The following is a 57,671-nucleotide window of genomic DNA, read 5'->3' on the forward strand; positions in this document are numbered from 1 at the left end:
AATCCACTTCGGAGAACGCGCGTACGCAGTCGTACTGCCCTTTCACGCCGCCCTGCATGCCCATCAGCCAGAAGCTGTCGATCAGCCCCGCGTTGCTCTCCACCTCGTCGCACTGGAAGCCATAGAACGGCACCGCCAGCTCTTTGAAGAACTGCGAGCGGTTGCCCGCCACGCCGCTGCGAATGCCGTCGAACGCCGCCATCGGCGTGCCCTCTGGGTTGACCGGCGTCTGCAGCATCAGCGGCGGCACGGCGCCGACCAGCACCACTTTCGCCACCCGATCGCTGCCGTGACGGCCGATGTAGCGCGCCACTTCGCCGCCGCCGGTGGAATGGCCGACCAGGATCAGATCGCGCAGATCCAGCGTTTCGATCAGCAGGGCCAGATCGTCGGCGTATTGGTTGATGTCGTTGCCGTGCCAGGTTTGATCAGAACGGCCGTGGCCGCGGCGATCGTGGGCGATCACGCGGAACCCGCTCTGGCCGAAAAACAGCATCTGGTTGTCCCAGGCATCGGCGGACAGCGGCCAACCGTGCGAGAACAGGATCGGCTGGCCGCGGCCCCAATCCTTATAGAAAATGCGTGCGCCATCGGGCGCGGTAAGAGTGCTCATGACGTGTTCCCCGCTCGGTATCGAATTGGATTTTGGACGGGTTAACAGTACGGCAGGCGCAAAGGCAGTGATAACGGAATAATTTTCGCATGATCGCGAGTTTTTTTGCTGAAGAGGCCGGCGTCGCCGCCGGCGCAAAACGTCAGATGTTTTCCAGATCGATGCCGCGCGTTTTCGGGCCGAACAGCCCGATCACCAGCATCACGATCAGCATGCTGGCGACGATAAACGCGATCACCCCCAGCGAACCGCCGTACTGCAAGATAATGCCGATAATGATGCTGCTGAACACCGTCGACAGCCGGCTGAAGGAGTAGCAGAAACCGACGGCGCGGGCGCGGATGTGGGTCGGGAAGATCTCGGATTGATAGGAGTGGTAGCTGTAGGTCAGCCAGGCGTTGGACCAGGTGATGAAGAAGCCGCACAGGATCAGCCACAGCGGGTTGTTCTGCAGCGCGAACAGCGAGCCGAAGATCACCGTCACCAGGCAAGACAACACGATCTGCCACTTATTCTCCATCTTGTCGGCGTAGAAGCTGCACAGCAGCGAGCCCAGCGGGTAGGCCAGCGTGATGAAGAAAGCGTACAGCAGGCTGTGGGTGACCGAAGCGCCCTTGCCCGACAGCAGCGCTGGCAGCCAGTTGCCGAAGCCGAAGAAGCCGATGGCCTGAAAGAAATTCATCACCACCAGCATCAGCGTGCGATCGCGATACTGCGGCGCCCAGATATCGCGAAAGCGGCCGCGCAGCGGCGCGCCCTCGGCATCGTCAACCGGGCGCGACGGGAAGTCCGTGGCTGCCACGCCGCAGCGCCGCTCCATATCCCGCATCACCTGCCGGGCCTGCGCATAGCGCCGCTGCTGCACCAGCCAGCGCGGCGACTCCGGCAGCCCCTTGCGCACCAGCCAAATCACCAGCGAAGCCAGCGCGCCGGCGATCACCACGTAGCGCCAGCCGCTCAGGCCCCAAATCGTCTGCGGCACCAGCCACCAGGACATCAGCGCCACCGCCGGCACCGACAGGAACTGCACGAAGAACGCGAAGGCGAAAGCCCGGGTGCGCAGATGCGCGGGCACCCACTCCGTCAGGTAGGTATCGATGGTCACCAGCTCAATGCCGAGCCCGACGCCCACCAGAAAGCGCAGAAAGATCACCCACTCCGCCTGCTGTTGAAACGCCAGCAGCAGCGAGAAGGCGCCATACCAGATCAGGGCGAACATGAAGGTGGCGCGCCGGCCGAAGCGATCGGCGTACGGGCTCAGCAGGCTGGCGCCGACGAACAGGCCGAGAAAGGTGGCGGAGGCGAAGGCCGCCTGATCCGACACGCCGAAGACGCCCTGCGCGCCGGTGTGGAAAATGCCGTCGGCGATAAGGCCGGTGCTGATATAGCCGGTCTGGAACAGATCGTAGAGTTCGAAAAAGCCGCCCAGCGACAGCAGAATGATAAAGCGCCACAGGCCGGCCGACGCGGGCAAGGCGTCGATTCTGGCCGCCAAATCCCGCGCATGGATCGGCGACGCCGCTACAGAGTCACTCACCGTTAACCTCGCATTAACATTTTTGATGACTTTCTATGCTAGCGAAGCGGCGTCGGAGTTAAATTTTTAATTAGCAGACTATGAAAAAAAGTTAAGCATAAAACGCTGCAGCAGCCTGTTTTATAGCAGGAAAATGTAGCGCGGGATGCCGCAGCGGCATCCCGAATCGGCAGGTTAACGGCTGTGGTGGTGCTGCAGCCGTTCGCTGCGGTAGGCGCTCAGCAAGCACCAGCCGAGGGCGATCAGCGCCAGCGGCGCGGCGACGAAGCCGATGTTGCCCATGCCCAGATGCAGGCTCACCTGATTGCCCAGCAGCGCGCCGCTGCCGATGCCGAAGTTGTACAGGCCGGAGAAGATCGCCATCGCCACGTCGGTGGCGTCCGGCGCCAGGCTCAAAACCCTGGCCTGCATCGACAGGCCGATCGCCATGATCGCCATGCCCCAAAAGATGCACAGCACCGTCAGATGGCTTTCGCTGCCGGCGGCCGGCAACAGCAGCAGCAGGCTCAAGGCCAGCAGCGTAATGGCGCCGATAAAGAAGCCGGAAGGAAAACGCTCGCTGTAGCGGCTGAACAGCAGGCTGCCGACGATGCCGGCGGCGCCGAACAGCAACAGCATCAGCGTGGTGAAGTTCTCCGACAGCCCGGCCACGGTCTGGATAAACGGCTCGATGTAGCTGTAGGCGGTGAAGTGCGCCGTCACCACAATGATGGTCAGCATGTAAAGCGCCATCAGCGCCGGGCGCTTGAACAGCAGCGGCACGCTGGCCAGCGAACCGGAGTGCTCGCTTTTCAGCACCGGCAACAGGCGCCACAGCAGCACCAGCGCCAGGGTGGCGCACACCGCGATGCCGATAAAGGTCATGCGCCAGCCGAGCAACTGCCCCACCACCCGCCCGAGCGGCAACCCGAGCACCATCGCCAGCGCGGTGCCGCCCGCCAGCAGGCTCAGCGCCTGGGCTTTCTTGCCCGGCGGCGCCACGCGGATCGCCAGCGAGGCGGTGATCGACCAGAACACCGAGTGCGCCAGCGCCACGCCGGCGCGCGAGATAACCAGCGTGGTAAAGTTCCAGGCCACGGCGGTCAGTATGTGGCTGGCGATAAACAGCATGAACACGCCGATCAACAGTTTGCGGCGCTCGATCTTGCTGGTCAGCAGCATGCACGCCAGCGAGGCGGCGGCGACGATCCAGGCGTAAATGGTAATGATCAAGCCGACCTGTTCGGTTTGCATCGAAAAGCTGGCGGCAATATCGCTCAGCAGACCGACCGGAATAAACTCGGTGGTGTTGAATATAAAGGCCGAGACGGCGAGGATGACCACGCGCAACCAGGCGGTTGAGCGGGAAACGGGAGCGTGTTCCATGGTAAAAAAAATCCGGACAGGTGCGGGCAAGTCGCGATATTTTAACCAACCGGCCCGCTAAATGCGATACGCGTCACATTTTAATTGTGTGGTTTTTTTCACCGCCCATCGACACGCTCACCGACGCACGGTTGCCAAAATGCTGTGCTAATCTATTGAAGCGTACCAATTTTTCCTGCCGCTCTTCCCCGGCCGTCCACGCGCCGCGCCGAAGACCCGCGCAGTGTCCCTTTGGCGTTTCCTGAGGCGAGGTCATTATGATGTCCGCGATTTATGATTGGTCCGTACTTGCCCTGCGCAATGTTTACGATCGCCGCATCCAGGGCCAGCCGGTGCTCGACAGCGCGGCCCTCTTCCCCGACGCCGAACGCTTTACCGCCCAATGGCGGCAGATCCGCGAAGAGGCGCTGACGGTCGCCCACGATCTGCACAATATCCCGCGCTTCCACGAGATCATGAGCCAGCAGGCGTCCATCTCCGCCAACGACGCGCGCGACTGGCGCATGTTCATCATGAAGGCCTATGGCCAGCCCATCCCCCGCAACCTGGCACGCTGCCCGACGCTGGCGGCGCTGATCGCCTCCTCGCCGGACGTGCTGTCCGCGTCGCTCTCCTTCCTGGCGCCCGGCAAACAGGTGCCGCCCCATCGCGGCCCGTTCCGCGGCATTCTGCGCGGCTATCTGGTGCTGGACATGCCCAAACGCGCCGACGGCGCGCCGGCGGCGGTGCTGAAGGTGGATGGCCGCGAATACCGGCTGCGCGAAGGGGAGTTCATGCTGTGGGACGATACCTTCGAGCACGAGGTATGGAACGACAGCCCGCAGGTGCGCACCGTGCTGCTGCTGGACATTCGCCGCCGCGACATGCCCGGCGGGCTGCGGCTGCTCTCCAGAGCCATCATCGCGCTGGTGCGGCTGAACGTGCGCTGGATGCAGCGCCAGTTCTGATTGCGGCGCACAGGCGATTAACCACCCTGAGAAGCCAGCCACTGGCCGGCGGTGGTGGCGGCCATGCCCTGGCGCGCATTGAAGGTGTTCGCCTTATCCCAGGCCACGCCGTCGGGTCGGGCGAAAGCCAACCGGTATTTCGCGCCGACGTCATGCGGATGATTCCGCACCTCCGCCTGCAGCCGCTCTTTGTCCAATAGGACTCTGTTGACCTCCACGCCCCAGTGCGCCTGCATAAGATCGGCAAGCTCACGGTAGGTCAGCGTATCCCCGGCGATATAGACCACCTGGTTGCGAAACGCGGGCCGATGGAAAAAAATCGCGGCCGTCAGCCGGCCAATGTCCTCGGGAGTGGTCAGCGTCACCGCATACTGCCAATCGCCCAGCGCGCGCACGGTTTTGCGTTCCGCATCCACCACGCCAAAACCCGAGTCAAACAGGTAGCTGGTGAAAATGCCCGTGGAAACAATCACCCACTCCGTTGCGCTCTGCGCGCGCAGCAGGTGACGCACCTCGAGCTGTTCATCCCACACCGGCTGCCCGCTGCCTTTACCGACGACATCGTAGTCCACGCCGAACTGCCACGGGAAGTAGCGCGCCACGCCGGCCTGCAAAACGGCCTGGGTGATCTTTATCTGCGTGCCCGCCCCGCCGACGAAGCCGCTGCAGTTGATTACCGCATCAAAGCCACGCAGCAGCACGCTCAGCGCCTCCACCCCGCTTTGCTGCAGATCGCCTTCCACCACGGCGATCCCGAGCCGCGCCAGCTCATCCCGCCGCGCCCGGAGCGGGCCGCTCACGGCGCGGGCGGCCTCCGGCCGGAGCAGTACGCTGATTTTTAAAGATGGAGATAACTGAGCCTGCCGGCTCATCGCTCGCAGTACCGGCAGCCCCAGTTCGCCGGCGCCGAGTATGAGCACGGTATTGATGGATGGATTTGTGGATTTCATGCTTGCCTCCTGTCTTGACACTGCGTCATCCTGACAGCTGACAAAAACGGGTTCAATTAGGTACACGCATGATACCGGGGAGGAATATGACGAGCGATCGGGAAGCGCTGCTGCAATTTTCGCAAGCGTTCTGTGAAGCATTGAGCAACGACGATGAAGGGTTGAAGCGCGAGATCCTCGCGCATGCGGGCAACCGTTGGTCGCTGGGCGTATTGCATCTCCTGGGCACCCACGGGCCGCTGCGCCACGGCGAACTAGGCCGCCAATTAGCGGGCGTGACGCAGAGAATGCTGACGCGGACGCTGCGCCATCTCGAGCGGGATGGGTTGATATCGCGCTGCGATTATCAGGAAAAACTGCCCCGCGTGGTTTACACCATCACCGAGGCGGGGGAAGAAATGCTGCTCAACATGCTGCCGCTCTGGTCGTGGATTATCTCCTCCGCCGACGCCTTCAGGGCAGCCCGCTCGCACTACGATGGCCAAGAGCGCGACGCCGAAAAATGAACGCGGGCTTCCCTGCCCGCAGGCGGCTGTCAGCCGCCGCCCAGATACGCCTTTCTCACCTGCGGATCGTTCAACAGTTCTTCCCCGCTGCCGGTGAGGCGGATCTGGCCGTTGACCATCACATAGCCGCGATCGGACAGTTTCAGCGCATGGTTGGCGTTCTGCTCCACCAGAAACAGCGTCATGCCGCTGCGGGTCAGTTCGCGCAGCACCCCGAAGATCTGCCGCACCACGATCGGCGCCAGCCCCAGGCTCGGCTCATCCAGCAGCAACAGCTTCGGCCGGCTCATCAGCGCGCGGGCGATCGCCAGCATCTGCTGTTCGCCGCCGGACATGGTCATCGCCCGCTGGTTGCGCCGCTCTTTCAGGCGCGGAAACAGCTCGAACATGCGCGGTAAATCCTCTTCCAGGTAGCGATTGCCGACGGTGATGGTGCCCATCAGCAGGTTCTCCTCCACGCTCATGTCCGGAAAGATGCGCCGCCCCTCCGGCGCCTGCGCGATGCCGCTGCTGGCAACAAAGTGCGTGGAGCGGCGGCTGATGTCCTCGCCGCGAAACAGGATCTGCCCGCCGGCGATGCGCGGCTGACCGAAGATCGACATCAACAGCGTGGACTTGCCCGCGCCGTTGGCGCCGATCAGCGCCACCGTCTCCCCGGCGTTCACCTGTAGCGACACCTGGCGCAGCGCCTGGATCGGCCCGTAAAACACATCGACCTCGCGAAATTCCAACATCGCTTCGCTCATCCCGCCAGCTCCTCTTCGTCCGCGCCCAGGTAAGCGGCGATCACCGCCTCGTTGTGCTGAATCTCCTGCGGCGTGCCGCGAGCGATCACATCGCCGTGATCGAGCACGATCACCCGATCGGAGATCTCCATTACCATGCCCATGTCATGCTCGATCAGCAGCACCGTGATGCCGTGATCCCGGCGCAGGAAGCGGATGATGCGGCTCAGCGCGGCCGTCTCCACCGGGTTCAGCCCGGCGGCCGGTTCGTCGAGGCAGATCATCTCCGGCGCGGTGCACATGGCGCGCGCGATCTCCAGCCGCCGCTGCTGGCCGTAGGACATCTCCCCCGCCAGCCGGTTGGCGCAGTCCGCCAGATCCACCACCTCCAGCCAGTAGAAGGCGTGATCGAGCGCGGTGCTTTCCGCCCGGCGGTAGCCCGGCGTATTCAGCACCCCGGCGATCAGATTGCGGTTGCTCTGCATGTGCTGCGCCACCAGCAGGTTCTCCACCACCGACATCTCGCGGAACAGGCGGATATTCTGGAAGGTGCGCGCCAGCCCGGCGCGGTTGACCAGGTGAGTGCCGCCGAACATCTTGTAATAGAGGCGCGAACCGAGCCGCTTCGGGCGTATCCAGTCGCCGGCGCGGAACTTCTGCCCCAGCACCTGGATCACATCGGTTGGCCGCTTGTGGGTATTGAGCAGGATCGCGCCGCCGGTGGCGCGATAGAAACCGGTCAGGCAGTTAAACACCGTGGTTTTGCCGGCGCCGTTGGGGCCGATCAGGGCGGTGATGGAACCGCGCTCCACCTCCAGATTGACGTCGTTCAGCGCCTTGATGCCGCCAAAGCGCATCATCAGGTGTTCCACCCGCAAAATGGCGTCGCTCATGGCGCCACCCCCTTGCGTTCCGCAAAGCTGGCGCGGCTGATGCGCACCAGCCCGCGCGGCCGCCAGATCATCATCGCCACCATCAGCACGCCAAACAGCAGCACCCGGTATTCGGCGAAGCTGCGCAGCAGCTCCGGCGCCACCGTCAGCACAAAGGCCGCCAGCACCACGCCGAGGGTGGAGCCCATGCCGCCCAGCACCACGATCGCCAGGATCAGGGCCGACTCGAAGAAGGTGAACGAGGTCGGGTTGACGAACCCCTGGTAAGTGGCGAAAAACACCCCCGCCAGCCCGGCGGTGGAAGCGCCCAGCATAAACGCCGACAGCTTCACCAGCACGTGGTTCAGCCCGAGGGAGCGGCAGGCGATCTCGTCCTCGCGCAGCGCCTCCCAGGCGCGGCCGATCGGCATGCGCGTCAGCCGGTGCTTGATGTACAGCACCAGCAGCACCACCAAAAACAGCATCGCGTAGATGAAGATGAACTTGAGATTAGGATTGTAATCGATGCCGAGAAACTCGTGGATCGGCACCCCGCCGTCTTTAGCGCGCCGGCCGAACTCCAGGCCGAACACTGTCGGCGCCGGCACCGAAATGCCGTTCGGCCCGCCGGTGAGCGACATCCAGTTGTTCAGCACCAGCCGGATGATCTCGCCGAACCCGAGCGTGACGATGGCGAGATAGTCGCCGTGCATGCGCAGCACCGGAAAGCCCAGCAGCGCGCCTGCCAACGCCGCCATCAGCGCCCCGAGCGGCAGCATCGCCCAAAAACCGAGCCCGAGATACTGGTAGCCCAACGCCAGCCCGTAGGCGCCGATGGCGTAAAACGCCACGTACCCCAGATCGAGCAGCCCCGCCAACCCGACCACAATGTTCAGCCCCAGTCCGAGCAGCACGTAGATCAGGCCGAGGATCGCCACCGTCAGCAGGTATTTGGTGGCGACGAACGGGAACAGCAGCGCGATCGCCGCCATCAGCGGCAGGAACCAGCGCAGATTGGATTTATAGCCCAGCGGACGTACGTACACGCCGTCGTTGCCGCCGTCGAAGCGCGCCAACACCTTGCGGCCCGGCGCGGTTTGCAGGAACAGGCTCAGCAGCAGCCGCACGGCCATCACCGCGACGATGATCCACACCAGCCGGTGCGGCTCGAAGTTAAAGCTGTAGCCGTTCAGCACGATGCCGACGATCGGCCCGAACACGATCAGGGCGATCAGCCCGGCCAAAACGGCATCCAGCAGGCTGCGTTTGACGTTCAGCCCGCCGTTGATTACGGATTGCGACATGGCGTTCTCCTTAAACCTTGGCGACCAGCGGCCGGCCGAGCAGGCCCTGCGGGCGGAAGATCAGGATCGCCACCAGCAACCCGAAGGAGAACACGTCCTTGTAATCCGAATTCACCATGCCGGCGAACTGCGCCTCCGCCACGCCGAGCAGCAGCCCGCCCAGCATCGCGCCTGGCAGCGAGCCGATGCCGCCCAGCACCGCGGCGGTGAAGGCCTTGATGCCGATGATAAAGCCGACGTAAAAATCGAAGGTGCCATAGTTCATGGTGATCAGTACCCCGGCCAGCCCGGCCATGGCGGCGCCGATCACGAACACCAGCGAGATCACCCGATCGGTATTGATGCCGAGAATCGAGGCCATTTTGCGATCCTGCTGGGTGGCGCGGCAGATGCGCCCCAGCCGGGTGCGCTGAATGATGTAGGTGAGGATCGCCATGCCGAGCAGCGACGCCACCAGAATGAACACCTTGGTGTAGGTGATCTGCACCACGCCGCCGTCGAATTCCAGGCGGAACACGCCGCTCAGCAGCGTCGGGATGCCCTGCTGGCGCGGCCCCTGGCTTATCTGCGCATAGTTTTGCAGGATTAACGACATGCCGATGGCGGAGATCAGCGGCGCCAGGCGGGTGGAGTTGCGCAGCGGCCTGTAGGCGATACGCTCGATCACCCAGCCGTACACCCCGGTGATGACGATGGTGAATACCAGCGTGCCGAGGATCAGCAGCGGGAACGATTGCAGCCCGAAGAACGACAGCAGCGCCAGACCGATGGCGCACAGGTAGGCGGAGATCATGTACACCTCGCCGTGGGCGAAGTTGATCATGCCGATGATGCCGTAAACCATGGTGTAGCCGATGGCGATCAGGCCATACACCGCGCCGAGGGTCAGGCCGTTGATCAGCTGTTGCAGAAAGAATACATCCATAATGAGCAGTCTCGCCTGGTAAGGCCGCCAACGCAGTCCGACGCGGCCCAAAGGTAGTCGCGGAACGGGCGCGCCAAGGCGGCGGCCCGTCGGTCATAGGGTCACACCCTCAATGTTCGGCCGTTTACAGTTGGTGATATTTGCCCTTGTCATCCCATTGATAGACCACGTAATCCGAGACCTTCAGATCGCCCTTCTGATCCCAGGCTTTTTTACCCATCACGGTGTCAACATCGTGCGACTTCAGCCATTCGGCGGCCTTGGCGCTGTCTTTGCCGCCGGTGGCGTTGAAGGCGGCGGCGATCGCCTGGATCGAAGCGTAGGAGTAAAGGGTGTACCCTTCCGGCTCAAAGCCGCTGGCGCGGAACTTGGCGATCACCGCCTTGCCTTCCGCGATCTGGCGCGGATCGTTGCCGAAGGTCATCAGCACGCCGTTGGTGTACTGCGGCCCGCCGGCGGCGGTCACCAGCTCTTCGGTCACCACGCAGTCGCCGGAGAAGAACTTGGCGGTCACGCCCTGCTCGCGCATCTGGCGCACCAGCGGCCCGGCTTCGGGATGGCAACCGCCGAAGTAGACCACGTCCGGCTTGACCGAAGCGATCTTGGTCACCAGGGCGTTGAAGTCTTTCTCGCCGCGCGACAGCCCCTCATACAGCACCTCTTTAACCCCGCGCTTGTTCATTGCCGCCTTGGCGGCGTCCGCCAGCCCCTGGCCGTAGGTGTCTTTATCGTGGATCACCGCGATGCGTTTGGCCTTCAGGGTATCCAGCATGTAGTTGGTGGCGATGACGCCCTGCTGATCGTCGCGCCCGCACATGCGGAACATGGTCTTCATGCCGCGCTCGGTGATCTGCGGGTTGGTGGAGCCGGGGGTAATGGCGATGATGCCGGCCTCGTCATACACCTCGGAGGCGGGCATGGTGGATGAGGAACAGAAGTGGCCGACCACCGCCGACACCTTGTCCTGATCCACCAGCCGGTTGGCGACCGCGACCGCCTGTTTCGGTTCGCAGGCGTCATCCCCCTGCACCAGTTTGATTTTTTCCCCTTTGATCCCGCCGGCGGCGTTGATGTCCGCCGCCGCCTGCGAAGCCCCGCGCCAATACTGATCGCCATAGGTGGCGTTCGGCCCGGAGAACGGCCCGGCGACGCCGATGACGATATCGGCCTGCGCGGAAAACGCCGTACCTAAACAACCGATGAGCAAAGCAGCGAGCGGACTTTTTATCAATTTCGATGACATTGTTATCTTCCTCAGCACTGTTGTAGCGAAACGCCCTGGGGCGCGGATCAGTCACTTTATGTGTAGACGGGGAAAATAATTTTCTTGAGAGCGCAGTCGCATTCCCCAAAAATGGGTAAGCAAAAATCCAGCCATTGTGACGACGAATACATATTGTTTGCTTATTCATCCTACATATCAGTTGCGGCGCGGCGTGTGGCGCCGTTAACCAGGGTCTGGCCAATACGGTTAGCGCGAGTGGAAGTATGGGTGGGAGAACGGCCCTGCACCATCGCCGTGCAAAGGCGTGTGCAAGCGGCGTCAAAACGATTGGGGATGCAAAAATCAACGCATCGCGATGGAAAATGCCGAAAAACAGCGCAAGGTGCTCATTCCCTCAGCAAACGCGCTTTTTTTGCAGTTTAGCGCTTTGACAAACCCCGGATGCCCCGCTATTATTCGCCCCGTTCACACGATTCCTCTGTAGTTCAGTCGGTAGAACGGCGGACTGTTAATCCGTATGTCACTGGTTCGAGTCCAGTCAGAGGAGCCATATTTAGAGAAGCCCGCTCAGGGAAACCCGAGCGGGCTTTTTGCTTTTTGCTTTTTGCTTTTTGCGTTGCATGGCTGTGCGCAAAAATCGATACAACGCATCCTATCGTTATTTATCTATTAATTTTCGCCCTTATTTTATTTCAGTAGCGAAGCGCTCCTCATCAACACCGCGCCATATTGGACAGAAATCCTTATTCAAGCTAGATGTATATTATACCGTCACGAACTGGTCGGCGACGCTCTGAACACCCAGTGTCTCAGCAAAATATTAAATAAAAAAATCAGTTATCTAAATAACTACGTGCTGAAATACGCTGGGTAGACTCCCGCCTCCCTCTCTCGTTTTGGTCGTCAATGCTGTCGACAACGCTACTGTCGGGGGTACGTTCATGAAAGGCTATGCGGAACTTGAGATCGTGTTTCAGCGGAATTCACTCGATGAATTTCAAGCCAGTTTTCGCCAGCGCTTTGACGAAAGCGAAAATATTACCCCTTTCATCCCGTTGGCATTAAACATCCACGATCCGACATTTTACTCCCGCAACCCGCAAAGAATGGGCCGGTTATTATCGGAATCACTGTTTATGCAGCCCGCACTGCGTGATGCATTCACGTCCGCCCGGGCATTTTCCGGCCATCAGCAAAGCCCGCTAAAAATACGCCTGCTTATCGATTCAAACGCATCTATATTGCACAGCCTCCCTTGGGAAACGCTGGTTGACCCCTCCGATCCAGCCACGCATCTCTTACGCAGCAATCAGTGCGTTTTTTCGCGCTATCTGGCGGCTCGAACTTACCGCCTCCCGACGTTGCGCCCTAAGCAAGGCATTAAGGCACTATTAGCCATCGCCAATCCCCAGGACCTGTCGGAAACCTTCCCGCCCATCAACGTTCCTCATGAGCAGGAGCTCGCTGAAAATGCCCTGCGTCATGTTCCGTTAACCACGCTCACGCGGCGCGGAAGCGCGACGCTCCAGGCGGTTATCGAAGGCATAAAAGAGGGAGCCGACATTCTCTATCTCATGTGTCACGGCATTGTCGGGCAGCAAGGCGCCGTGTTGTGGTTGGAGGATGAGACCGGGAATGCCGCCAGCGTCACCGGCGAAGATTTCGCCGCGCGTTTGGGCGCGCTGGAGAGAATTCCCAGCTTGGTCGTCCTATGCTCCTGCCAAAGCGCCGGTGCCGGCAATCCCGCACGCGACGCGCTGGTCGCTCTGGGCCCCCTGTTAGCCAAAGAGGGCGTGCCGGCGGTATTGGCGATGCAGGGCAAGCTTTCGATGTCTGCGGCAACGCAATTTATCCCGGAGTTTTTCAGACAGCTGGCGGAGCATGGCGAAGTCGATCGCGCTACCGCCAGTGCGCGGGCAAAAATCATGGACTCACCGGACTGGTGGATCCCGGTCGTTTTTACCCGGTTGAATAATGCACGTATTTGGTATCCACCCGGATTCGGTGTTTCCGACGAAAATAAGGATCCCTGGGCTCTGATCGTCGACAATATTACCAGCCAAGACAGCACTCCTATCCTCGGCCCGAGCATGAACGAAGCGCTGTTCGGCTCGCGGCGTGAACTGGCACGTGAATGGGGGGAAATCTACCACTATCCGTTAGGTGGGCACGACGTGGCGGGTCTGCCGCAGATTGCACAATATCTTGCCGTGATGCGGCAAGACAAATACCCCCGTCAGGAATTTTACAAGTACGTCTATGAGCGAATTCTTGAGAAATATCCTGACGATGTGCCGGACCGGCTAAAAGGTTTAGATCAAATGGAGATCTACACATCACTAGGAGAACTGGTTTCAGTGGTGGGGCAAAAAATCCGCGCCCGTACCCCTCTTGATCCGCTGCGGATCTTGGCCGGCTATAAACTCCCGGTTTACATCACCACCGATCCCAGCGATCTACTGGTCGATGCCCTCAAAGAACAGGGCGCGACGCCGACAGTCCGCCTGCTGAGGTGGAATATACACGCTGAAATTTGCGATGCCAATTATGTCAGCCGAGCCCCCGCCAGCCCGGCGGACGAAGGCACTGCGCCCCATCCGATCGTGTTCAAGCTCTTCGGGGATTTATCCACGCCAAAATCGCTGGTGTTAACCGAAGATCATTTTTTTGACTACCTGACCAAAGTCTCTTCCGCCCAAGACGCCATTCCCCTTTACGTCCGTGCCAGGCTGAACAGCAGCGCGCTGCTGTTTGTCGGCCTGCAGGCTGAATCCTGGGAGTTTCGGGTACTGTTTCGCAGCCTTTTACTGTTGGAAGGCCATGACCTGCGCAAAAATATCGAACATTTCTCTGTACAAATTGATCCAAACAGCATTCTTGATCCCGGCAGCGCACGCCGCTATATCGAAAAATACCTGCAGACGAAGGCCCAATGGCGTCTGTACTGGGGAGACGTTACCACCTTTATGGCGGAATTAAATGCCCGTACGCAGGAGGACTCATGAAGGCTCCTTACGTAGGCCCCAGCCCTTTTAGCGCCGAACAAACACTCTTCGGTCGCGACGCGGACATTAAGCAACTGCAATGGCGCTTAATCTCGGATCGGATAATCGTGCTGTACTCCCCTTCCGGAGCGGGTAAAACCTCGCTTTTGATGGCCAAGAACGGCCTTTTATCCACACTGACAACGCTGTTCCATGTTTTACCCGTGCAGCGCATCGCGCAGGCCGATGATACCGATCCGGTCATCTCCCTCTTGCAGCGCCTGGACCAAGATAGTTTTGGCTCGATTCGTCCCAATGATACGCTTCTTACCTACTTCAACCGTATCACTCTGCCTGAATCTGATCCGCCGAAGCGTCTTCTGTTGGTGCTCGATCAATTTGAGGAAGTGTTAACCGGTAATGTCCCCTACGAGCAACAAAAAGTCTTTTTCCAGCAGTTGAAAGAACTGCTGTCAAACGACGAAAAAACTATCTGGCTCCTCATCAGCATGCGAGAAGAATACTTCTCCTGGCTTGATGATTTCCGCGATGATATTCCCACCCGCCTTAACAACACCTACCGTTTAAACCTGTTGTCGGTCGAGCAAGCCGTCGCCGCCATCAAGGGGCCGGCAGAAGCCATGGGCGTCGCTTTTCCAGTGCAAGACGGAACAGATGCGGCGCAGTTGCTGGTCAGCGAATTGATTAAAGCGCCGGAAGGCGCACGCCCGAGTAAGACCGTGGAACCGGTACAGCTGCAGGTTATCTGTACGGATCTGTGGAACACCTTAAGCCAAACCGAGCGGCAGGTCTGTGAGGTTCGCGTCGCCGACGTGGCGGGATATAACCCGGACAATGCCTTACTGGATTACTGCACCAAGACGCTCAATCTGGCGGCGCAAGATCCCCATCGATTCAGAACGTTGGGAGATTGGATAGACCGGTATCTGCTGACGTTAAGTGGGCGCCGCTCAGCCGTGATTTTCAGCCCGCAAAGCACGGACGGGCCATCACTTAAAGAAATTCAAAAGCTCGAGGAGCACCATCTCATCCGTCGTCAAAGCCGTGAAGACGACATGTGGTATGAATTGGCGCACGATCGTTTAGCCGGCCCCGTACGCCGCAGCATAGAAGAGTGGCGTAGCAATAATCTGAAAGAATGGCAAAAACAGGCGCGGATATGGCATATGGACGGCGAAAAACCAGATTACTTTCGCGCCCTGCCATACCGTACCCAACGAAAAATGAGGCCGGCGGAAAGCGATGCTCCCGATTCAAAAGTCGAGGCGCGATTCCTCGCGGCGTATGCGTCGTATCGCCGCAGGAAACAGCAGCTTTTTTGCGCTTCGGGTTTAGTCATCGCCGTTTTGGCGATAATTATTGGTTTCTTTGTTGACAAGAGCGCCGATGAACAACAGAAAACCAAGCTCGCGTTGAATTATCTCGCCATTCAAACCGGTATTCTTTCCATTCTCAACGATCACCCCAACCCAGGTTTGGAAGCCTTAGCCACCGCGGCCGGCGCGCAGTTACGGTTACCAGCCAACTCAAACAATCTGTTGACGTTCAATTTTCAAATGTTGCTCGGCGACTATCTCGGCCGCTATAGACAACTTGAGCGCATTGATACTCTCGGCGATGGCAAAACCACAGTAGTACGAATCCGCGAGAACGAATGCATTAGCGCCAAGATCGGCCGTGACCGTTTCTCGATAAAAACCTGCGGTGCGAACAGCGAATTCATCCCCCCCGAAGAGGTGCAACAGGCGCATCCCTCGGGAATTAACACCTTAACATTCGTCACACCTAAACTATTGGCGACTGGAGATGGCGATGGGACGATCCGCATCTGGGGTCTGGCGACAAGAAAAACCGTGGGAGGCCCGCTACATCTGCCCGATAGTGACAACACTAAGCATGTAAGCAACAAGGTGCGTGCCATCACGGCAGCTGGCGACAGGCTTTATGCCGGATATCAAGACGGTACGCTGGCCGTGTGGAAAATATCCGGAGCCGAATTTGAATTATTGTCACAACAATTCGATAAGAAAACCAACTCCGTGATGGCCACCGCCGTCGCCCCCCAAAATGCTCTGGATAACGTCGCCATCGCCACAAGCAGGGCAGTCAAATGGCAGACGTTTAGCCAAGGTAAACCGCAACAGTCCATCCCATTGGCGGCCATCGCGCCAGAGACCGAGTACAGCAAAACTTTTTACAGTATCGACATCAGCCCCGATGGACGATTTATCGCAGCCGGCAGCAGGGATGGCTACATTTATATCTGGGACACTTCACGCCTTTCTCCGACCAAGAATAACGTCGAAAAGGATGTTTCGCCGCGAGCCGACGCCCCCTTGCCAACATCGTCGTTCTTTTACTGGCCAACGATTATCAACGCTCATCAGCAAACCGTCGCGCAACTCAAGTATCTGCAAAATGGCGACCTCTTGTCATTAAGCTGGGATGGGAGCCTCAAGCTGTGGCTGTTTTCGGCCAATAATGCCGCCGCTCCCACCAACCGCACCCTTTTGCAATTTCCGCGTCAGTTGGTCAGCGTCGCGACCGAGCCTGATGAGCAAACCGCCTATGTCACCAGTGAAGCCGGCGACATACTCAAAGTCAATTTGCGCGTTGACAGACATCCTTTAGGGCAATTTTTGCTTAGTCCTCAAGCTCCTGCGCTGTTTGTCGACAGTAAAGCAAACCGTCAGCTATTCACCGTACAGGCGACAGGGCTGACGCAATATCGGTTGGATACCAATACCGGCCAACCATCGGTCATTCGGCAGTTGCCGGTATCGAACGTCGTCGCTCTCGCGTGGTCCCCCTCAGCCACGACGCTCTTTGCTGCGCAACAGCAAGGCGTTGAGGTGTTTCGCAATGTGCTGATTTCACCTTCCCAAGGCGAGCCGCTGGCGTGCCTGCTGCAACCGCCAGGCCGCCGCATCGCCGCCATTCGCGTCAATGATGCCGGCACCCTGCTGGCGGTTACCCTCGTCGGCAAGAACGGGCGAGAGCTCGCCAATAAACTGTATCGCCTCACCGCGTCAGCCCCCCATGGATTCACCTGCAAAGAAATTAAAACTCAGCGCAACGTCTACTTTCCATTGCCCTGGTTCAAACCCAACAGCGACGAAATCATGACCATAAATGACAAGAATGAAATCGTCTCATGGCGATTCAACGCTCAGTCACGTGAAGAACTTGAGATAGTCAAAACCCGCGTCATTCAGGTTGCGAGCGAACGTTCTGAATCCAGCAATATGCGTGCGCCGATCGAAACACTGGCGTTCGATTCTTCAGGCCAAACGATGCTGCTGGGCGACTTCTCGGGCAAGATATATTCCGCAACGATAAACGGGGAGGACTGGTCGTTCACACAGAAGAAAAATGATTCTTTTTTTATCCCCCATCTATTGGCCGTCGCGGGTGATGGCAACACCGTCGCCATGGGGGACAACAAAGGGCAGTTGTCCGTGTTCGTCGCAGGTTCAGCCATGCACATCGCACAAGACTTCCACACGACGCCAATCACCGCCCTCGCCCTTTCTCAGGATGGAGAATGGCTGGTTTCTTCATCAAGCGCCGGCACAGCCATTTGGGATCTGCGCATGAAAAGCTGGATAAAACAGGCTTGTAAATGGGCGAACCGCCCGACATTCCAGCATGGAGACATCGACAAATACTTCCACTATGCGTCCATTAATGACCCGTGTCCCGACAATCCATCGAAATGACTTTTTAGGAGGTTGTATGCCATACCGCACGATCCCGACAACGGATACAAGCTATTTCATGATTGTCACCGATAAAAACGGCGCGGAACAAGATAACGATCCCGATGCACCTAACGGCAAACTGAGCGAGTTGATGCTGTCATCCCTGGTGGACAATGGCATTACCGACGTGTTCATTCGCTGCCACGGCTGGCATCAGGATAAGGCCAAAGCCTTCGCTCAATTTGACAGTTGGATCGGCGCTTTTGCCTCGCTGGATGAAGATCGTCGGCATATGCTGCAACAAATCCCCTCGTTTCAAGAAATGCACATTGGCTTTCACTGGCCCAGTCTGGCATGGGGGGATGAAACAGAGGCCTCAGACACCAGTTTCTCCCCTGCTAACACTCAGACATTGAGAGAAAGGATCGACTTCCATATCGAGGCGCTCGGCGACACACCGGAAGTTCGGGCGGCGCTGTATAAAATCTTTGATGAAGTACGCACAGACTCCGCGTCAATGACGTTATCCGACACCTTGCGTGCGGCCTATTTAGAGCTCAATGCCGCACTGGATTTGGGTGCCAACGGCGCACCGGGTGAAGGCTCCGCCGATCGTCTGCCTTTCGATCCCGATCAAACCGTGGCTGAAGCCGTCAATAATGTGGCCTTCGGTAATGATGTCGGCGACAACCCGTTACTGGCGCCTCTGCGGCAATTAACTTTTTGGACGATGAAGAAAAGAGCCAAAGACGTCGGCGAAAGAGGGCTGCATCCTCTGCTGCGCGCTATGCAGCAAGCCTCACCCGCCGTACGCATCCATCTGATGGGACACAGTTTCGGTTGCATAGTCGCCAGCGCGGCCATTGCGGGCCCTGCTGGCGCTACGCCGTTGCCATTCCCGATAAACTCTTGCGTATTGGTCCAAGGCGCCATGTCTATCTGGTCCTTTACCTCATCACTCCCTACATCACATGAAACGGCCGGATTCTTCAATAACATCCTGATGGAAAAGAAAATCAGCGGTCCTTTGGTGGCTACGCGCTCGGACAGCGACATGGCCGTCGGCAAACTTTATCCCTGGGCTGCAGGGGTGGCAGGCCAGGTCGCCTATATGTTTCCCCCGCTCTATGCCGCAATTGGCGCGTTGGGCATATGTGGCATACCGACCGTTCACAATATTACCCTGTTGCCACGCGCCGGCGCCTATGCCTTCGTTCCGGCTCACATTTATAACGTGAACAGCAGCAATTTTATTTGCCATGGCGACGGCATCTCCGGCTCGCACAGCGATATTGCCGGCCCCGAAGTGGCTCATCTGCTCTGGCAAGCGGCGCTCAAAACGGCGGACGCATCATGATTGACGAAGAACAGGTGCCGCTACTGGCTTTCGGCATTCACGCCGATACGGGGCTGCCATTGGAAACCGGGAGCATGGGCCGGCACGAGCAGCATCAGTCTGCCGCTGAATCACTGCTCGGACAAACCGTCGGCGCGGCATTTCCCGACAGAGCGCATTTGGGGCTGCAATTCGGGTTCGATGCCGACCAACTGTCCGAAAGTGGCTGGGGGCTCATCTTCGCCGCGAATAGGGACTCTGCACCTCATTTGGCCGCGCTGGCCCCCCTGATTGAATTGCGACGGCGGCAGGCCGGCGGCACACTCCGCATCTTCGCCGGTCCGGACGGTTACCGACAGGGCGAAAGCGCCAGCGGCTGGCTTAATCGTCATGGTTCCTCATTAGACATGATTAACCCCGATCTCGGCATGCCTTATTATCTTGTCCTGATCGGTTCGCCAGAGGCCATTCCGTTTGAATTTCAATATGCGCTGGATCTCGTCGCCGGGGTTGGGCGATTGGATTTCCCCACACTGGAAGAATTTACCGCCTATGCAGACAGCGTCGTGGCCCATGAAACAGATGCCACTCGCAAAACAGCTCGGCGTATTGAACTGTTCGCGACCCGCCATGATTTCGATCGCGCCACCCAGTTGTTCATCAAGCATGTCGCCACTCCCTTTGGCGCTGGCACAGGTTCACTCGGGCCGCTGGGTGACAAGTATCGTTTTGCGTTAAACAGTTCATTAAGTGAGCAAGCGACCAAAGCCTGCCTGAGCCACCTGCTCAGCGCCCCACATAACCCGCCTTCGCTGTTGATCACAGGCACGCACGGCATGGCCTTTCAGGCCGGCGACCCTCGACTGGCGGAACATCAAGGGGCGTTGGTGTGTCAGGATTGGCCCGCTTATGGCGATATTACCCATGAACACTGGTTTGCCGCACAAGATATTCCAGAGCATGCCAACGTTCATGGCATGATCCATTTGTTTTTTGCCTGCTATGGCGCCGGTACGCCGGCGTTCGATAACTTTCACTCTGACGCGGCTGGCGTTCGCATTGCGCCGCATGCGATGACGGCCCGCCTGCCGCAAAAACTCATGACGCTTCCCCAGGGAGGCGTTCTGGCTTCTCTGGGGCATATTGATCGGGTGTGGGCATCCAGCTTCGTTTCTGAAATCGGTATGGCGCAGCCCCAACGATTTCGAGACGTCATCAACCGCTTGCTTGCCGGCCAACGCGTCGGTATGGCCACCGACGCTTTCAACGGACAATGGGGCGTACTGAGCACCAGGCTGCTGGAAAAACTGAATAACAAACTGAATGGACAAACCGTCCCCGCCGCTGAGTTGCTGGCGTTGCAAATCGCGCGCGATGATATTCGTAATTATGTCGTATTGGGCGATCCCGCGGTTAGGTTGAAGCCAGAACAGGATCATGTGTGCGGATGAATATCACCGTTCCCAGCCGGTGGGCCCAGAAACCGTTACTGCCTGGTCACTGCCTTCTTTCCCCGCCGCCCCTTTATGAACCCTGTCACAAAACGCGCATGCCATTTTCGACGCCCGCCGCCGCAGGTGATAACCCTCACACTTGTTAACGCCACGTTACACAGGGTTAGGCAACATTGTTAACACCGATTGATGCGCCACACGCATCGCGCCATGCGTTTATTGCGCTTATTTACTTTATTTTCCTGAGCGAATCTTCAGCAACAGGCGCGGCGTCAGGCGCCAATAGCAAACTGGAGATAAAGATGCATTCCTCTTCCTCACCCATGACCATCCGGGCCAGAGCCGGCGCGATCCTGCGCGTCACCTCCGGCAACTTTCTGGAACAGTTCGACTTCTTTCTGTTCGGCTTTTACGCCACCTATATCGCACACACCTTTTTCCCGGCCAGCAGCGAATTTGCCTCGCTGATGATGACCTTCGCGGTATTCGGCGCCGGTTTTCTGATGCGCCCCATTGGCGCCATCGTGCTGGGCGCTTACATCGATAAAGTCGGCCGCCGCAAAGGGCTGATCGTGACCCTGTCGATTATGGCTACGGGCACCTTCCTGATCGTATTGATCCCCTCTTACCAGAGCATCGGGCTTTGGGCGCCGCTGCTGGTGCTGTGCGGACGCCTGTTGCAAGGCTTCTCGGCGGGCGCGGAGCTGGGCGGCGTGTCCGTCTATCTGGCCGAGATCGCCACGCCGGGCCGTAAGGGCTTCTACACCAGCTGGCAGTCCGGTAGCCAACAGGTGGCTATCATGGTGGCGGCGGCCATGGGCTTCGCGCTCAATGCGGCGCTGGAAGAAAGCGCCATTCGCGAATGGGGCTGGCGCCTGCCTTTCCTGTTCGGCTGCCTGATCGTTCCCTTCATCTTTCTCCTGCGCCGCAAGCTGGAAGAGACGCAGGAATTTACCGCCCGACGTCACCACCTGGCGATGCGCGACGTGTTTAAAACCCTGCTGAAAAACTGGCCGGTGGTCATCGCCGGCATGCTGATGGTCGCCATGACCACCACCGCGTTTTACCTGATCACCGTCTATGCGCCGACCTTCGGCAAAAAGGTGCTGCTGCTCAGCGCTTCCGACAGCTTGCTGGTCACCCTGCTGGTGGCGATCTCCAACTTCATCTGGCTGCCCATCGGCGGCGCGCTGTCGGACCGTTTCGGCCGCAAACCGGTGCTGGTCGCCATGACGTTGCTGACGTTGGCCACCGCCTACCCGGCGCTGAGCCTGCTCGCCGCCGCGCCCAGCTTCAGCATGATGCTGGCCGTGCTGCTGTGGCTGTCCTTCATTTACGGCCTCTACAACGGCGCCATGATCCCGGCCTTGACGGAGATCATGCCAACGGAAGTGCGGGTGGCCGGGTTCTCGCTGGCCTACAGCCTGGCGACGGCGGTGTTCGGCGGCTTTACGCCGGTAGTCTCCACCGCGTTGATCGAATACACCGGCGACAAGGCTTCACCGGGCTACTGGATGAGCTTCGCCGCGCTGTGCGCCCTGCTGGCGACGCTGTATATGTATCGCCGCATCGCCATGCCACTGCAAACCGCGCGCTAAGCCGCCATCTCAAAAGGAATGATGCCATGCAAAAACTCACTCGTTCGATCCTCGCCGCGCTGGTGTGCGCCTCCTGCAGTACGGCGGCGCTGGCCAAAGACGTGACCGTCATGATCTCCGGTGGCTTCAAAGCCGCGCTGGAGAAGCTGGCCCCGGAGTATGAAGCCCAAAGCGGCGACAAAATCATTCTGGTGTCCGGCCCCTCGATGGGCAAAACGCCGCAGGCGATCCCCGCGCGGCTGGCGCGCGGAGAGCAAGCCGATGTGCTGATCATGGTGGGCGACGCGCTCACCCAACTGGAAAAAGAGTGCTGGACCCAGCCGGGTTCGCGCGTGGAGCTGGCCGATTCGCCGATCGGCATGGTGGTCAAACAGGGCGCGCCCAAGCCGGTGATAAAAACGGATGCCGACCTGCGCAATGTCTTGCTGCAGGCGGACTCTTTCGCCTATTCCGACAGCGCCAGCGGCCGCTATGTCAGCGGCCAACTGTTCAAAAAGCTGGGCATCGAGGAACAGGTGAAAGGGAAAGCGCATAAGGTTGAGCGCATTCCGGTGGCCTCTGAAGTGGCGCAGGGGAAATACGCGCTGGGCTTCCAGCAGGTCAGCGAATTGCTGCCCGTGGCGGGCGTGACCTTTATCGGCGAGCTGCCTGAAAACGTGCAGTACATCACCCGCTTCGCGGGCGCGGTAACCGCCAAGGCGGAGCACCGCCGCGAAGGCAAAGCGCTGCTGGACTTCCTCGCCTCCTCTCAGGCGCAGCCGACCATTCGCGCGACCGGCATGCGAACCGTGCCGGCGCCGCAGCCGGTCAGGCAGAGTGATACTGTTCAGTAATCAGCTTTTCCAGCTCGGCGGCGACGAAAGACTGCATGCGGCCGCCGCGTCTGATGAGGCCTACGGTGCGTTTCACCACCGGATCGACCAGCGGCACCGACGTCAACACCGAGTGCTCTGAAGCGGGCATCGACATGGCGGGCACGGCGGCAATGCCGATGCCCGCCTCAACCATGCCCAGCATGGTCGTCACATGGCGAGTTTCACACACGCTGGGGCGTTCCGGCACGAGGTGTTCCAGGCGCTGATCGAGCAGATTGCGATTGCCGGAGGTTTTATCCAGCGACACGTAATCCTGCTGATAAAACTCCCGCCAGCTGAGGCTCTTTTTACCGGCGAGCGGATGGTCGCGCCGGCAGGCGGCCACGTAGACGTCCCCCACCAACGGCACAAACTCAAGATTAGGCTGCAGCCGCCCGGCGAAGCAGATGCCGAAATCGGCCTGGCCGCCAGTGACCGCCTCGATGACATTGCCTGCGCTGCCGTCGATCAGCTTAACGCGCACGCGCGGATAGCGAAGCCGGAAACGGCGTATCACGTCGGGCATGAAATAGTAGGCCGCCGACGGCACCGTGGCGACGGTGACCAGCCCCACCCGCTCCTGGCTGACCTTATCGATATCAGCCATCACCGCTTCGACGTTCATCAGCAGCTGCTCCGAACGTTCGGCGAAGGCCTGCCCGTACAGCGTCAAGGTCACGCGCCGGGTGGTGCGATCGAACAGTTTGATGCCCAGCGCGTTTTCCAGCTTCTCAATCCTGCGGCTCAATGCCGACTGCGACAGGCAGATGGACTCTGCGGCCAGCCGAAAATTGCCGTACTCCACCAGCGCGCGAAACGCATAAAGATCGTTGAGATCAAAATTCACGGGCATAACGGCAACCTATCCTTACCATGGCGCCAAAGGCGTAAAGCAACGATAATAGCCGCTTATTTAGCCGCAGCAACCGGTTTAACGCCGGAGCGCGCCTCGCCGTTATCCTCCCAGCAGCACCGTCCCCCAAATAATGATGGTCATTATCACCGCCACCAGCTGCGCTGCGCCGCCCAGATCTTTGGCGCGTTTGGATAACGGATGCAACGCCAGCGAAATGCGATCGACCACGGTTTCAATCGCCGTATTAAGCAGCTCAACCACCAGCAGCAGGAAACTGCAGGCGATTAATAACAGCCGCTCCATTTTTGTAATATCCAGAGTAAATGTAACAACCAGTAAAATGGCGTTAATAACCAATAATTCACGAAACGCATTTTCGGTCAGCGCGGCGTCAATAAAGCCGGCCCAGGAGTTCCTTATGCTGTAGGTTAATCGGCTTATTCCCTTTTTCTTTTCCACAGGCATGCATTCTGCTCTCTTCAGCATCACGGCGATCGCGGTTCAATAAATCACGCGCCGTGAATTTATCTCGGGTTTATTAATTAACGGCCTTAACCGTTCCACTCTGGGGACAATGCTTTCACTCACGCTCAGTCCCCCAAAACGAACGGCGCCGCACGCAATGCGCTTATTATCCTGATGGCGTTAAAAGGCGATGCGATATCAGTCGATTAAAGCGTCTTTTCGTACAAACGGTAGCGTTTATAAGGCACCGCGCCGATACGTTCTAAAATCGTCCGCATGCCGGTATTGGTTTCCAGGATCCACGACATTTCCAGCGCGTCGATATTGCGCTTGGCGAACGGCTCGCGCAGCGCCTCAATCAACAGCAATGCAATAATCGGCCCGATGCGGCTGAATTGATATTCCTGGCGAACGCCCATCAGCGGCACGCGCGCGGTGCGAACGCCGCTGACTTTCAGCCGCCACAATAACTTCGCCCAACCGAACGGCAATAACCGCCCCTGCAGATCGGCAATCGCCTCATTAATGTTCGGCAACCCGACGATAAAGGCGCAGGGCGCGCCATCCACCTCGGCGATATGGATCATATCGTCGGGCACCAGGAACTTCAGCTGATCCCCCATGGTGGCGAACTCATGCTCGGTGAACGGAACAAACCCCCAGTTATGCTGCCACCCCGAGTTGAACACCTCGCGCAGCACCTGCATCTCTTCGCGAAAGCGCTTGCGGTTGAGGCGGCGAACGGTCACCTTTTTGCGCACCTGATCCATCATCCGGGTCAGCGACGGCGAAAAATGCAGGTCGGTTCTTTTCATCCAATAAGCAAGCAAATCAATCCCTTCGCTATATCCTTGCTGCGCTATCTGGGCCGCGTAGTAAGGTTTGGCATGGGTCATCAGGGCCGACGGCGGCGTGTCGAACCCTTCGACCAGCAGGCCGCTTTCCTGATTGATATTGAGGCTGAACGGCCCGGTGATTTTCCGCGTGCCCTTGGACCGCAACCACTCCTCCGCCGCCGTGAATAACGCGCTGAACACGGCGGGATCGTCAACGGCGTCGATCATGCCGAAGTGACCGGAATCTTCTCCGTGCAGCGCCCGGTGCAGAGAATCGATTTGCGCGGTGATGCGCCCGACGACCTTCCCCTGCTTTTTCGCCACCCACGCCTGCCATTCGATATGATCGGTGCCGGGATTCTTCTTTGACAGGTGCTCTTCGCGCTCTAAATACAGCGGCTCAATCCAGTTCGGGTCATCACGAAACAGTAACGAAGGGAAAGCAATAAATTCTTTAAGTTCGCGTTTATCCAGAACTTTCTCAATACGGATCATAAATAGCCTTACGTTTTAATAAAATAATTAAATATGAGCGCGACAACGCCTTTAGCATTTTTTATGCTGTTCTCTTTTATTGGATTGTGTATCGCCTCCGGTTCAACGATAAGAAAAACCGAATATTTCCCCCTGTGAACCAGCGCATTATTTGCCTATCACGCGCACTGAGGCGGCGTGATTAAACAAAAAAAGGAAAGCCCAAAGCGGCGCTGACATGCTACGCTATGCGTGCTCTTTTATTATTTAGTGCTATTTGGGCGAAAGAAACCCGCCGCTTTAAGTGTACCGACTTTAATCAGGTGGCGCGCCGCCATTTTTACCACTTAATGCTCTTTTTAAGAATCAACTTAAATGAGGCATTCACTTTTTGATTTCTTGCGGCATACTGTTTAGGAAGTGTTTAAGTTCGAAGATAGCCATGCATGAGGTCATAACCTATGAGCAGACAGGTATTTCCTGCCCGACAGATGCAGACTAAAGAACGGCGAACCTCGGGTATTACAATCACCTCTCGTATATCTCCAGGTCGCCGCTCAAGGCTGATAATGCAGGCCGCTCACGCGCTACCGGGTTAATAACCGGCGTGCCGCTCAAGTACGGCAATATACGCAATTCGCGGAATGAAGATGGTTGAATAACAAACTTATTCAAAACCTATTCATAGTAAAACATCAATTACCTCGCCAAGAGTGATTTAACTCTTTTGGTGATTTTTAATCTATGGCTAAGTTTGTCTATGTCTGAAACAAGTTCCGTTCATTCTCTTCCCATGCGCTATGCGGACTTCCCCACTTTAGTGGACGCGTTGGATTACGCGGCGCTCGGTAATACGGGAATGAATTTTTACGATCGGCGCAATCAACTCGTGACCGTTCTCGATTATCGCACGCTGCAGCAAAAAGCGATCTCGGGCGCGCGGCGTTTATTGTCCCTGAAGCTCAAGAAAGGCGATCGCGTGGCGCTTATCGCCGAAACCAGCGCGGGGTTCGTCGAAGCCTTTTTCGCTTGCCAATATGCCGGCCTGGTGGCGGTGCCGTTGGCGATCCCGATGGGCGTGGGCCAGCGCGACTCCTACACCGCCAAACTGAAAGGGCTGATCGCCAGCTGCAACCCGGCGGCTATTATCAGCAGCGAAGAGTGGACGCCGCTCATCGCCTCCGCCACGGAAAACGCGTCAGCGATGCACATCCTCAGCGACGCGGATTTCAACGCATTGCCGGAGCCGGAGATCGCGCTGCCGGCGCCTTCGCCCGACGATATCGCCTATCTCCAATACACTTCGGGCAGCACCCGCTTCCCGCGCGGCGTGATCATCACCCAGCGGGCGGCGATGGCGAACCTGAATGCGATCAGTCGCGACGGGATCAAGCTGCGCGCGGGCGATCGCTGCGTGTCGTGGCTGCCCTTCTATCACGATATGGGCCTGGTCGGTTTCCTGCTGACGCCGGTGGCGACCCAGCTGTCCGTCGATTATCTGCGCACGCAAGATTTCGCCATGCGCCCGATGCAGTGGCTGAAACTGATCGCCAAGAATCGCGGCACGGTGTCCGTCGCCCCGCCGTTCGGCTACGATCTGTGTCTGCGCCGCAGCAACGCCAAAGAGCTGGCCGATCTGGATCTTTCCAGCTGGCGGGTCGCCGGCGTGGGCGCCGAGCCGATCCCGGCCGAGCTGCTCAGCCAGTTTGGCGAACACTTCCGCAGCATCAACTTCGACAGCAAAGCCTTCATGCCGTGCTACGGGCTGGCCGAGAACACCCTGGCGGTGAGCTTTTCCGATCCTTGCTCCGGCCCGCAAACCAACGCGGTCGACCGGGATATTTTGGAGTACGAGGGAAAAGCGGTCGCGCCGGGCAAAAAAACCCGCGCCGTCTCGACCTTCGTCAACTGCGGCCGTGCGCTGCCCGGCCACCGCATCGAGATCCGCAGCGAAACCGGGCAACCACTGCCGGAGCGCCAGGTCGGCCATATCACGATTTCCGGCCCCAGCCTGATGAACGGCTATTTTTGCGATACTGAGTCCCAGCAGCAAATTCAGGTGACCGGCTGGATGGATACCGGCGATCTGGGCTACCTGCTGGACGGCTATCTGTACGTCACCGGCCGCAAGAAGGATTTGATCATCATTCGCGGCCGCAATATCTGGCCGCAGGATATCGAGTACGTCGCGGAGTCCGAACCGGAAATCCGTTCCGGCGATGCGATCGCCTTCGTAACCGAAGAACACGACGAAGCGGCCAGGATCATTTTGCAAATCCAGTGCCGAGTCAGTTCGGAAGAACGCCGGGAACAAATCGTGCACTCGCTGAGCGCGCGCATTCAAAGCGAGTTCGGCATTGCGGTGGACATCGAGCTGCTGCCGCCGCACAGCATTCCCCGCACGTCGTCGGGCAAACCCGCCCGCGCGGAGGCCAAAAAACGCTGGCTGAGCGCTTCGCTCTACCCGCAAATGCCGCAGCTGGCCGGTTTCGCGCAATGAGCGGCACCGTCGCAGTGACGGGCGCGACCGGCTTTATCGGCCGGCATATCGTCCAGGAACTGCTGGCGCAAGGGTTCAACGTGCGCGCCCTGACGCGGCAAGCCGGAAAAGCCGCCATCGACAACCTGCAGTGGATCCCCGGCGCGCTGGAAGATCGGCCTTCGCTCACCGAACTGGTGCGCGGCGCCGAGTGCGTCGTGCACTGTGCGGGCCAGGTGCGCGGGCATGCGGAAGCGGTGTTCACCCGCTGCAACGTGACCGGCAGCCTGAACCTGATGCAGGCGGCCAGGCAAAACGGCCGCTGCAATCGTTTCTTGTTCATGTCATCGCTGGCGGCGCGCCATCCGACGCTGTCCTGGTACGCCCATTCAAAACAGGCCGCCGAGCAGCAATTGATCGCCGCCTCGGGCGAGATCGCGCTGGGGATTTTCCGCCCGACGGCGGTCTACGGGCCGGGCGATAAAGAGCTGAAACCGCTGTTCAACGGCCTGCTGCGCGGCGTGCTGCCCCGGCTGGGCGCGCCTGACGCCAGGCTCTCTTTTCTGCACGTGAGCGATTTGGCGAAGGCGGTCGGCCAATGGTTATTGGCGCAGCCCGCGCAGTCGAATATTTACGAACTGTGCGACGGCGTGGCCGAAGGCTATGACTGGCTGCGCCTGCGGGACATCGGCGCCGCCGTGCGTCACGGGCCGGTGCGGCTGGTGGGCATTCCGCTGCCGCTGCTGAAAGCCCTGGCGGATATCAGCGTGCTGTGGAACCGCCTGATAAAACAGGAGCCGATGCTGACGCGCAGCAAAATACGCGAATTAACCCATCAAGACTGGTCCGCCAACAATCAGGCGCTGTCGCAACAGATTAATTGGTTTCCACAGGTGAGTTTGGAACGCGCGCTGCGTGAAGGGCTGTTTTAATTATTCCAAGTAGAGGTGTGTCAACGTTCTTATGCTAAATCGCGATGCTGTAATGGATTATATCCTGACGTGTTTGCAAGGTATCGTCGAAGGCGGAGTGGAAATAAAACCTGATAGCGATCTCGTCAATGATCTTGGCCTGGAATCCATCAGAGTCTTGGATCTGCTGATGATGCTGGAAGATGAATTAGATATCTCCATTCCTATCAATATATTGCTTGATGTCAGAACGCCTGAGCAACTGCTTGACGCGCTGCGCCCTTATCTGGAGAAAAACCATGGGACTGTATGACAAGTTTGCGCGGCTTGCCAATGACCGTGAACAATTTCAAACGTCCGGTCTGAATCCGTTCGGCACCTGCATCGACGAAGTGTATTCCGCCACCCAGGGGCGCATCGGCGATCAAAAGATTGTCCTCGCCGGCACCAATAATTACCTTGGCCTGACGTTCGATGCGCAGGCGATCGCCGCCGGCCAGGCGGCCCTGGCCGCGCTCGGCACCGGCACCACCGGTTCGCGCATGGCGAACGGCAGTTACGGATCGCACCTGGCGCTCGAACGGGAGCTGGAGGAATTCTTCGATCGCCCGAGCGCCATCGTGTTCTCCACCGGCTATACCGCCAACCTGGGCGTCATCAGCACGCTGGCGGGGCCGGGCTCCGTGGTGTTGATCGACGCAGACAGCCACGCGAGCATTTACGACGCCTGCGCCCTCGGCGGCGCAGAGATTATTCGCTTCCGCCACAATGACGCCGCCGATCTGGAGCGCCGCATGGTGCGCCTGGGCGAGCGCGCCCGCGAGGCGATCATTATCGTGGAAGGCATCTACAGCATGCTGGGCGACGTCGCCCCGCTGGTGGAAATCGTCGACATCAAGCGGCGGCTGGGCGGGTATCTGCTGGTCGACGAAGCGCATTCCTTCGGCGTGATGGGCGAGCACGGCCGCGGCCTGGCCGAAGCGCTCGGCGTCGAGCAAGACGTGGATATTATCCTGGGCACCTTCAGCAAAAGCCTGGCTTCGATCGGCGGTTTCGCCGTCGGCGGCAAGGGGATGGACGTGCTGCGCTACAGCAGCCGGCCGTATATCTTTACCGCTTCGCCGTCGCCGTCCAGCATCGCGTCGGTGCGCACGGCGCTGCAAAAAATCGCGCGCCATCCCGAGCTGCGGGAAAAGCTGTGGAGCAATGCGCACCGTCTGTACCACGGCCTCGCCGAACTGGGGTATACCCTGGGCCCGCGCATCAGCCCGGTGGTGCCGGTGATGATCGGTTCGAAGGAAGAAGGATTGCGTTTCTGGCGAGAGCTGATCGCCCACGGCGTGTATGTGAACCTGGTGCTGCCGCCGGCCGCGCCGGCGGGCGTGACCCTGCTGCGCTGCAGCGTCAATGCCGCGCACAGCGATGAAGAAATCGACACCATCGTGCGCGCCTTTGCGGCGCTGAAAAAATAAAGCCTTTCCTTCTCGGCCGCGGCGGCGGTGCCGAAAATGGCCACGCCGCCCTGCCGAACCGATGCGCACCTCAGTGCGCAGCCGTTGATGCCCCATCAGCCGAATAGCGATACCCCTGCACCACCATAAATTCCGCGATGGCTTTTTCCGCCGCCGCAAGCACCTCCCCGATCGGCCGATCGGCATCGAGATCCACGATGTCGGCGCCTTCGAAGGTCAATAACGGCGTGACGGCGATCTTCTTCTCCAGCGCCGCTTTGCGGTGATCGGGTTTACGGGCGCAGGCCACGTCCAGACTGACATTCAGCTTGAGCACCAGATCCGGTTTTTGCTTCGCCATCCACTGGAACGCCGCCCGTTCCCGCGCCGCCAGCCAACGGACGAAACGGCTGCCTTCAACATCGACGGGAAATACCGTGCCGTCATAAGCGCCGGGGATTTGCGCCTGCGGAAAACGGTCGGTCAGCACGATGAACCCCTGCCGCCGAAACGCCAGCATGCGGCGAAACCGCAGCAGCCGCCGCCCCACGAAGGCGATGATCACCGCCGACGGCAACAGGCCGATGCGGGATTTCTTCGTTTTGACTTTTTTGGTATTGCTTTCGATAGCCTTGCCCACCGAGCGCCCGAGCAGCGGCAGTTTCGCCGCCGCGCGCCCGACGTTGCCCGCCTGTTTGCCCAGATGCACCTGCACCGCCGGGCCATAATGTTTCACATATTCGATCAGATGTTCACAAACGGTGGACTTACCCGATCCGTCGCTGCCGATAACCGCAATCAGCGGCGGAAATTTTGCATTCATAATCAGACTCTCTTTCAATACACCAGAAACGGCATGCCCTATTTGAAACGAAATATCGCTCACGGCCGCGACGGCCGCGCGAAGATAATTGCCATAGCGTCGCGCCAAACCGCACAAAAGATTAAGCGAAAATGGAAAACCTCTGCTCTTTTTTCGCCGTCAGCCAGGCCGAAAGTTAACATAAAAAGCGAAACCGGCTTACGCCCGGCCAATTAGCACAAAATAACAAGAACGAACGCCATAAATATCAATTCAAATAACCAACAGGAATACCGAACCCATTATTTTATCGCGGCAAAGCACAATAAATATCTTGAACCCAAGGCGTATTGGAATACAATAGTTTTTTTCGCATTGGATTAATTATTGTGAGTCAGCAGATAAGACCTTCATCTGATCGCTCGCCCGTGCGCGTAATAGCGATAACCGGCTGTGACGGCTCGGGAAAATCCACCCTGGCCGCCAGTCTGGTCGAGGCCTTATCGGCGCAAGAACCTGCCGAACTGCTTTATCTCGGCCAGTCTTCCGGGCGTATCGGCGAATGGATCAGTTCGCTGCCGATTATTGGCGCGCCCTTCGGGCGTTATTTGCTGAAGAAATCGCAGCGCGTGCACGATCGCCCTGCTACGCCGCCGGATAATGCCACGGCGCTGGTGATCTTTTTACTTTCCTATTGGCGCGTTTTTAAATTCCGCCGCATGCTGAAGAAAAGTCGCCGCGGCGCATTGCTGATTACCGATCGTTATCCGCAGGCCGAAGTGGCGGGATTTCGTTTCGATGGCCCGCAGCTGGCGAAAACCGCCGGCGGCAATCGCTGGATACGCTGGCTGAGAAAACGCGAACAACGTCTGTACCACTGGATGGCGTCTTATCAGCCCTTATTATTAATTCGGTTGGATATTGACGAGCAAACGGCCTATTCACGCAAACCCGATCACTCGTTGGCGGCGTTGCGTGAAAAGATCGCCGTCATCCCGCACCTGACGTTTAACGGCGCTAACATATTGGATTTGGACGGCCGCGAGCCGGCCAAGCATATTTTCGATGCCTCGCTGCGCGCCGTTAAAATATCGCTGAGGGCCGCCAATGCCTAGCCGCCAAATAACCTTTTCGTACCGAAACAGATGAAAAAAAATAAACTCACTGCCGCACAGGATACCTCTCCCGCCTGCATCACCGGGCTGATTGCCGTGGTGGGCAGCGACGGCACGGGCAAGTCCACGCTGACCGCCGATCTGGTGAAAAACCTGCAGCAGCATCGCCCCACGCAGCGCCGCTATTTAGGGCTGATCTCCGGCGAAGACGGCGACAAAATCAAGAAATTGCCGTTCATCGGCGTGTGGCTGGAGCGGCGCCTTGCGGCCAAATCCGATAAAACCCAGCGCATGAGCAACAGGCCGCCGGCACTGTGGGCGGCGCTGATCATGTACGGCTTTTCGCTGTGGCGCGCCGCCAACCTGCGCAAGGTGCGGCGGCTGGCGCAGAGCGGCGTGCTGGTGATCAGCGATCGCTACCCGCAGGCGGAAATTTCCGGTTTTTACTACGATGGGCCCGGCATCGGCGTGGAACGCGCAAAAGGCCGGCTATTGCGCCGCCTGGCGGCGCGCGAACGCCGTTTATATCAACGCATGGCCGTCTATCGGCCGGAGTTGATCATTCGCCTGGATATCGACGTCGATACGGCGTTTTCCCGCAAGCCCGATCACAGCTATGAAGAGCTGAAAGACAAGATTTCCGCCATGGTGCGCCTGCAGTACAACGGCGCGCGCATCATCGAGCTGGACGCCAGAGCCCCTTACGACGAGGTGCTGAGCAACGCGCTCAACGCCATTTCCGCCGTGGTGAACCCCGCGAAGCGCCCGCAGAGCGACATCGGGCAACCCGGCGAAAACGCCGGTAAAGAAACTCAGGTTTATTAAAAAGAGACAGGGCAAGCGCATGAGTGCGGAACACAAGATGCACAAAAATAACGATGATGGCTGGTTTAAGTTATGAAACGATGGTTTTCCGATGGCGCGTTTCGTTCCATTTTACGTAATGCCGCCTATTTAGGCTCCGGCAGCGTCGCCAGCGCACTGCTTGGCCTGCTGGCGCTCTCCTGCGCCGGTAAAGGCATGTCGCCTGAAATGTTCGGCGTGCTGGTGGTGATCCAGGCCTATACCAAAGCGGTCAGCGATTTCATCAAATTCCAAACCTGGCAGTTTGTGGTGCAATTCGGCACCCCGGCGCTGGAGCATCAAAATACCGGGCGCTTCCGCGACGTCGTCGCGTTCTCCTTCGGCCTGGATATCGCCAGCGGCGTCATCGCCGTGCTGGGCGGCATGATCATGCTGCCGTTCTTGTCACACGCCCTGGGGCTGGACAGCGAAAGCTTCTGGCTCGCCATGCTGTACTGCACCCTGATCCCGTCGATGACCTCGTCCACGCCGACCGGCGTGCTGCGCGCTTTCAACCGCTTCGATCTCATCGCCATTCAGCAGGCGATCAAGCCGTTCCTGCAGGCGGTGGGCAGCGTCATCTCCTATTATTTCGATCTGGGGTTCCCCGGCTTTATCGTCACCTGGTACGCCTCTAACCTGATCGGCGGCACGCTGTTTTGGTGGTTCACCGCGCGCGAGCTGCGCCGTCGCGATATCCACGGCGCGCTGAGGCCGCGCCTGTTCAACGTCGCGCGCCGCATCGAGGGCGCCTGGAACTTCGTCTGGACCACCAACATCGCCCACACCATCTGGGCCGCGCGCAACTCCTGCACCACCGTGCTGGTGGGCGTGGTGCTCGGGCCGGCCGCCGCCGGGCTGTTCAAGATCGCCATGACCTTCTTCGATGCGACGGGCACCCCGGCCAAGCTGCTGGAGAAAAGCTTCTATCCCGAGATCATGCGTCTGGATCCGCGCACCAAGACCCCGTGGCTGCTGGGCCTGCGCTCTTCGCTGCTGGCCGGCGGCATCGGTCTGGCCGTCGCGGTGTTGATGTTGCTGGTGGGCAAGCCGCTTATTTCCGCGGTCTTCGGGCAGCAATACCTGGAAGCCTATGACCTGATTCAAATCATGCTGGGCGCGATCATCGTCTCGATGATGGGCTTCCCGCAGGAATCCTTGCTGTTTATGGCGGGCAAGCAGCGTGCCTTCCTGATCGCGCAGGCGACGGCCTCGGCGGCCTACATTGCGCTGCTGGTGTCGATGGCGTATGCCTTCGGCGTGCAGGGCGCCGCCTTCGCTTATTTACTGGGGCAATGTTTAGACGTGCTGTTATCCCTGATACCGACGATCGGCGCCTACCGCAATCGCTTTATGTTGGGGCTGAATGTGCCCAAAGAGAGTAATCAATGACCGCTAACACGAATTGGAAGAAGTTCTCCGCCGAAACCACCCAGGCGCTGTTTGTCGCGGTGGAAGAGGATGACCTGGTCGAGGCGAATATCAGCCTGCCGCAGCAGATCGATCTGGAATGCTCCCCCGAGAGCATCCGGGACAACTACGCGCTGTGCCTGCAGTTTTGGGAAGACGGCTTTTCCCGCCGCGAGCTGCTGCAACTGGTGAACGGTTTCCTGCAAGACCCGCAGTTGGCGGCGGCTACCCGCATGCGCTACAAATATATCCGCGCCCGCTATAAGCACCTGCGCTTCGCCCAGCAGCTGTACGGCGCGCCCCACCGCGCCAACCGCCTGTTCCACACCACCACCGTGGTGCTCGGCCATTTTCAGGACGCGTTTCGCAACGGCAACCAGAAGAACCTGACGCTTTACGGCAACCTGCTGCGGCTGCTGCTCAGCAAGCCGGTATGGTCTTACGTGCGCTATGCGCTACGCCACACCCGCCTGGAAAGCGCGCAGGGCTTTATCGCCTACCGCCAGGAGCAGATGCGCCAGCTGCAGACGCTGATCGCCGGCCCGGCGCTGACCGGGCATCAGTTCCACGACGTGCGCAAAATCGTCAGTCGCCAGGTGTCGTTTTACGACACGCTGAGATCGATCGATCCGGACAACCGCGAGGCCCGGCAGATCTCGCGCTTCCTGGCGGCGATTAACGGCCTGATGGGCGACCGGCACGACGTGATGGTGGCGGACAAGCTGGCCGGCGGCGATATCTATGACCGGCCGGCGACGCTGGACATCGATATCCGCCAGCGCCTGGAGCTGCTGCTGGCGCGTTTTCCGCTGTCGTTTTCCCCGTCGGCCGTCGCGGCCGGCAGATAAGCGCGTTGCCCGTAGCCATGATGACGTTACCTCGCTTGCTGGCCCTTGCGCTGCTGCTGTCGCCGCTGGCGGCGCCGGCACATAACTTCGTGCATGGCCGGCCGGTGGCGCCGATCGCCATCGCCGATCGCGGCGAGCTGCTACTGCGTAACGGCGATTTCAGCTACCGGCCGTGGAACAGCGCAAAACTGGCGGGCAAGGTGCGGGTGATCCAGTACATCGCCGGGCGCACCTCCGCCAAAAAGAAGAACTCGCTGCTGATCAACGCCGTCAAGGACGCGAACCTGCCGGGCGATCGCTTCCAGCCGACCACCATCGTCAACACCGACGATGCGATACCGGGCTCCGGCTTCTTCGTGCGCGGCAAGATCGAGAAAAACAAGCGGCATTACCCCTGGGCGCAGTTCATCGTCGACAGCGACGGGCTGGGGCGCATGGCCTGGCGGCTGCCTGAGGAGAGCTCCACCATCGTGGTGCTGGACAAGGCCGGGCGCGTGCAGTGGGCGAAGGACGGCGCACTCACCCCGCAGGAAGTTGACCAGGTGATCGCCCTGCTGCGCGCCCTGATCGCGCGGGAGGCGCCATGAAGCGCACGCCGCCGGGAGCCGATGACGCATGCCTTTGATTGAACGCTATATCACGGTTGAGATCCGCCGCCTGGTGATGATGATCGCCGGGTTTCTGATCTTCATGTTCGCCAGCTACTCCGCCCAGCGCTACCTGACCGACGCCGCCAACGGCACGCTGGCGCTGCGGGTGGTGGCCGACGTGGTTTTCTATAAGTCGCTGATCGCGCTGGAGATGATATTGCCCGTCGCGCTGTATGTCTCGGTGGCGGTGGCGCTGAGCCAGATGTACAGCGATGCGGAGATCACCGCCATGCTGGCCGCCGGCGCCAGCCCGTTGCGGCTGTACAAGGCGGTGCTGCTGCTCGCGGTGCCGCTGGCGATCGCGGTCACGCTGCTGTCGCTGTATGGCAGGCCCTGGGCGTACGCCAATATTTATCAGCTCCAGCAACAGTCGCAGTCGGTGCTGGACGTGAGCCACCTGCAGGCCGACAAATTCAACGTCAGCGGCAACGGCCGCATGATCCTCGCCAATCACGTCGACAAAACGGCCAACCACCTGACGGACGCCCTGATTTATGTGCGCGGCGGCCATCACACCAACCTGTACCGCGCGCAGTCGGTGGAGGTGCTCGACGCCTCCCCCGCCAGCCCCGCCGTGCGGCTGAAAACCGGCACCGCCTATGTGCTGGATCGTGAGGGCGCCGACGACAACGGGCAGAATTACGACAACTTTGATATCGCGCTCAAACCGTTCGTGCCCAGCGCCGAAATCCGGCACAAGTCGGCCTCGCCGGCGGAGCTGGCGCGCTCCGCCGATCCGGGCGATGCCGCCGAACTGCAATGGCGCGAGAGCCGCGGGCTGACCACCGTGCTGATGGTGCTGCTGGCGATCCCCTTGAGCCGCATCAAGCCGCGACAGGGGCGCTACGCCGCGCTGCTGCCCCTGACGGTGCTGTTTACCGTGATTTTCTATGGCGGCAACATTTGCCGCACGCTGGTGGCCAACGGCTCTCTGCCGACGATCCCCGGCGTTTGGCTGGTGCCGATAGCGATGGCTGTCGGCATCGCCCTGCTGCTGGCGCGCGACTTATCCCTGCTGCGGAAACCCTCCCGATGACTATTTTTAGCCGCTACCTAATGCGCAACGTGTTCATCGGCTTCGCCGCCGCGGCCGGGCTGCTCATCCCGCTGTTCACCACCTTTACACTGATCAACGAGCTGGAGGACGTCACTCCGGGCGGCTACCGCTGGCAGCAGGCGCTGCTGGTGACCGTGATGACCCTGCCGCGCAGCCTGGTCGATCTGGGGCCGTTTATCGCGCTGCTCGGCGGCATCGTCGGGCTGGGGCAGCTGTCGAAAACTCTGGAACTGACGGCGATCCGCTCCGCCGGGATGTCGATATTCCGCATTGCGCTGGTGATGCTCGCCGCTGGGCTGCTGATGAACCTCTCGCTCGGCGCCCTCGATGAATGGGCGGCCTCGCCGCTGCAGCAGCGCGCGCTGCAGATGAAGAACAACGCCCTGGCGCAGTCGAACGATAACGACGTCACCGTAAACCCGCTGTGGGCGCGGCACGGCAACGAGTTTGTGACGGTCAAAACCGTCGATGAGAACGACCAGCCCCACGGCATTGAGATCTTCCGTTATCAGGCCAACCGCGCGCTGGAATCTTACCTTTACGCCGACAGCGCCAGCACCGCCGACGGCAGCTGGCTGCTGCACAACGTGATGCAGAAACGCTGGCAAGGCGGAAAGGAGACGATTGAGCGGCAAAGCAGCCTGCCGTGGCGCTCGCTGTTCGCCGTGCCGAGCCTGAAAGAGCTGACCCTGCCGGCGGGCAGCTTCTCGCTCCAACAGCTGGATCGCTATATCGATTATCTGCAGGGCTCTGGGCAACCCAGCACCGAATACCGCCTGGCGCTGTGGAAAAAACTCGGCCAGCCTCTGCTGGTGCTGGCGATGATTTTGCTGGCCATCCCGTTTACCTTCACCGCCCCACGTGCGCCCGGCATGGGCAGCCGATTAGCGCTCGGCGTCATCATTGGGCTGCTGACCTACATCGCTTATCAGATCGTCCTCAATCTGGGGTTGCTGTTCGCCCTCAACGCGCCCTTCACCGCCCTCGCCCCGCCGCTGCTGATTTTGGCGCTGGCGTTGGCGCTGGTTTATCGGTTTGATCGGCGGGGTTAAGAGTGAGAACAGTGGAATAATGGGAAGGGTTGCAGGTGATTGACTCGTCCGCAGGTTGCACCCTATCCGCTAAGGTTGAGGGAGTGCCTGCGCTGCCACTCATCGACCACATCACCTAACGTCTTTGGCATGTCATTGCGTATCCATGCCATAAATTCACGATCGAAGCGAAAATCCTCTCCGCACGCCTCAACCATGAAACGACGAACGTTTTGCGTATTTTTGTAGCTTTTATCCACGATCGTGGCGCGTGTTAGCAATGCGCTATGCCAATCGATTTTCAATTTAGCCACTCCCCAACCTAGACTGACATGCCGCACTTTTGTCACGCTCGTTGCGGCGCAAAGTGGATGTGGTGAAAAGCATAGCCCAGATCGCCGTTTCCGCGCTGTTATATGCATGGGCGGAATGGCAACCGCCCCTGCTCGTTCTGTGGAATTAACGCAATTCCTTCGCTATCGCGCTAAACATCAGCGATGCCTCCAGCGGTTGCGCGCTGAAAGACGGCTCCGCCTGCGGCCAGGTGGACCACTGGACGATCACCAGATTCTCCGCCTGATTGACCATGATCATCTGGCCGAAGATCCCCAGCGCCCACAGGGAATGCTTGAGGGATGCCTGCGGAGCGGGTTCTACGTTGGCCGCATTCACCGGCACTTCGTTGTTCCACCACTGGTAGCCGTAGATGCCGTCAGGATGCGCCGCCGACACCGAGCCCGCCGCCCGCGTCCAGTTGGACGACTGGGCTACCCAATCTTCCGGCAGGATCTGTTTGCCGTTCGGCAACGTCCCGTTATGCAGAATGAACTCACCGAAGCGCCCCCAGTCTTCCAGCGTGGCGTTAAAGCCGTGCGCGCCCACGTCGTGCTGGCCTTTGGCGTAGGAATGCCACACCCCGTCGCTCGCCATGCCGTACGGCTGCCAGATGCTTTGCTGCAGATAGGCCGCCAGCGGCATGCCGGTGGCGCGCTCCAGCACGTCGCCCAGCAGCCACGCGCCGCCGGAGGAGTAAGACCAGTTCTGCCCGGCCGGATGCGCACGCTGCAAACCGGCTACCAGCTTGCGCACGCAGGCGTAGGTGCCGGGCTTGGCTTCACACTCGGTCAGCTGCGCAAAGTCCGATTTCGGGTTGGTGTAATCCTCATTCCACGCCACGCCGGAGGTATGGGTGATCAGCTGCCTGAGGGTCACGCCGTCCCACGCAGTGCCTTTCAGATCGGGTTCGTATTGCGTGATGAGATCGTCGAGCGAGCGGATCTTGCCCTGTTTAATCGCCACGCCCACCAGCGTGGCGACCACGGATTTGCCCACCGAGCGCGATGTCCACAGGGTAGCGTCGGTATTACCCTGCCCCAGATATTTCCAGGCGATTTTGCCGTCTTTCAATACCAGCATGCCGCTGACGTTCTGGCGCTGCAGGTAATCCTGCAGGTGGTAGGTTTTACCATTCACCCGATAGCTGGCATCGGTTAGCTGTTTAGCGGCAGCCACCAGCGGTGTGGCATTGCCGTGGTGAAACACATCCCCCGCATAGTTGCGGTAGTCGTTACGAAAACCGATCACCCGGTCGCTCTGGCTCCAGGTGAGCATCTTGTGCGTGTCCGGCAATTGCGCATCGAAAGGTGCGGGACAGGCTCTGAGTTCGGTGCCCGCACAGGCGGCCAGCGCGGCGGGCGCCAACAGGCCGCTGCAGAGACTGATGACAACGCCCGCCAGCAGGCTGCGGTTAAACACTTTGCTTTTCATATTTTTTCTCGCTTAGCTCAGGAAGGCGTTCAGCTTAAAAAAACGCGGCCTATAATAAAAAACGCCTGATGGGGGAAAATCCCCCGCAAATTCGACGGGAGAGCCGCGTGCCGAGCCTGATTTATTCCTTTGCCCAACTGGAAGCCTTCACCGCCGTGGCCGAGCACGGCAGCCTGGCGAAAGCCGCGCTCAAGCTGGGCAAAGACCGCACGACGCTGCGCGATTTGATTGATTTTTTCGAGGATAGCTTGGGCTATGCGTTGTTCCTGCGCGAGGGGCGCAGCCTGCACCTGACGCCTGAAGGCGAACAGCTGCAACGCCAGGCGCACCTGCTGATGCGCCAGGTGAAAGCGTTTGAGGCGTTTGCCAAAGACGTGCCCAAGAGCGCGGCGCAGGAAATCTCGCTGGTCTACGATCCCTTCACACCCCGCGCGCTACTGCAGGCGCTGATTGCCGCGATGGCCCAACGCAACACGCGCCTGAGCCTGATTAACGCCTCACGCGACGAAGCGGAAAGCCTGCTGGCAAGCGGCCAGGCCGATCTGGGCATCTGCCAGGCGCGCCATCGCAGCGTGGGCGACGCCATGGAGTGGCGCGCCTTAGGGGCGATAGAGATGGATTTCTACGCCGCCGAAACGCTTTTCCCCGGCGCGGGACAGCCGCTTTCACTGCTGGAGCTCTCGCTCACGCCGCAGGTGATCATGCACCCGGACTCTGACGAACCCGTGGCGCGCCGCCTGCAAATTTCGGGGCACACCATTTTCACCAACGAACTGGAGATGCTGCGCGCCCTGCTCGAACAGGGCTGCGGCTGGGGATTCTTGCCGACGCATATGCATGCGGAACGGTGGAAAAACGTCAACGTACTACGCACCGAAGTGGGCAGCCAGGGGATCAGCCAAACCATGGTGACCATCTGGAAGCCGGGCAATGACCGGCGGGCGCTGATTGATGAGACATTGGGGCTGTTGCCGGGGTTGTGGAGAGGGGGGGTGAAAACTGGGGGTCATTGCTAAAAGAGTTGGCTAGATAAGCGGTGTGTTTGGTTGGGGATAGAAAGTCGCTGGCAGATTAGCGGTGTTGTTACCGGTATTCGAGCGTAGGGTTCATCATCTGCGTTGTCGATCTGATCGCTCTTAAGCGGGGATTTCTGTTTTCCTCAATGAGCCCCTCTCACCACCGTCGCTCCGCCGCTGTTGGCGCTGGTTTATCGGTTTGTTCGACTGGGTTTTAGGGGGTGAGGATATCTCATTAAGTAGTAAGAGATGAGAGGCGGTGGTAATGATAATCTGATTAGGATGATTTAAATAAGGTGACTATGAGCGGGGAGCAGACGTTGACAGTTTGGCAGGTTATTAATACTGTTGTATGAATTCGATAACATAGAGCCAAACAATAAGGGAATTTAGGTAGGAAAAGTGTGAAGATAAATTCAGGAACTCTCATCAATTCCCTTGCAAATTCGAAAAATAACTTACAGGAACATCCTCAGATAATGTATATAGCTCGCCATATGGATAAGATATTCAATGATGAAAAATTTGGAAATTAATTTGATGTGAATTCTATTACCGGTTTACTGACAATGAATTCCTATACAATTTTTCTGAGTGCGATACGATAGGTGCTCTCCGGACACACTTTTTCCCTTCTCCCCATAGTTCACACTTCGCTTGAATCCTCTTGTTATGCTTATCTGATAGCTCACACCGAAGATATGGGTAAAATTTCGTTAAACAGACACGCCTCTGAGATTTTACTTCAGAAATTTCAAAAAATATTTATTGTAAAAACCTTAAAATAAATCAAAACCCACGACTCTTATACGTAATAGCTAACTATGAATCTACGATTAATTTCTGGGTGCAGACAAATAATAAAGCCATGTTTAATTAATTGGCGGATCTAGGTGAGGGCTTCATGGCTTTGAGTTCACTGGAGTCTAGGGTGAAAATAGCTGGCACGTGAATTCCGCACTACTTGTATGCACCGAGGTAGGTCAGGCTATCACATTCCTGCTTGCTGCATCAACCGAGAATCATCCTCTCATCCGTGATCGTTTAATGGTATTCACGAACTGGTTTGATGAAAAGAACCGGATAGCGAATAAACTCAACGGAGAGAGTATAAATCATGATGGGTTGATGTATTGCTCAGCCCCACCAAAATAGAAAATTGGAGGATGGTGATAGCAACCTTCATGTGAGCTCTCTCTATTAATGCAAAATCGTCGATTTGAAAAAACAATCAACTATGAGATAAGAGTTAGTGCCCCAATGGACCGATGAGGATAATTTGTAGGTCATATGAAAACATCCTTAACAACCACTCACGCTAATCAATAGGAAGCGAACTATATGAATTTTGATACTAGCGTTTTCGAAAAAAAAGAATTCAGAGTAGCCTTAAACAAACTCGAGGATTTGCTTTTGCATTCCAAAGCAGTATTGCTTGGGGCAGGAGCTAGTTTTTGCGCTGGCCTACCTTTAACTAATCAATTAACAGATAGGGCACTGAAAAGTGATAAGCTCTCTGAGACTTCAAAAAAAATATTGAATGCTATTCAGGATTCGTTTATTGGTGCAACTCCTGCATCACACATCGAAGATTATTTAAGCGAACTCGTAGATTGGTTAGCAATTACTGACCGTCGCGCCAATCGGAATGTTAACAGTAGTAACATCACTATTAATAACACTGAATATAGTCATATAAATTTAATGGAAGCAATTGACGAAATAAAACTGGCCATTTTTGATGTTATCAATGTTAATGTTGACTCAGAAATACATGAGCGATTTGTGCAAGCTCTTCATAGACCTATGCGCCCAGGGAAGAATTTTCATTCAGGAAGTATTGACTATCTCGTGATGAATTATGACACATTGATTGAGGATTCATTAGCGTTATCAAAGCTACGCTATGCCGATGGCTTAGAAGGAGGGGTGTCGGGTTGGTGGAATCCCTCCACCTTTGAGCAGAATAACCTAGATGCACGCGTATTTAAATTACACGGTTCAATTAATTGGGCTGAACATCCCCCTTCAACAGCTCCACTACGTATCGCACCCCACTTGAAAATAAGTCAAAGAAAATCATCTAAAATTATGATTTGGCCAGCCTCTACAAAATATCGTGAGACTCAACTTGACCCTTATGCTAGCTTAATGCATCAAGCAAGAATCACTTTAAACCCCCAAGGAGGAAATCAGCGTATTTTGTTGATTGTTGGATATAGTTTTGGTGATGCTCATATCAACCTTGAAATTGAACGCGGCCTAAAATCATCAGGTGGGAATTTAACCGTAATTATCTTTATTAGTGATAATGAACCGACTGGTGTGCTGAAGAAATGGCATCAAGACAGTGATATTAATCAGCAAGTACTTATTTTCTCTAACAATGGTTTTTTTCATGCTGAATATAAAGCAACTTCCCAAAAGAGTATTGAATGGTGGAAATTTGAAAACTTAACCCAGATTCTTGAAGGAGGAATTTAATATGAGAAACAGAAATATCAAGCCAATTGACAACTTATCCATTGGAAAAATCATTGAAGTAGATGGCTCACGTATTATTGCAGAGCTTGACACCACTATATCTGATCTTTCCCGAGTATTTGCAGGTGAAAACTATCCTATTGGTCAATTTGGATCTATCATTAAGATTCATTTTGGGCGTCGTTCAATTTATGGTTTAGTCAGCCGGCTAAGGATGAAAGCTGACTATCAGCTTGAAAAAGGAATACCCGTTGTTTCTACTGATGAACGTATTATCGAAGCTGATTTATTTGGTGAAGCTGAATGGCACAGGAAAAATGAGAATGAATTTGTACTTGAATTTGAACGTGGTGTTTCTACTTACCCCCTACCACAGCAGACCATTTACCTTACATCAAAGTCTGAGCTTAGATTCATTTATGGTGACACTAAGGGGGCAGTAATACAGCTAGGGGAGCATGTTGGCTCAGGCGGTTCACCATGTTATGCGGAACTCAATGAGTTGTTAGGGAAGCATACAGCCATTTTAGGCTCTACTGGATCAGGTAAGTCAGGCACCGTTGCAGCAGTAATTCATAGTGTACTTGAACGTGGTCAAATTGCAGAGCATAAGCACTGGCATCCGCAAATCATCATCCTTGATCCACATAATGAGTATGGGAAGGCTTTTCCTAAACATCAACGTTTATCTACAGATGAAGGATCACTTAAACTCCCATATTGGTTGCTCGATCTAGAAGAATCTCTAAGTTTGTTTATAGGTAAAACAGAGTTTGAAGCTACGTCACAGTCTAACATTGTCAAAAACGCTTTAATTTCAGTACGTGAATTGGCAGCAGAAAAACTGAAACTTGATAAAAATAAATTAACTGTTGACTCTCCTATCCCGTATATTTTGGGTAGTGCTGAGGGCTTAGATCATTTTGGTTTTAAAGATGGAGTGAAATATGAAGAAGGGTTAATTGGTGCTATTAATTTACAACGACCTGAAAATAAAGATAAAAAGCATCACGAAGAATTTAGTAAAGTAATTCGAAAGATTGACTCATTACTTAAAGATAGTCGACTTAATTTCATGACTGAAAGTTGGGATGGTGAGCAAGATCCATTGCCAGTAATTTTGAGTCAATTTTTAACACAGAAAACAACGGTTCAGATTGTCGATCTTTCGGGTGTTCCAAACGAAGTGGCTGGAGTTGCCAGTGCTGCAATAGCTAGAATTGTGTTTCAGCTTAAAGTTTGGCAATCAGATGCCGAACGTCAAAATAGCCCTGTACTCCTAGTTTGTGAAGAAGCACACCGTTATGTACCCAATCGGGGAGAGGCACAGTATGAAGCAGCCCAATCCGCTATTCGCCGCATTGCAAAAGAAGGTCGGAAATATGGTGTGGGTTTGTTGCTAGTTTCTCAAAGACCAAGTGAAGTAGAAGCGACTGTTTTATCACAATGTAACTCATGGATTGTTCTGAGAATTACTAATGATACCGATCGGGAACATGTTCGCAGCATTTTACCGGATTCAATGTCAGGTTTAAGCAAAATGCTTTCAGGTTTGCGTCGACAAGAAGCTATCTTTGTTGGGCAAGCAGCCTCTCTACCCACTAGAGTAATGATTCGTAACTTATCAGAAGATCAATTACCTCGTTCTAATGATATTGATTTCGATAAAGGTTGGCAAAAGAATGCTATGGATTTTGAGCAAATTAACACCGTAGTTAAGAGATGGCGTTATCAATCTAAATAATACCCCCCCTTTAATTTTACTTGTAACTATCGACCGGGTAACCAACACTCCCGGTCGTTATATTACTATCTACTCTTCACTACTTCCTCTATCTGAATTCGGTTGAAGCACATATATTTATTAGCACACCAGAACATTAGTAAAACCAGTCATTAATACATTTCTGCCGAAAACAACCCTAATATTTATTCTCGTTAAAAGCTCAACCCCCATTCCCCCCTAGCACCGCCCCCGCCCTTTCCCTACAATAAGGGATCTGTTGAGGCATAACGCAAGGAAAGACGGTGTCGAAAGCCAATCCCAATGCCACTATCGTGGATATCGCCCGCCGCGCCAGGGTGACCAATATCACCGTTTCCCGCGCCTTCAATAAGCCCGAGCTGGTCAAGCCGGAAACCCGCGAGCGCATTCACGCCATCGCCAAAGAGCTGAACTATGTGCCCAACGCCTTTGCGCAGGGGCTGAAAAGCAGCAGCAGCCAGATTATCGGCATCGTCACCAGCAGCATGTACAACCCGTTCTATTCCGGCCTGATCAAGACCGTGTCGCGCATTGCGCGCCAGCAGGGCTACCAGATCATGCTGTTCGACACCGACGGCAGCGAAGAGGCGGAAATGCGCGCCATTCAGGCGCTGTTCGGCTACAAGGCGCGCGGCATCCTGCTGTCGGCGGTGCGCGACGACAAGCGCTACCGCCCCGCCTATCTCGAGCTGGCCGAGGTGTACGGCGTGCCGCTGATCCTGATCGACCGCGATCTCTACGATCAGCAGCTGAGCGGCGTGTTCCTCGATAACCGCGAGATCGGCGTGCTGGCCGGGCGCTATCTGGCGGAGCAGCCGGAGCAGAAGCTTTTGATTATCGGCGGCCCGGCGGATTCGGAGATCACCTTAACTCGCACCGCCGGCATCGTCGCGGCCTTGCAGGGCAGCGGGCGTGAGATTCATATCATCAACGGCGACTACGATTTCACCTCGCAAGAGAGCGAGGTGCGCGCCTATCTGGCGCAGCCGGAGAACCGTCCGGATTACATCATCGGCCTGAACGGCATCATCACGCTGGGCGCCATCGCCATCTGCCACGAGATGGGGCTCTATCAGCAGGTGAAGTTCTTTTCGATAGACGAGCCGCCGCGCGCCGGCGCTTACGGCCTGCACATTCCGGGTGTGTATCACGATACGCAGAAACTGGGGGAGATCGCCGCGGAGCTGCTGTTCAGCGCCATTAACAGCCCGCGCGGCGAGTTGCCGGTGCGCAGAGAGTTCTTCACCGGCTCGCTGTTGAATCGCTGACGGGCGCTATTGCCCGTAGTAGGCGTGTTTGCCGTGCTTGCGCAGGAAATGTTTGTCCAATAGCTCCGGCTGCATCGGGGCGATGGCCGGCGCCAGCTGGCGCGTCGCCATCGCCATGATCGCCACCTCTTCCAGCACCACCGCATTGTGCACCGCATCCGCCGCGTCCTTGCCCCAGGCGAACGGGCCGTGGGAGTAAACCAATACCCCCGGCACCTGCTGCGGATCGCGCCCCGCCTGCTTGAAGGTCTCGATAATCACCTTGCCAGTTTCCCCCTCGTAATCCCCGGCGATCTCCGCCTCGCTCATCGGCCGGGTGCAGGGAATGTCGCCGTAAAAGTAGTCGGCGTGGGTGGTGCCCAGCGCCGGGATCGGCTGCCCGGCCTGCGCCCAGATGGTGGCGTTGCGGCTGTGGGTGTGCACCACGCCGCCGATATCGGCGAAGGCGCGGTACAGCGCCAGGTGGGTGGCGGTGTCGGATGAAGGCTTGCGGTGCCCTTCGCGCACCTTGCCCTCCAGATCCACCACCACCAGATCCGCCAGCGTCATCGCCTCGTAGGCGATGCCCGAAGGCTTGATCACCACCAGCCCGCTCTGGCGGTCGATCGCCGAGACATTCCCCCAGGTAAAGGTCACCAGCCCGTATGCCGGCAGGCTGAGGTTAGCGGCCAGCACCTGCCGCTTGAGTTCGTTCAGCATGCGATGCCTCCATCATTCATCTGTTGTTCGATCCAGGCCTTGGCCTGGGCGATGCGTTGCTTATCCTGCCCGTCTTCGCGCGCCCACATCTCCAGCAGGTAGGGGCCGCGATAGCCGAGCGCGTTGAGCACGGAAAAGGCGTGGGCAAAATCCACGCAGCCCTCGCCGAACGGCACGTCGCGGAATTGCCCGGCGCTGCCCGGCCCCACCGCGACGGTGTCTTTGAGGTGCACAGCGGTGATGCTGCCGATGCCCAGCGCCAGCTCAGCGGCGACGTCGTTGCCCCAGGCGCTGAGGTTGCCGAGATCGGGATACACCGTGAACCACGGGCTGTTGACGTGGCGGGCGATGTCGCGCCATTTGCTGATGCTGTTGATGAACGGCGTGTCCATCACCTCCACCGACAGCATCACCTGCGCCCTGGCGGCCTGCGCCGCCGCCCACTGCATGCCCTCGATAAAGCGTTCGCGGCTGTGGCGATCGGCAGGTTCGTAATAGACGTCGTAACCCGCCAGCTGGATGTTACGGATGCCGAGATCCGTCGCCAGTTCCAGCGCCTTGCTCATCAGCACCCGCGCCCGTTCGCGGATGGCGGCATCATGGCTGCCGAACGGATCGCGCCGGTGCGCCGACAGGCACAGGCTCGGCACCGTCACCCCGCTGTCGAGCCGCGCCTGGATAAACGCCAGCCGCTGGCGGCGATCCCAGTCCAGCCGCTGCTGGCGCGCCGGCTGTTCGTCTATAGACATCTCCACAAATTCAAAACCCAGCTCTGCGGCGGTGGCCAGCCGCTGCGGCCAGCTCAGATCGGCGGGCAGCGCCTTTTCATACAGCCCCAGACAGGCGGCGTTAGTCGTTTGCATCAGTCACCTCACTCAAAGCCTGGGCGACCGCCAGATAGCGCGCCTGCTGGGCGCGCAGGCGCCGATGGGCGGCGGTCGCGGGATAATAACAGCGCAATTTGGGCGGCGCGGCGGCGATCGCTTCGGCGAACCCGGCGTACTCCCCGGCGCCGACGGCGGCGCACAGGGCGGCGGCGCGGCAGCCGCTTTGGCGCGTTTCCACCACCTCGAGCGGCAGGTTGCCGGCGTCGGCGTACATCTGCATCCAGACCTCGGACTGCGTCGGCCCGCCGGTCATGCGCACCCGTTCGATGCGCGGGTTCAGCTGCACCATGCGCTCCTGATGGATCAGGTGCGAGAACACGATGCCCTGGTAGATCGCCTGCACCACGTCCGCCATCTCGTGGTGGGCGCTCAAGCCGATCAGCCCGCCCGGCGTGTTGCCGCCGAGGTTGGAGCCGTACAGATAAGGCAGGAACAGCAGCCCGCTGGGCTGCTCGCGGCGCTCGGCCACCCAGGCGTTGAACTGGGCGTAGCGCTGCCGGTCGTCGGCGCAGAACTGGCGCAGAAACCAGGCCAGGTTGCCGGCCGAGGTCGGGCTGCCTTCGTGCACGAAATAGCGGCCGTCGATGCAGTAGCGCCCCCAGGCGTAGGGGTAATCGGCAGGAATGATGCGCTCGGTCACGCAGGTAGCGATCGACCAGGTGCCCGCCACCGCGCTGAGCGTGCGATCGTCGGCCACGCCGGAACTGAGCGCCGCGCCCACCACGTCGAACAGGCCGCCGTACACCGCGGTGCCCACCCGCAGGCCACACTGCGCCGCCGCAGAGGCCGTCACCCGCCCGGCCAGCTGCGCCGAGCCGATCGTTGGCGCGGTCTTCTCCTGCGCCTCTTCGATGTCGAAGGCCGCCATCAGCGCCGGATCGTAAGCGCCGCTGTGTTGATTGAACAGGTTGCTGCCGGAGATGTTGGTCACTTCGGCCGCCGCCTCGCCGGTGAGGCGAAAGCGCAGGTAGTCGTGCGCCATCAGGATGCGATCGACGGCGGCGTACTGCGCCGGTTGCTGCTGCTTCAGCCAGCGCAGCAGCAGCGCCGGGTGGCTGGGCCACAGCGGCTGCAGGCTGCGCGGGTAGGTCTGCGCGTCCACCCCGGCGCGGCGCAGCTCAGCCGCCGTGGCCGCCGCGCGGTTGTCCGAAGAGAGGATGCCGTTGCCGACCGGTTTGCCGTGGCGGTCGATGGCGTACAGCCCTTTGCCGTGCGCCGAAAAGCTAACGCCGCGCACCTGCCCGGCCGCCAGCCCCGCCGCATGCAGCGTCTGGCGGATCGCCGCGCAAACGTCATCCCACAACGCGTCCATATTGCGTTCGCTGAAGCCCGGCTGGGCGGCAATCGCCGCGCCGTCGCGCTCGGCGATCGCCAGCTCTTCGCCGCTTGCCCGGTACAGCCCGGCCTTGATCACCGTGCCACCGACGTCTATGCCAAGAAAGACTGACATCGCGCCTCCTATTTGCGCCGCACGGAGCTGAGGTAGATGGCGGCCAGGATGATGCCGCCCTTCACCACGTTCTGGATATACGGCGATACGTTCATCAGATTGAGGCCGTTGTTGAGCACCCCGAGCATCATCGCCCCCACCAGCGTGCCGACGATGGCGCCGCGCCCGCCGGAGATCGCCGCCCCGCCCAGCACCACCGCGGCGATGGCGTCCAGCTCGAAGCCTTCGCCGGCGTTGGGCTGCCCGCTCATCAGGCGCGAGGTCAGCACCAGTCCGGCCAGCGCGGCGGTCAGGCCGCTGATCACGTACACCAGCATCTTGTAGCGCGGCACGCGGATGCCGCTCAGGCGCGCCGCCTCTTCGTTACCGCCCATCGCGTAGACGTAGCGGCCGAACGGCAGCTGGTTGAGCATCAGCCAGGCCAGCAGGTACACGCCGATCATGATCAGGATCGGCACCTGGATGCCCAGCACCGTGCCGCGGCCAAAGAAGGAGAAGACGTCGGGCAGGCCGGAGATCGGGTAGCCGCCGGTATAGAGCAGCGCCAGGCCGCGGGCGATGCCCATCGACGCCAGGGTGACAATGATCGGCGGCATGCGCAGGTAGGCGATGCAGGCGCCGTTGGCCAGGCCGAACAGCGCGCCGACCGCCAGCGCCGCCACCATCGCCAGCGGGATGGGCACCGCCGCCAGCATCAGCCCGGCGGCGACCGAACCGGCCAGCGCCATCACCGGCCCCACCGAGAGATCGATGCCGCCGGTCAGGATGGCGCAGGTCATGCCCACCGCGATGATGGCGTTGATAGACACCTGGCGCGCCACGTTGGTCAGGTTGTTGACGCTGAGGAAGCTGTCGTTCAGCAGGCTCATCAGCACGAACAGGACAACGAAGCCGATAAACGGCAAGACCGCAGGGTGATGCAGCAGTTTTTCCCAGCGCTTGCCGAGGCTGGGGCCGGCGGCGCGGCGCGCCACGGCGGGTTGTTCAATTCCGATCATAAGGCACTCCCGGTCGCGTGAAGCATGATGTGGTTGGATTCGATGTCGTCGCCGGTCAGCTCGGCAACGATGTGGCCGCCGCGAAACACCAGCACGCGGTCGCACACGCCGATGACCTCCGGCAGTTCGGAAGAAATCATGATGATGGAGATGCCCTGCTGGGTCAGTTGCTGCATCAGCTGGTAGATCTCGGCCTTGGCGCCCACGTCGATGCCGCGCGTCGGCTCATCGAAGATCAGGATGTTGCAGTCGTTGTTGAGCCAGCGGGCGATCACCACCTTCTGCTGGTTGCCGCCGCTCAGGGTGCTGACGGCGGTCTCGGCGTCCGGGGTTTTCACGCCCACGGCGCGGATCAGCCGCTGCACCACGTCGCGATCTTTGCGGGCGCTGACGAAGATCTTGCCGCGCCGGTGGTGCCGGTTGAGGGTGATGTTCTGCGCCACCGAAAACGGCAGCACCAGGCCCTCGGTTTTGCGGCTCTCCGGCAGCAGGCCGATGCCCTGCGCCAGCGCCTGCGCCGGGGAGCGCAGCGCCGCCGGTTGGCCGCCGAGGCTGACGCGTTTGCGGTGGCAGCGGCTGGCGCCGATCAGCGCCGAGACGGTCTCGGTGCGCCCGGAGCCCACCAGCCCGGCGAAGCCGAGGATCTCGCCCTTATGCAGCTGGAAGCGGTCGGTCGCGCCGTGCTTCTCGCGCTGGATCTCCGCCTCCAGCAGCACCGTCGTGGTATCGACCGGGTGCTGTTTCACCGGGAAGGCGTTCTCGATTTTGCGCCCGACCATCAGCCGCACCAGCTCTTCCACGTTGGTGTCGCCGGTGGCCAGCGTTTCGATGTAGGCGCCGTCGCGCAGCACGGTGATGCGATCGCAGATGGTGAAGATCTCGTCCAGGTGGTGCGAGATAAACACCATGCCCACGCCCAGCAGCCGCAGATCGTTCATTACGCTGAACAGGTGTTCGGCCTCGCCCGGCGTCAGCGTGGCGGTCGGTTCATCCAGCACCAGCACCCGCGCCTCCAGCGACAGCGCCTTGGCGATCTCAACGAACTGCTGCTGCGCCACGCTCAGTTGCTCCACCGGGCAATCGAGATCGATAGCCACCGTCAGCCGCTTGAAGATCGCCTCGGCCTTGCGCCGCATCGCACGCCGATCCAGCAGGCCCCAGCGGTTCCTGATCTCCCGGTTGAGGAAGATGTTGTCGATGGCGCTCATGTACGGAATCAACGAGAATTCCTGAAAAATAATGCCGACGCCGGCCTCGATCGCCTGGCGATAGTTGTTAAAGCGGCGCTGCTCGCCGTCGATAAAAATATCGCCCTCGTCCGGCTGATAGATGCCGCACATGATTTTCACCAGCGTCGATTTGCCGGCGCCGTTTTCGCCCAGCAGGGCGTGCACTTCGCCGCGTTGAATGGCCAGATCGATGCCGTCCAGCGCCTTCACGCCGGGAAAGCTCTTTTTTATTCGCTTCAGTTCCAGTAAAGGTGTCACCGCATTGCCCTCCGCGCCGAACGCCCCGCCGCAGCGGGGCGAACCCGGCCGCTGTTACCAGCTAAAACCGGCCGCATTGCTGCGGTCGATCAGCTTCACTTTGACCGGCACGGTTTTCGGCACCGTGGCACCCCAGTAGCGGGCCAGCGCAATGCCGAGCGCGATGCGCAGCTGGTCGCGCGGGAACTGCGCCGAGGTGGCGATAAACGGCGAGTTCGGCTTGAGGATCTCTTTGATGGCTTCCGGCTGGCCGTCGACACTCACCAGCTTGACCTTGGCGCCGTTGCTTTCGATCGCCGCCAGGGCGCCGAGCGCGCCGACGTCGTTGACGCTGAAGATGCCCGCCAGATCCGGCGCCGACTGCAGCATGTTTTCGGTCACGGTCAGCGCGGTGTCGCGCTCCTGCTTGCCGTTTTGCTTGGTGACGATCTTGATGTCGGGGTATTTTTTCATCGCCGCTTCAAAGCCGCGCACGCGCTCCAGGATCGGCACCACCGGGATACCGTCGAGGATCGCCACCTTGCCTTTGCCGCCCAGCGCTTTCGCCAGGTACTCGCCCGCCTGGAAGCCGGCGTCGTAGTTTTCCGAGCCGACGAACGAGTCCAGCGGCCCTTCCGCCTGCGCGTCGATCGCCACCACCACCGCGCCGGCCTTATGGGCGGAGATCACCGCCGACTGCACCCCCACCGAATCGGTCGGGTTGATCAGCAGGATATCCACCTTCTTCTGCAGCATATCCTCCACGTCGCCGATCTGTTTGGCGACGTCATGGCGCGCATCGGCCACGTACACCTTGGCGCCGATATCCGCCGCCGCCTGATCCAGCGCCTGTTTCATGGTGACGAAGTAGTCGTTGTTCATTTCCTGGAACGACATACCGATCGTGATTTGCTTGGCCAGCGCCACCTGGCTGGCCGCCAACATTCCACCGGCGACGATAAAAGGCAGGGTCTTTTTGAATAATGAAAACATAGCCAATTCTCCTGTAGGGAAGCTTCTTGTTGTGGTTATCAGAGCAACAGCATGTCTTTACGTTTGGCCGACCGGCCGGTCCTTCCGTTGCGGAACGGGCCGGCGGTCGTGACTGCAACAGCGGTACGGCGGGAGGGTCAGGGAACCAGGATCACCTTGATGGAGTCGGTCGAGTCTGCCAGGGCGAAGGCTTCGTCCCAGTCGTTCAATGAATAGCTGTGGGTGACCACGCCGTTGGAAGTCACCAGCCCGCGTTCGAACAGATCGATGGCGATTTCGTAGCTGTAGGGCGCCAGGTGCGCGCCACGAATGTCCAGCTCTTTGCGATCGCCGATGATGGACCAGTCGACGGTGGTTTCCTTGCCGAACACGCTGAACTCCACGAAGCGGCCCAGCTTGCGGATCATCTGCAGCCCCTGGGTGACGCCGATCGGCGCGCCGGTGGCCTCAATGTAGACGTCGCAGCCATAGCCGCCGGTCAGCGATTTGACGATCTGGTCGGCGTCTTCCTTCAGCGGGTTGATCACCACGTCGGCGCCGAATTCCTTCGCCAGCGCCAGCCGCTCGTCGATGGCGTCGATAACGATCAGTTTCTTTGGCGTCTTCAGGCGCGCCACCTGCACCATGCACAACCCGAGCGGCCCGGCGCCGGCCAACACCACCACGTCGTCCAGCTGGATGTCGCCGCGCGCCACGGTGTGGATGGCGCAGGCCATCGGCTCGATCAGTACCGCGTCTTCATGGCTCAGGCTTTCCGGGATCTTGTGGACGATGGCGTTTTCGGAAAAGCGCATGTACTCCGCCATGCCGCCCTCCGCCACGTCTTTCTGGAAGCCGTAAATGTTATGCGTCTCACACATCCAGTAGCTGCCGGATTTGCAGTAGCGGCACTCCCAGCACGGCACGATCTGCTCGGCGATCACCCGCTCGCCGAGCCGGTATTTGCCTTCCGCGCCCTCGCCCAGCGCGGCGATGCGGCCGTAGAACTCGTGGCCCGGCACCACCGGCGGTTTAACCCACGGGTTCTCCCCCCAAAACATCTGCGCGCCGTTCTTGCATTTGCAGTCGCCGGCGCAGATGCCGCAGCCTTCCACCTTGATCACCAGCTCGCGCGCCTTCGGCAGCGGCGTAGGCACCTGTTCGAAACGATAATCCTGCGGGCCATGGCAAACGACCGCGCGCATTTTTTCCGGCAACTGGCTCATCTCTTCCTCCAATACATTCGTTAAACGCTTTAATTCTATTAATGTTGACGTTGTCATTTTTATTCAACAAAAAATGAGTAACGACACAACATGTTAAATTTCAATGAATTAATCATCACACATCCCGAAAACTAAAAATGACAACGTGAACATTGATCGACATATAACCAAAGCTGCAAAAAGAATTGTTTGAGCAAAATCACAGTTCGTTAACATTGCGGCTAAAAATGCTACAAATGCGGATCGCGATCCCATTTACAGGATCGGTGAGGATCGGGAGATGATCGAAACGGCGGGAAGAAGATGATTGGCAGGAATGCGGGCCAGGCATCGCGCCCGGCCCGATAAAGCGGGTTACTTCACTTCGCCCATCGCTTTCAGCTTTTTGGACAGCTCGCGGCGCTCTTTGGACAGATCGGCATTTTTGATGATGTAGTCATCAACGCGATCTTCGTAGTCGCTGCGCATGTTGGCGATGATACCCTGAATGTCTTCAATGCTCATGCCGGGCTTGATGTACTCACTAAGGTTGTCGAGCAGCAGCACGCGCTTCTGGTTATCACGAATTTTCTTTTCGTTGTCGACGATCTCGCGTTGCAGTTTGTTTTTGCGGCGGAACATACGCACAAACTCCAGCACGTCCTGGAAACTCGGCTTATTTGCATTATCCATCTTTATACCCTTGCTTTAGTAATACACAGATTCATTTGCTTACGGCCACATGGCACCAAGATACAGGTTTGTGGCGGTCCGGCACAACAGTGATTGGCTTATCTTACCCACTTTGCCCCGGCGGCCAAAACCCAAAGCGCCGCCTTCATGATCTGACCCCTTATTCGCGCCCGGCGGCGGTGCAAACCTGGAGCAAATCCCCCAACTCTTCCAACTGCTGCGCCAGCTCCATGCTGAGCCAAACGTAGCCGTAAATCGGCGCTTCGCCGTGTTGGCCGACGCTGACTTCCTGCATCAGCGTTTTCAGCTCGCCGGCGATTTCCGCCAGCTGCCCCGCCGCCGCCTGGCGCTGCGCCTGCGGCCCTTCGCGCATCAGCACCGCCAGCGACTCCAGCGAGCTCAGCGTCAGCAGCTGGGTGCTGCGCAGCGTGCGGGCGTTCAGCATGATGAAGTGCGTTTCGCGCGAGGCCCAGTAAGCATCGGCCATCAGCTCCAGCGTGCACACCAGATTGCGGCTGAGGGTTTGCACCGCTTCGAACACCGCTTTGGGGATGCGGGTTTCCTTGCTGGCGGGCACGATCAGGCTGCGCAGCTTCACCACCTGATTCAACAGATCCTTGAGCTGCGGCTCCAGCCGCGGCCGCTCGATAACGTTCGGCGAAAAATACGCGCCGTAGAGGCGGGCGGCGGTTTGCAGGCAGTCCGCCATTTGCATGCGCCACAGAATGTAGGCGCGCTGCGGGTAGATGCTGGTGAACAGCAGCGCCAACAGCGAGCCGAAGATCACGTCGCCGCTGCGCCACAGCGCGGTGTGCATGTCGCCGGCGCCCGCGCCGCACACTACCGCCAGCGTGATCCCCACCAGTAGCGCCATATACGGCCGTTTGCCGAGCGTCAGGTAACCGCAGACGAACATCACCACGCCGCACCAAACCAGCATCAGCGGCAGCGAATAGAGCTCCAGATACAGGGCGATCAGGCCGGAGGCGGCGCCGAACACCGTGCCGGCAATGCGTTGCAGCGCCCGCTGCAGCACGTTGCCCCAAAACGAGATCGGCCCCATCACCACCACCAGGGTGATCAGCGGCCAGGTGCCTTCGGGCACCGCCAGCAGGCGGATCAGCAGAAAGGTCAGGATAAACGCCAGCCCGATGCGCACGCCGTGTACGATGCGGTAGTGGCGATAGGTCAGCAGTTCGAGGGAAGAGATTTTTCGATCGAGGCGCACAGTGCCTCCGATAAAGACCAGCCAGGCCGCTATTTTAGCGGAGGAAGCCCGGCGAGGAAAAGGCGAATGAGGCGTCCCCCATTCACCTTCAGGCTCAGGCGACGTACTTGTCGACCAGCGCGCGCAGAACGGCGGCGGTTTCAACATCCATCACGCCGTCATACTTCTGCTGACGGAAGTGCAGCTGGAACGCGCGCACCAGCTGGCGATAGCCTTCTGCGGTGTTCGCCGCCGAGGTGTCGTAGCCGTATTGGGCGAACAGTTTCAGCAGATCGGCCTGCGCCGGCAGGCCCTGGCTGCAGTATTCCTGCTGGCGCTGCTGCTTGGTCGCTTCGTCATACCAGGCGCCGACGCCGGCCTGATACAGCTGCTGCCACGGGAACTGCGGGCCCGGATCGCTCTTGCGGCCCGGCGCGATGTCCGAGTGCGCCACCACGTTCACCGGCGAGATGTCCGGATAACGCTGCAGGATGTTCTGCGCCAGCTGGGTGACGGCCTCGATCTGCTGCGGATTGAACGGCGGGAAGGTGATGTTTCCACCGTCGCCGCTCGCCAGGTTGACGATCTCGATGCCGATCGAGGTGTCGTTGATATTGCTGCGGGTGCCCCATTGGCTGCTGCCGGCATGCCAGGCGCGCTCATTCTCGTCCACCAGGTTGAAGATGCGCACGCCGCTGAAGCCGGCCGCCTGATAGGTCGCCTCGGTCGGATCCGGCACCAGATAGTGCGCGCTGACCGATTTTCCGGTCAACGACTTCACCGAGTCGGCGAAGTTTTGCGCCGTGTAGTGCAGCACCAGAAAGCGCACGCGGTGGCCGAAGCTGGCGACCGATCGGTAGCTATTGTAATCAATCTTGTACATCGTAAAGTCCCTCTCTCGTTTGATTTCACTGAGCGGCCCCTCATCATGACAGACCGCCCCGCACGGGTGAACCCTTGGCTCACCCTTTTTGTTTTAGCTAATTGCTAAATAATGCGCAAGTATTTTTTAGCAAAATCGTTATTTACCTTTTTGCTAAAGAGTGCGATCATTGCACGATGGAAACTAAAGAAATCAGGCGCAACAATCTGCGCGAATTGATGGCCCGCTACGCCCGGCAAGGCGTCAACCAGAATGAATTCGCCACGCTGGTTGAGTCTTCCGCGCCGACGCTGAGCCAAATCATCGGGGAGAAATCCTCCCGCAATCTTGGCGACAATCTGGCCAGGCGGATCGAGGCCAAGCTGAATTTGCCCAAGGGCTGGTTCGACGTGTTTCATGAAAAGCAGCTGGTGCGCCCGTTTGACAACGTGGCGGCGGAGTCGGACTTCCAACCCGCCCGCTTGAAACCGGTGGTATGGGAAGATACCGAACAAGACAAGGAAGAGTTTGTGGAGATCCCGCTGCTGGATATCGATTTTTCCGCCGGCGACGGCTGCTACGAAATCGTCGATCGCGAGGAGTTTTCGCTGATCTTTCGCCGTTACTATCTGCACAAGATGGGGGTGGCGGTCAACGCCGCGCGCATTATCCGCATCTCCGGCTCCAGCATGGAACCGCGCCTGCAGGACGGCGACGTGGTCGGCATCAACACCGACGACACGCGCATCCGCGAGGGCAAGACCTACGCCATCCGCCACGGCAATTT

At 58.6% G+C, this 57,671-nt stretch carries 49 protein-coding genes and 1 tRNA gene (2 of these 50 running past the window's edge); 25 read left to right on the top strand and 25 right to left on the bottom strand.

What is annotated here, in order from left to right:
• The 3 genes from HWW83_RS05795 to HWW83_RS05805 form a co-directional block, all read right to left on the bottom strand.
• Positions 1-613, bottom strand: the 5' portion of a protein-coding gene (locus HWW83_RS05795; RefSeq protein WP_033651868.1) for an alpha/beta fold hydrolase. Its footprint begins 218 nt before the window's first position; only the first 613 of its 831 coding nucleotides appear in the window; its start codon is at positions 611-613; its stop codon lies off the left edge, out of view.
• Between the two features lie 142 nt (positions 614-755).
• Positions 756-2,150 carry an MFS transporter gene (locus HWW83_RS05800; protein WP_170852885.1) on the bottom strand — a complete coding sequence of 465 codons (1,395 nt, stop codon included), beginning with the start codon at positions 2,148-2,150 and terminating at the stop codon, positions 756-758.
• Between the two features lie 174 nt (positions 2,151-2,324).
• On the bottom strand, positions 2,325-3,515 hold the full coding sequence (locus HWW83_RS05805; RefSeq protein ID WP_046687439.1) for a sugar transporter: 1,191 nt from the start codon (positions 3,513-3,515) through the stop codon (positions 2,325-2,327).
• Positions 3,516-3,775: 260 nt separating this feature from the next.
• On the opposite strand from HWW83_RS05805, the gene HWW83_RS05810 reads away from it, so the two are divergent.
• A complete protein-coding gene (locus HWW83_RS05810; RefSeq protein ID WP_046688516.1) occupies positions 3,776-4,462 on the top strand; it encodes an aspartyl/asparaginyl beta-hydroxylase domain-containing protein in 687 nt (228 codons plus the stop codon).
• Between the two features lie 17 nt (positions 4,463-4,479).
• On the opposite strand, the gene HWW83_RS05815 is transcribed toward HWW83_RS05810, so the two are convergent.
• Positions 4,480-5,412 carry an aromatic alcohol reductase gene (locus HWW83_RS05815; RefSeq protein WP_089194948.1) on the bottom strand — a complete coding sequence of 311 codons (933 nt, stop codon included), beginning with the start codon at positions 5,410-5,412 and terminating at the stop codon, positions 4,480-4,482.
• An 86-nt stretch (positions 5,413-5,498) separates the two neighbouring features.
• Here HWW83_RS05815 and HWW83_RS05820 point away from each other — a divergent pair, with 86 nt between their 5' ends.
• Complete coding sequence (locus tag HWW83_RS05820) at positions 5,499-5,918, top strand: winged helix-turn-helix transcriptional regulator (protein WP_042785014.1); 420 nt, start codon at positions 5,499-5,501, stop codon at positions 5,916-5,918.
• A 29-nt stretch (positions 5,919-5,947) separates the two neighbouring features.
• On the opposite strand, the gene HWW83_RS05825 is transcribed toward HWW83_RS05820, so the two are convergent.
• From HWW83_RS05825 to HWW83_RS05845, 5 genes are all read right to left on the bottom strand, one after another.
• Positions 5,948-6,664: an ABC transporter ATP-binding protein gene (locus tag HWW83_RS05825; RefSeq protein ID WP_033651872.1), complete on the bottom strand. Its 717-nt coding sequence runs from the start codon at positions 6,662-6,664 to the stop codon at positions 5,948-5,950.
• Positions 6,661-7,536, bottom strand: coding sequence for an ABC transporter ATP-binding protein (locus HWW83_RS05830; protein WP_176589072.1), 876 nt, complete (start codon positions 7,534-7,536; stop codon positions 6,661-6,663). The genes HWW83_RS05825 and HWW83_RS05830 overlap by 4 nt, the downstream gene beginning before the upstream one ends.
• On the bottom strand, positions 7,533-8,819 hold the full coding sequence (livM, locus tag HWW83_RS05835; protein WP_176589073.1) for a high-affinity branched-chain amino acid ABC transporter permease LivM: 1,287 nt from the start codon (positions 8,817-8,819) through the stop codon (positions 7,533-7,535). The genes HWW83_RS05830 and livM overlap by 4 nt, the downstream gene beginning before the upstream one ends.
• Before the next feature lie 10 nt (positions 8,820-8,829).
• Complete coding sequence (locus HWW83_RS05840; RefSeq protein WP_033643752.1) at positions 8,830-9,744, bottom strand: ABC transporter permease subunit; 915 nt, start codon at positions 9,742-9,744, stop codon at positions 8,830-8,832.
• Between the two features lie 124 nt (positions 9,745-9,868).
• Positions 9,869-10,987: a branched-chain amino acid ABC transporter substrate-binding protein gene (locus HWW83_RS05845; protein ID WP_016927040.1), complete on the bottom strand. Its 1,119-nt coding sequence runs from the start codon at positions 10,985-10,987 to the stop codon at positions 9,869-9,871.
• Positions 10,988-11,443: 456 nt separating this feature from the next.
• On the opposite strand from HWW83_RS05845, the gene HWW83_RS05850 reads away from it, so the two are divergent.
• The 7 genes from HWW83_RS05850 (at position 11,444) to HWW83_RS05880 (ending at position 22,896) form a co-directional block, all read left to right on the top strand.
• Positions 11,444-11,519, top strand: a tRNA-Asn gene (locus tag HWW83_RS05850).
• 391 nt (positions 11,520-11,910) lie between these two features.
• Complete coding sequence (locus HWW83_RS05855; protein ID WP_176589074.1) at positions 11,911-13,974, top strand: CHAT domain-containing protein; 2,064 nt, start codon at positions 11,911-11,913, stop codon at positions 13,972-13,974.
• The gene (locus tag HWW83_RS05860) at positions 13,971-17,693 is read left to right on the top strand and encodes an nSTAND1 domain-containing NTPase (RefSeq protein WP_176589075.1); all 3,723 of its coding nucleotides are present in this window, start codon (positions 13,971-13,973) and stop codon (positions 17,691-17,693) included. The genes HWW83_RS05855 and HWW83_RS05860 overlap by 4 nt, the downstream gene beginning before the upstream one ends.
• Before the next feature lie 16 nt (positions 17,694-17,709).
• Complete coding sequence (locus HWW83_RS05865) at positions 17,710-19,032, top strand: hypothetical protein (RefSeq protein ID WP_176589076.1); 1,323 nt, start codon at positions 17,710-17,712, stop codon at positions 19,030-19,032.
• A complete protein-coding gene (locus HWW83_RS05870; RefSeq protein WP_197751214.1) occupies positions 19,029-20,462 on the top strand; it encodes a C25 family cysteine peptidase in 1,434 nt (477 codons plus the stop codon). Before HWW83_RS05865 ends, HWW83_RS05870 begins: the two co-directional genes overlap by 4 nt.
• A 305-nt stretch (positions 20,463-20,767) precedes the next feature.
• Positions 20,768-22,063, top strand: coding sequence for an MFS transporter (locus tag HWW83_RS05875; protein ID WP_176589077.1), 1,296 nt, complete (start codon positions 20,768-20,770; stop codon positions 22,061-22,063).
• 26 nt (positions 22,064-22,089) lie between these two features.
• Positions 22,090-22,896, top strand: a complete 807-nt coding sequence (locus HWW83_RS05880; protein WP_033643757.1) for a substrate-binding domain-containing protein — start codon at positions 22,090-22,092, stop codon at positions 22,894-22,896.
• On the opposite strand, the gene psrA is transcribed toward HWW83_RS05880, so the two are convergent.
• From psrA to HWW83_RS05895, 3 genes are all read right to left on the bottom strand, one after another.
• The gene (psrA, locus tag HWW83_RS05885) at positions 22,871-23,770 is read right to left on the bottom strand and encodes an L-proline-binding transcription factor PsrA (RefSeq protein WP_033643758.1); all 900 of its coding nucleotides are present in this window, start codon (positions 23,768-23,770) and stop codon (positions 22,871-22,873) included. The genes HWW83_RS05880 and psrA overlap by 26 nt on opposite strands.
• Before the next feature lie 102 nt (positions 23,771-23,872).
• Positions 23,873-24,259 (bottom strand): diacylglycerol kinase, encoded by a 387-nt coding sequence (locus HWW83_RS05890; protein ID WP_223524775.1) that lies wholly within the window; start codon positions 24,257-24,259, stop codon positions 23,873-23,875.
• Between the two features lie 185 nt (positions 24,260-24,444).
• Complete coding sequence (locus HWW83_RS05895; protein WP_033643760.1) at positions 24,445-25,569, bottom strand: DNA-binding protein; 1,125 nt, start codon at positions 25,567-25,569, stop codon at positions 24,445-24,447.
• 739 nt (positions 25,570-26,308) lie between these two features.
• On the opposite strand from HWW83_RS05895, the gene HWW83_RS05900 reads away from it, so the two are divergent.
• From HWW83_RS05900 to spt, 4 genes are read left to right on the top strand one after another with little or no spacing between them, the layout of a single operon-like run.
• On the top strand, positions 26,309-28,048 hold the full coding sequence (locus HWW83_RS05900; protein ID WP_160204420.1) for a fatty acyl-AMP ligase: 1,740 nt from the start codon (positions 26,309-26,311) through the stop codon (positions 28,046-28,048).
• Entirely contained in the window at positions 28,045-28,959 is a 915-nt protein-coding gene (locus HWW83_RS05905) for an NAD-dependent epimerase/dehydratase family protein (protein WP_176589078.1), read from the top strand. Before HWW83_RS05900 ends, HWW83_RS05905 begins: the two co-directional genes overlap by 4 nt.
• 31 nt (positions 28,960-28,990) lie before the next feature.
• Positions 28,991-29,251: an acyl carrier protein gene (locus tag HWW83_RS05910; protein ID WP_015378483.1), complete on the top strand. Its 261-nt coding sequence runs from the start codon at positions 28,991-28,993 to the stop codon at positions 29,249-29,251.
• The gene (spt, locus tag HWW83_RS05915) at positions 29,238-30,410 is read left to right on the top strand and encodes a serine palmitoyltransferase (protein WP_176589079.1); all 1,173 of its coding nucleotides are present in this window, start codon (positions 29,238-29,240) and stop codon (positions 30,408-30,410) included. Before HWW83_RS05910 ends, spt begins: the two co-directional genes overlap by 14 nt.
• Before the next feature lie 70 nt (positions 30,411-30,480).
• Here spt and HWW83_RS05920 read toward each other — a convergent pair whose 3' ends face one another.
• Positions 30,481-31,212, bottom strand: a complete 732-nt coding sequence (locus HWW83_RS05920; protein WP_122003995.1) for a nucleoside/nucleotide kinase family protein — start codon at positions 31,210-31,212, stop codon at positions 30,481-30,483.
• 368 nt (positions 31,213-31,580) lie between these two features.
• Between HWW83_RS05920 and HWW83_RS05925 the strand changes: the two genes are divergently transcribed.
• From HWW83_RS05925 to lptG, 7 genes are all read left to right on the top strand, one after another.
• Positions 31,581-32,306 (top strand): nucleoside/nucleotide kinase family protein, encoded by a 726-nt coding sequence (locus HWW83_RS05925; protein WP_033643765.1) that lies wholly within the window; start codon positions 31,581-31,583, stop codon positions 32,304-32,306.
• A 30-nt stretch (positions 32,307-32,336) separates the two neighbouring features.
• Complete coding sequence (locus tag HWW83_RS05930; protein ID WP_101453900.1) at positions 32,337-33,131, top strand: nucleoside/nucleotide kinase family protein; 795 nt, start codon at positions 32,337-32,339, stop codon at positions 33,129-33,131.
• Positions 33,132-33,203: 72 nt separating this feature from the next.
• A complete protein-coding gene (locus HWW83_RS05935; protein WP_004935553.1) occupies positions 33,204-34,541 on the top strand; it encodes a lipopolysaccharide biosynthesis protein in 1,338 nt (445 codons plus the stop codon).
• On the top strand, positions 34,538-35,407 hold the full coding sequence (locus tag HWW83_RS05940; protein WP_033643767.1) for a hypothetical protein: 870 nt from the start codon (positions 34,538-34,540) through the stop codon (positions 35,405-35,407). Before HWW83_RS05935 ends, HWW83_RS05940 begins: the two co-directional genes overlap by 4 nt.
• A 20-nt stretch (positions 35,408-35,427) precedes the next feature.
• A complete protein-coding gene (locus HWW83_RS05945) occupies positions 35,428-35,994 on the top strand; it encodes a YtfJ family protein (RefSeq protein ID WP_047575559.1) in 567 nt (188 codons plus the stop codon).
• 28 nt (positions 35,995-36,022) lie between these two features.
• A complete protein-coding gene (lptF, locus tag HWW83_RS05950) occupies positions 36,023-37,093 on the top strand; it encodes an LPS export ABC transporter permease LptF (protein ID WP_176589080.1) in 1,071 nt (356 codons plus the stop codon).
• Positions 37,090-38,166 carry an LPS export ABC transporter permease LptG gene (lptG, locus tag HWW83_RS05955; protein WP_176589081.1) on the top strand — a complete coding sequence of 359 codons (1,077 nt, stop codon included), beginning with the start codon at positions 37,090-37,092 and terminating at the stop codon, positions 38,164-38,166. Before lptF ends, lptG begins: the two co-directional genes overlap by 4 nt.
• Positions 38,167-38,228: 62 nt before the next feature.
• Here lptG and HWW83_RS05960 read toward each other — a convergent pair whose 3' ends face one another.
• On the bottom strand, positions 38,229-38,450 hold the full coding sequence (locus tag HWW83_RS05960) for a DUF6434 domain-containing protein (protein WP_071991654.1): 222 nt from the start codon (positions 38,448-38,450) through the stop codon (positions 38,229-38,231).
• 154 nt (positions 38,451-38,604) lie between these two features.
• Positions 38,605-39,912 carry a serine hydrolase domain-containing protein gene (locus HWW83_RS05965; RefSeq protein WP_103100958.1) on the bottom strand — a complete coding sequence of 436 codons (1,308 nt, stop codon included), beginning with the start codon at positions 39,910-39,912 and terminating at the stop codon, positions 38,605-38,607.
• A gap of 107 nt (positions 39,913-40,019) precedes the next feature.
• On the opposite strand from HWW83_RS05965, the gene HWW83_RS05970 reads away from it, so the two are divergent.
• From HWW83_RS05970 to HWW83_RS05985, 4 genes are all read left to right on the top strand, one after another.
• Positions 40,020-40,928 (top strand): LysR family transcriptional regulator, encoded by a 909-nt coding sequence (locus HWW83_RS05970; RefSeq protein ID WP_176589082.1) that lies wholly within the window; start codon positions 40,020-40,022, stop codon positions 40,926-40,928.
• 1,341 nt (positions 40,929-42,269) lie between these two features.
• Positions 42,270-43,412 carry an SIR2 family protein gene (locus tag HWW83_RS05975; protein WP_176589083.1) on the top strand — a complete coding sequence of 381 codons (1,143 nt, stop codon included), beginning with the start codon at positions 42,270-42,272 and terminating at the stop codon, positions 43,410-43,412.
• Between the two features lies 1 nt (position 43,413).
• Entirely contained in the window at positions 43,414-45,156 is a 1,743-nt protein-coding gene (locus HWW83_RS05980) for an ATP-binding protein (protein ID WP_176589084.1), read from the top strand.
• A 284-nt stretch (positions 45,157-45,440) separates the two neighbouring features.
• The gene (locus HWW83_RS05985) at positions 45,441-46,445 is read left to right on the top strand and encodes a LacI family DNA-binding transcriptional regulator (RefSeq protein ID WP_004935582.1); all 1,005 of its coding nucleotides are present in this window, start codon (positions 45,441-45,443) and stop codon (positions 46,443-46,445) included.
• A 6-nt stretch (positions 46,446-46,451) separates the two neighbouring features.
• Here HWW83_RS05985 and araD read toward each other — a convergent pair whose 3' ends face one another.
• The 10 genes from araD to HWW83_RS06035 all read right to left on the bottom strand — a co-directional run bounded on the left by araD (position 46,452) and on the right by HWW83_RS06035 (position 56,905).
• Positions 46,452-47,144 carry an L-ribulose-5-phosphate 4-epimerase gene (gene araD, locus HWW83_RS05990; RefSeq protein WP_042785035.1) on the bottom strand — a complete coding sequence of 231 codons (693 nt, stop codon included), beginning with the start codon at positions 47,142-47,144 and terminating at the stop codon, positions 46,452-46,454.
• A complete protein-coding gene (locus HWW83_RS05995; protein ID WP_176589085.1) occupies positions 47,138-48,007 on the bottom strand; it encodes an L-ribulose-5-phosphate 3-epimerase in 870 nt (289 codons plus the stop codon). The genes araD and HWW83_RS05995 overlap by 7 nt, the downstream gene beginning before the upstream one ends.
• Entirely contained in the window at positions 47,994-49,481 is a 1,488-nt protein-coding gene (locus HWW83_RS06000) for an FGGY-family carbohydrate kinase (RefSeq protein ID WP_176589086.1), read from the bottom strand. Before HWW83_RS06000 ends, HWW83_RS05995 begins: the two co-directional genes overlap by 14 nt.
• Before the next feature lie 8 nt (positions 49,482-49,489).
• Positions 49,490-50,479: an ABC transporter permease gene (locus HWW83_RS06005; RefSeq protein WP_099784134.1), complete on the bottom strand. Its 990-nt coding sequence runs from the start codon at positions 50,477-50,479 to the stop codon at positions 49,490-49,492.
• The gene (locus HWW83_RS06010) at positions 50,476-51,966 is read right to left on the bottom strand and encodes a sugar ABC transporter ATP-binding protein (RefSeq protein WP_176589087.1); all 1,491 of its coding nucleotides are present in this window, start codon (positions 51,964-51,966) and stop codon (positions 50,476-50,478) included. The genes HWW83_RS06005 and HWW83_RS06010 overlap by 4 nt, the downstream gene beginning before the upstream one ends.
• A gap of 54 nt (positions 51,967-52,020) precedes the next feature.
• The gene (locus HWW83_RS06015; protein ID WP_016927010.1) at positions 52,021-52,938 is read right to left on the bottom strand and encodes an ABC transporter substrate-binding protein; all 918 of its coding nucleotides are present in this window, start codon (positions 52,936-52,938) and stop codon (positions 52,021-52,023) included.
• A 137-nt stretch (positions 52,939-53,075) separates the two neighbouring features.
• A complete protein-coding gene (locus HWW83_RS06020; RefSeq protein ID WP_033643780.1) occupies positions 53,076-54,143 on the bottom strand; it encodes a zinc-binding dehydrogenase in 1,068 nt (355 codons plus the stop codon).
• A gap of 354 nt (positions 54,144-54,497) precedes the next feature.
• A complete protein-coding gene (gene tmaR, locus HWW83_RS06025) occupies positions 54,498-54,815 on the bottom strand; it encodes a PTS system regulator TmaR (RefSeq protein ID WP_004935612.1) in 318 nt (105 codons plus the stop codon).
• A 160-nt stretch (positions 54,816-54,975) separates the two neighbouring features.
• Positions 54,976-56,043 (bottom strand): FUSC family protein, encoded by a 1,068-nt coding sequence (locus tag HWW83_RS06030; protein ID WP_033643781.1) that lies wholly within the window; start codon positions 56,041-56,043, stop codon positions 54,976-54,978.
• A 94-nt stretch (positions 56,044-56,137) separates the two neighbouring features.
• A complete protein-coding gene (locus HWW83_RS06035) occupies positions 56,138-56,905 on the bottom strand; it encodes an N-acetylmuramoyl-L-alanine amidase (RefSeq protein WP_033651900.1) in 768 nt (255 codons plus the stop codon).
• Between the two features lie 176 nt (positions 56,906-57,081).
• Here HWW83_RS06035 and HWW83_RS06040 point away from each other — a divergent pair, with 176 nt between their 5' ends.
• A protein-coding gene (locus tag HWW83_RS06040; RefSeq protein WP_033643785.1) for a S24 family peptidase crosses the window boundary here: on the top strand, positions 57,082-57,671 show its 5' portion. 157 nt of this gene lie beyond the right edge of the window; the window shows 590 of its 747 coding nt (coding positions 1-590); the start codon lies at positions 57,082-57,084; the stop codon falls past the right edge of the window.

The organism is Serratia ureilytica (assembly GCF_013375155.1).
Taxonomy (GTDB): domain Bacteria; phylum Pseudomonadota; class Gammaproteobacteria; order Enterobacterales; family Enterobacteriaceae; genus Serratia; species Serratia ureilytica.

What these genes read in the sequence shown, in the direction of transcription:
- HWW83_RS06000 (WP_176589086.1), bottom strand. Translation starts at nt 49,481, where the DNA reads ATGTCAGTCTTTCTTGGCATAGACGTCGGTGGCACGGTGATCAAGGCC.
- HWW83_RS06020 (WP_033643780.1), bottom strand. Translation starts at nt 54,143, where the DNA reads ATGAGCCAGTTGCCGGAAAAAATGCGCGCGGTCGTTTGCCATGGCCCG.
- HWW83_RS05855 (WP_176589074.1), top strand. Translation starts at nt 11,911, where the DNA reads ATGAAAGGCTATGCGGAACTTGAGATCGTGTTTCAGCGGAATTCACTC.
- HWW83_RS05895 (WP_033643760.1), bottom strand. Translation starts at nt 25,569, where the DNA reads ATGATCCGTATTGAGAAAGTTCTGGATAAACGCGAACTTAAAGAATTT.
- HWW83_RS05840 (WP_033643752.1), bottom strand. Translation starts at nt 9,744, where the DNA reads ATGGATGTATTCTTTCTGCAACAGCTGATCAACGGCCTGACCCTCGGC.
- psrA (WP_033643758.1), bottom strand. Translation starts at nt 23,770, where the DNA reads ATGCCCGTGAATTTTGATCTCAACGATCTTTATGCGTTTCGCGCGCTG.
- HWW83_RS05905 (WP_176589078.1), top strand. Translation starts at nt 28,045, where the DNA reads ATGAGCGGCACCGTCGCAGTGACGGGCGCGACCGGCTTTATCGGCCGG.
- HWW83_RS05935 (WP_004935553.1), top strand. Translation starts at nt 33,204, where the DNA reads ATGAAACGATGGTTTTCCGATGGCGCGTTTCGTTCCATTTTACGTAAT.
- HWW83_RS05865 (WP_176589076.1), top strand. Translation starts at nt 17,710, where the DNA reads ATGCCATACCGCACGATCCCGACAACGGATACAAGCTATTTCATGATT.
- lptG (WP_176589081.1), top strand. Translation starts at nt 37,090, where the DNA reads ATGACTATTTTTAGCCGCTACCTAATGCGCAACGTGTTCATCGGCTTC.
- HWW83_RS05880 (WP_033643757.1), top strand. Translation starts at nt 22,090, where the DNA reads ATGCAAAAACTCACTCGTTCGATCCTCGCCGCGCTGGTGTGCGCCTCC.
- HWW83_RS05900 (WP_160204420.1), top strand. Translation starts at nt 26,309, where the DNA reads ATGTCTGAAACAAGTTCCGTTCATTCTCTTCCCATGCGCTATGCGGAC.
- HWW83_RS05945 (WP_047575559.1), top strand. Translation starts at nt 35,428, where the DNA reads ATGACGTTACCTCGCTTGCTGGCCCTTGCGCTGCTGCTGTCGCCGCTG.
- HWW83_RS05845 (WP_016927040.1), bottom strand. Translation starts at nt 10,987, where the DNA reads ATGTCATCGAAATTGATAAAAAGTCCGCTCGCTGCTTTGCTCATCGGT.
- HWW83_RS05860 (WP_176589075.1), top strand. Translation starts at nt 13,971, where the DNA reads ATGAAGGCTCCTTACGTAGGCCCCAGCCCTTTTAGCGCCGAACAAACA.
- HWW83_RS05875 (WP_176589077.1), top strand. Translation starts at nt 20,768, where the DNA reads ATGCATTCCTCTTCCTCACCCATGACCATCCGGGCCAGAGCCGGCGCG.
- HWW83_RS05940 (WP_033643767.1), top strand. Translation starts at nt 34,538, where the DNA reads ATGACCGCTAACACGAATTGGAAGAAGTTCTCCGCCGAAACCACCCAG.
- lptF (WP_176589080.1), top strand. Translation starts at nt 36,023, where the DNA reads ATGCCTTTGATTGAACGCTATATCACGGTTGAGATCCGCCGCCTGGTG.
- HWW83_RS05965 (WP_103100958.1), bottom strand. Translation starts at nt 39,912, where the DNA reads ATGAAAAGCAAAGTGTTTAACCGCAGCCTGCTGGCGGGCGTTGTCATC.
- HWW83_RS06035 (WP_033651900.1), bottom strand. Translation starts at nt 56,905, where the DNA reads ATGTACAAGATTGATTACAATAGCTACCGATCGGTCGCCAGCTTCGGC.
- HWW83_RS05975 (WP_176589083.1), top strand. Translation starts at nt 42,270, where the DNA reads ATGAATTTTGATACTAGCGTTTTCGAAAAAAAAGAATTCAGAGTAGCC.
- HWW83_RS05980 (WP_176589084.1), top strand. Translation starts at nt 43,414, where the DNA reads ATGAGAAACAGAAATATCAAGCCAATTGACAACTTATCCATTGGAAAA.
- HWW83_RS05930 (WP_101453900.1), top strand. Translation starts at nt 32,337, where the DNA reads ATGAAAAAAAATAAACTCACTGCCGCACAGGATACCTCTCCCGCCTGC.
- HWW83_RS05805 (WP_046687439.1), bottom strand. Translation starts at nt 3,515, where the DNA reads ATGGAACACGCTCCCGTTTCCCGCTCAACCGCCTGGTTGCGCGTGGTC.
- HWW83_RS05870 (WP_197751214.1), top strand. Translation starts at nt 19,029, where the DNA reads ATGATTGACGAAGAACAGGTGCCGCTACTGGCTTTCGGCATTCACGCC.
- araD (WP_042785035.1), bottom strand. Translation starts at nt 47,144, where the DNA reads ATGCTGAACGAACTCAAGCGGCAGGTGCTGGCCGCTAACCTCAGCCTG.
- spt (WP_176589079.1), top strand. Translation starts at nt 29,238, where the DNA reads ATGGGACTGTATGACAAGTTTGCGCGGCTTGCCAATGACCGTGAACAA.
- HWW83_RS05825 (WP_033651872.1), bottom strand. Translation starts at nt 6,664, where the DNA reads ATGAGCGAAGCGATGTTGGAATTTCGCGAGGTCGATGTGTTTTACGGG.
- HWW83_RS05810 (WP_046688516.1), top strand. Translation starts at nt 3,776, where the DNA reads ATGTCCGCGATTTATGATTGGTCCGTACTTGCCCTGCGCAATGTTTAC.
- HWW83_RS05830 (WP_176589072.1), bottom strand. Translation starts at nt 7,536, where the DNA reads ATGAGCGACGCCATTTTGCGGGTGGAACACCTGATGATGCGCTTTGGC.
- HWW83_RS05920 (WP_122003995.1), bottom strand. Translation starts at nt 31,212, where the DNA reads ATGAATGCAAAATTTCCGCCGCTGATTGCGGTTATCGGCAGCGACGGA.
- HWW83_RS05815 (WP_089194948.1), bottom strand. Translation starts at nt 5,412, where the DNA reads ATGAAATCCACAAATCCATCCATCAATACCGTGCTCATACTCGGCGCC.
- tmaR (WP_004935612.1), bottom strand. Translation starts at nt 54,815, where the DNA reads ATGGATAATGCAAATAAGCCGAGTTTCCAGGACGTGCTGGAGTTTGTG.
- HWW83_RS06005 (WP_099784134.1), bottom strand. Translation starts at nt 50,479, where the DNA reads ATGATCGGAATTGAACAACCCGCCGTGGCGCGCCGCGCCGCCGGCCCC.
- HWW83_RS05910 (WP_015378483.1), top strand. Translation starts at nt 28,991, where the DNA reads ATGCTAAATCGCGATGCTGTAATGGATTATATCCTGACGTGTTTGCAA.
- livM (WP_176589073.1), bottom strand. Translation starts at nt 8,819, where the DNA reads ATGTCGCAATCCGTAATCAACGGCGGGCTGAACGTCAAACGCAGCCTG.
- HWW83_RS05995 (WP_176589085.1), bottom strand. Translation starts at nt 48,007, where the DNA reads ATGCAAACGACTAACGCCGCCTGTCTGGGGCTGTATGAAAAGGCGCTG.
- HWW83_RS05890 (WP_223524775.1), bottom strand. Translation starts at nt 24,259, where the DNA reads ATGCTGAAGAGAGCAGAATGCATGCCTGTGGAAAAGAAAAAGGGAATA.
- HWW83_RS05820 (WP_042785014.1), top strand. Translation starts at nt 5,499, where the DNA reads ATGACGAGCGATCGGGAAGCGCTGCTGCAATTTTCGCAAGCGTTCTGT.
- HWW83_RS06015 (WP_016927010.1), bottom strand. Translation starts at nt 52,938, where the DNA reads ATGTTTTCATTATTCAAAAAGACCCTGCCTTTTATCGTCGCCGGTGGA.